The organism is Dietzia sp. KRD202, from assembly GCF_017168155.1.
GTDB classification, from domain to species: domain Bacteria; phylum Actinomycetota; class Actinomycetes; order Mycobacteriales; family Mycobacteriaceae; genus Dietzia; species Dietzia kunjamensis.
The window spans coordinates 327,503-381,716 of the sequence record NZ_JABFAN010000006.1; the positions used below are offsets into that span (position 1 = coordinate 327,503).

62 protein-coding genes, 1 tRNA gene and 3 pseudogenes (1 of these 66 only partly in view) are annotated in these 54,214 nt (G+C 67.9%); 38 read left to right on the forward strand and 28 right to left on the reverse strand.

Annotated elements, in window-relative coordinates:
* Positions 1–65: 65 nt before the first annotated feature.
* A complete protein-coding gene (locus tag J1M64_RS04515) occupies positions 66–932 on the forward strand; it encodes an enoyl-CoA hydratase-related protein (RefSeq protein ID WP_206473098.1) in 867 nt (288 codons plus the stop codon).
* Positions 933–972: 40 nt separating this feature from the next.
* The gene (locus J1M64_RS04520; RefSeq protein WP_206473100.1) at positions 973–1,728 is read left to right on the forward strand and encodes an SDR family NAD(P)-dependent oxidoreductase; all 756 of its coding nucleotides are present in this window, start codon (positions 973–975) and stop codon (positions 1,726–1,728) included.
* Positions 1,729–1,762: 34 nt separating this feature from the next.
* Here the strand turns inward: J1M64_RS04520 and J1M64_RS04525 are convergent, their stop codons facing one another.
* On the reverse strand, positions 1,763–2,296 hold the full coding sequence (locus tag J1M64_RS04525) for a cupin domain-containing protein (RefSeq protein ID WP_206473102.1): 534 nt from the start codon (positions 2,294–2,296) through the stop codon (positions 1,763–1,765).
* A gap of 288 nt (positions 2,297–2,584) precedes the next feature.
* Here J1M64_RS04525 and J1M64_RS04530 point away from each other — a divergent pair, with 288 nt between their 5' ends.
* Entirely contained in the window at positions 2,585–3,055 is a 471-nt protein-coding gene (locus tag J1M64_RS04530; protein WP_206473104.1) for a hypothetical protein, read from the forward strand.
* Positions 3,056–3,104: 49 nt separating this feature from the next.
* On the opposite strand, the gene J1M64_RS04535 is transcribed toward J1M64_RS04530, so the two are convergent.
* The 4 genes from J1M64_RS04535 to J1M64_RS04550 form a co-directional block, all read right to left on the reverse strand.
* Positions 3,105–3,530: an organic hydroperoxide resistance protein gene (locus J1M64_RS04535; RefSeq protein ID WP_069390463.1), complete on the reverse strand. Its 426-nt coding sequence runs from the start codon at positions 3,528–3,530 to the stop codon at positions 3,105–3,107.
* Positions 3,531–3,693: 163 nt separating this feature from the next.
* On the reverse strand, positions 3,694–4,299 hold the full coding sequence (locus J1M64_RS04540) for a hypothetical protein (protein WP_206473106.1): 606 nt from the start codon (positions 4,297–4,299) through the stop codon (positions 3,694–3,696).
* Between the two features lie 142 nt (positions 4,300–4,441).
* The gene (locus tag J1M64_RS04545; RefSeq protein ID WP_206473108.1) at positions 4,442–5,593 is read right to left on the reverse strand and encodes an RNA polymerase sigma factor; all 1,152 of its coding nucleotides are present in this window, start codon (positions 5,591–5,593) and stop codon (positions 4,442–4,444) included.
* A gap of 13 nt (positions 5,594–5,606) precedes the next feature.
* The gene (locus J1M64_RS04550; protein WP_069388673.1) at positions 5,607–5,897 is read right to left on the reverse strand and encodes a DUF3072 domain-containing protein; all 291 of its coding nucleotides are present in this window, start codon (positions 5,895–5,897) and stop codon (positions 5,607–5,609) included.
* A gap of 155 nt (positions 5,898–6,052) precedes the next feature.
* Between J1M64_RS04550 and J1M64_RS04555 the strand changes: the two genes are divergently transcribed.
* Positions 6,053–6,445, forward strand: a complete 393-nt coding sequence (locus J1M64_RS04555) for a hypothetical protein (protein WP_069388672.1) — start codon at positions 6,053–6,055, stop codon at positions 6,443–6,445.
* Positions 6,442–7,182, forward strand: coding sequence for an RES domain-containing protein (locus tag J1M64_RS04560; RefSeq protein WP_119192785.1), 741 nt, complete (start codon positions 6,442–6,444; stop codon positions 7,180–7,182). The genes J1M64_RS04555 and J1M64_RS04560 overlap by 4 nt, the downstream gene beginning before the upstream one ends.
* A 16-nt stretch (positions 7,183–7,198) precedes the next feature.
* Here the strand turns inward: J1M64_RS04560 and J1M64_RS04565 are convergent, their stop codons facing one another.
* The 3 genes from J1M64_RS04565 to J1M64_RS04575 form a co-directional block, all read right to left on the reverse strand.
* The gene (locus J1M64_RS04565; protein WP_206473111.1) at positions 7,199–7,609 is read right to left on the reverse strand and encodes a YciI family protein; all 411 of its coding nucleotides are present in this window, start codon (positions 7,607–7,609) and stop codon (positions 7,199–7,201) included.
* A gap of 119 nt (positions 7,610–7,728) precedes the next feature.
* Positions 7,729–8,694: a hypothetical protein gene (locus J1M64_RS04570; RefSeq protein ID WP_206473113.1), complete on the reverse strand. Its 966-nt coding sequence runs from the start codon at positions 8,692–8,694 to the stop codon at positions 7,729–7,731.
* A gap of 89 nt (positions 8,695–8,783) precedes the next feature.
* A complete protein-coding gene (locus J1M64_RS04575; RefSeq protein ID WP_119192811.1) occupies positions 8,784–9,299 on the reverse strand; it encodes an ArsI/CadI family heavy metal resistance metalloenzyme in 516 nt (171 codons plus the stop codon).
* 97 nt (positions 9,300–9,396) lie between these two features.
* Here J1M64_RS04575 and J1M64_RS04580 point away from each other — a divergent pair, with 97 nt between their 5' ends.
* The 10 genes and pseudogenes from J1M64_RS04580 to J1M64_RS04620 all read left to right on the forward strand — a co-directional run bounded on the left by J1M64_RS04580 (position 9,397) and on the right by J1M64_RS04620 (position 15,702).
* A complete protein-coding gene (locus J1M64_RS04580; RefSeq protein ID WP_206473115.1) occupies positions 9,397–9,756 on the forward strand; it encodes an Rv2640c family ArsR-like transcriptional regulator in 360 nt (119 codons plus the stop codon).
* A gap of 76 nt (positions 9,757–9,832) precedes the next feature.
* Complete coding sequence (locus tag J1M64_RS04585; RefSeq protein ID WP_200841543.1) at positions 9,833–10,807, forward strand: sigma-70 family RNA polymerase sigma factor; 975 nt, start codon at positions 9,833–9,835, stop codon at positions 10,805–10,807.
* Between the two features lie 174 nt (positions 10,808–10,981).
* Positions 10,982–11,551, forward strand: a complete 570-nt coding sequence (locus tag J1M64_RS04590; protein ID WP_067716097.1) for a dihydrofolate reductase family protein — start codon at positions 10,982–10,984, stop codon at positions 11,549–11,551.
* Positions 11,552–11,586: 35 nt separating this feature from the next.
* Positions 11,587–11,661: pseudogene (locus J1M64_RS19720) on the forward strand (DUF4287 domain-containing protein); the annotation flags it as partial.
* A gap of 88 nt (positions 11,662–11,749) precedes the next feature.
* Positions 11,750–11,878 (forward strand): hypothetical protein, encoded by a 129-nt coding sequence (locus tag J1M64_RS20145; RefSeq protein ID WP_256388222.1) that lies wholly within the window; start codon positions 11,750–11,752, stop codon positions 11,876–11,878.
* 133 nt (positions 11,879–12,011) lie between these two features.
* Positions 12,012–12,084, forward strand: a tRNA-Gly gene (locus J1M64_RS04600).
* Positions 12,085–12,209: 125 nt separating this feature from the next.
* Entirely contained in the window at positions 12,210–13,094 is an 885-nt protein-coding gene (locus J1M64_RS04605; protein WP_206473116.1) for a DUF1295 domain-containing protein, read from the forward strand.
* A gap of 13 nt (positions 13,095–13,107) precedes the next feature.
* Complete coding sequence (locus J1M64_RS04610; protein WP_206473118.1) at positions 13,108–14,256, forward strand: FAD-dependent oxidoreductase; 1,149 nt, start codon at positions 13,108–13,110, stop codon at positions 14,254–14,256.
* 16 nt (positions 14,257–14,272) lie between these two features.
* The gene (locus tag J1M64_RS04615) at positions 14,273–15,460 is read left to right on the forward strand and encodes a GDSL-type esterase/lipase family protein (protein ID WP_206473120.1); all 1,188 of its coding nucleotides are present in this window, start codon (positions 14,273–14,275) and stop codon (positions 15,458–15,460) included.
* Entirely contained in the window at positions 15,457–15,702 is a 246-nt protein-coding gene (locus J1M64_RS04620) for a DUF6480 family protein (RefSeq protein WP_069388399.1), read from the forward strand. Before J1M64_RS04615 ends, J1M64_RS04620 begins: the two co-directional genes overlap by 4 nt.
* 70 nt (positions 15,703–15,772) lie before the next feature.
* Here J1M64_RS04620 and J1M64_RS04625 read toward each other — a convergent pair whose 3' ends face one another.
* A complete protein-coding gene (locus tag J1M64_RS04625; protein WP_206473122.1) occupies positions 15,773–16,543 on the reverse strand; it encodes a hypothetical protein in 771 nt (256 codons plus the stop codon).
* Positions 16,544–16,815: 272 nt separating this feature from the next.
* Here J1M64_RS04625 and J1M64_RS04630 point away from each other — a divergent pair, with 272 nt between their 5' ends.
* Positions 16,816–17,358, forward strand: coding sequence for a Dps family protein (locus J1M64_RS04630; RefSeq protein ID WP_132063130.1), 543 nt, complete (start codon positions 16,816–16,818; stop codon positions 17,356–17,358).
* Positions 17,359–17,514: 156 nt separating this feature from the next.
* On the forward strand, positions 17,515–18,558 hold the full coding sequence (locus J1M64_RS04635) for an alcohol dehydrogenase catalytic domain-containing protein (RefSeq protein WP_206473124.1): 1,044 nt from the start codon (positions 17,515–17,517) through the stop codon (positions 18,556–18,558).
* A 52-nt stretch (positions 18,559–18,610) separates the two neighbouring features.
* Here J1M64_RS04635 and J1M64_RS04640 read toward each other — a convergent pair whose 3' ends face one another.
* The 3 genes from J1M64_RS04640 to J1M64_RS20320 form a co-directional block, all read right to left on the reverse strand.
* Positions 18,611–18,988, reverse strand: coding sequence for an excalibur calcium-binding domain-containing protein (locus J1M64_RS04640; protein ID WP_163377039.1), 378 nt, complete (start codon positions 18,986–18,988; stop codon positions 18,611–18,613).
* Between the two features lie 100 nt (positions 18,989–19,088).
* Complete coding sequence (locus J1M64_RS04645) at positions 19,089–19,775, reverse strand: hypothetical protein (protein ID WP_307872369.1); 687 nt, start codon at positions 19,773–19,775, stop codon at positions 19,089–19,091.
* 27 nt (positions 19,776–19,802) lie between these two features.
* Positions 19,803–22,313, reverse strand: coding sequence for a LuxR family transcriptional regulator (locus tag J1M64_RS20320; RefSeq protein WP_206473128.1), 2,511 nt, complete (start codon positions 22,311–22,313; stop codon positions 19,803–19,805).
* A gap of 112 nt (positions 22,314–22,425) precedes the next feature.
* Here J1M64_RS20320 and J1M64_RS04655 point away from each other — a divergent pair, with 112 nt between their 5' ends.
* Positions 22,426–22,869: a hypothetical protein gene (locus tag J1M64_RS04655; protein WP_163377042.1), complete on the forward strand. Its 444-nt coding sequence runs from the start codon at positions 22,426–22,428 to the stop codon at positions 22,867–22,869.
* Between the two features lie 34 nt (positions 22,870–22,903).
* On the opposite strand, the gene J1M64_RS04660 is transcribed toward J1M64_RS04655, so the two are convergent.
* The gene (locus J1M64_RS04660; RefSeq protein ID WP_206473130.1) at positions 22,904–23,383 is read right to left on the reverse strand and encodes a cupin domain-containing protein; all 480 of its coding nucleotides are present in this window, start codon (positions 23,381–23,383) and stop codon (positions 22,904–22,906) included.
* 127 nt (positions 23,384–23,510) lie between these two features.
* Complete coding sequence (locus tag J1M64_RS04665) at positions 23,511–23,789, reverse strand: WhiB family transcriptional regulator (protein WP_206473132.1); 279 nt, start codon at positions 23,787–23,789, stop codon at positions 23,511–23,513.
* A gap of 127 nt (positions 23,790–23,916) precedes the next feature.
* On the opposite strand from J1M64_RS04665, the gene J1M64_RS04670 reads away from it, so the two are divergent.
* Complete coding sequence (locus J1M64_RS04670; protein ID WP_206473133.1) at positions 23,917–24,534, forward strand: response regulator transcription factor; 618 nt, start codon at positions 23,917–23,919, stop codon at positions 24,532–24,534.
* Between the two features lie 96 nt (positions 24,535–24,630).
* Here the strand turns inward: J1M64_RS04670 and J1M64_RS04675 are convergent, their stop codons facing one another.
* The 4 genes from J1M64_RS04675 to J1M64_RS04690 are packed head-to-tail and all read right to left on the reverse strand — an operon-like array spanning position 24,631 to position 26,977.
* Positions 24,631–24,921 carry a type II toxin-antitoxin system RelE/ParE family toxin gene (locus J1M64_RS04675; RefSeq protein WP_206473135.1) on the reverse strand — a complete coding sequence of 97 codons (291 nt, stop codon included), beginning with the start codon at positions 24,919–24,921 and terminating at the stop codon, positions 24,631–24,633.
* Positions 24,918–25,151: a type II toxin-antitoxin system ParD family antitoxin gene (locus J1M64_RS04680; RefSeq protein WP_206473137.1), complete on the reverse strand. Its 234-nt coding sequence runs from the start codon at positions 25,149–25,151 to the stop codon at positions 24,918–24,920. The genes J1M64_RS04675 and J1M64_RS04680 overlap by 4 nt, the downstream gene beginning before the upstream one ends.
* A 42-nt stretch (positions 25,152–25,193) precedes the next feature.
* Positions 25,194–26,042, reverse strand: coding sequence for an ABC transporter ATP-binding protein (locus J1M64_RS04685; RefSeq protein WP_241261076.1), 849 nt, complete (start codon positions 26,040–26,042; stop codon positions 25,194–25,196).
* A complete protein-coding gene (locus J1M64_RS04690; protein WP_206473139.1) occupies positions 26,042–26,977 on the reverse strand; it encodes an ABC transporter substrate-binding protein in 936 nt (311 codons plus the stop codon). Before J1M64_RS04690 ends, J1M64_RS04685 begins: the two co-directional genes overlap by 1 nt.
* A 63-nt stretch (positions 26,978–27,040) precedes the next feature.
* Here J1M64_RS04690 and J1M64_RS04695 point away from each other — a divergent pair, with 63 nt between their 5' ends.
* The 5 genes from J1M64_RS04695 (at position 27,041) to J1M64_RS04715 (ending at position 31,934) form a co-directional block, all read left to right on the forward strand.
* Complete coding sequence (locus J1M64_RS04695; RefSeq protein WP_307872370.1) at positions 27,041–28,132, forward strand: iron ABC transporter permease; 1,092 nt, start codon at positions 27,041–27,043, stop codon at positions 28,130–28,132.
* On the forward strand, positions 28,129–29,187 hold the full coding sequence (locus J1M64_RS04700; protein WP_206473141.1) for an iron chelate uptake ABC transporter family permease subunit: 1,059 nt from the start codon (positions 28,129–28,131) through the stop codon (positions 29,185–29,187). The genes J1M64_RS04695 and J1M64_RS04700 overlap by 4 nt, the downstream gene beginning before the upstream one ends.
* Positions 29,180–30,055, forward strand: a complete 876-nt coding sequence (locus tag J1M64_RS04705; protein WP_206473143.1) for a siderophore-interacting protein — start codon at positions 29,180–29,182, stop codon at positions 30,053–30,055. Before J1M64_RS04700 ends, J1M64_RS04705 begins: the two co-directional genes overlap by 8 nt.
* A gap of 183 nt (positions 30,056–30,238) precedes the next feature.
* Positions 30,239–30,688, forward strand: coding sequence for a helix-turn-helix transcriptional regulator (locus J1M64_RS04710; protein WP_163377049.1), 450 nt, complete (start codon positions 30,239–30,241; stop codon positions 30,686–30,688).
* Entirely contained in the window at positions 30,681–31,934 is a 1,254-nt protein-coding gene (locus tag J1M64_RS04715; RefSeq protein WP_206473145.1) for a type II toxin-antitoxin system HipA family toxin, read from the forward strand. The genes J1M64_RS04710 and J1M64_RS04715 overlap by 8 nt, the downstream gene beginning before the upstream one ends.
* 31 nt (positions 31,935–31,965) lie before the next feature.
* On the opposite strand, the gene J1M64_RS04720 is transcribed toward J1M64_RS04715, so the two are convergent.
* The gene (locus J1M64_RS04720; protein WP_307872371.1) at positions 31,966–33,105 is read right to left on the reverse strand and encodes a plasmid pRiA4b ORF-3 family protein; all 1,140 of its coding nucleotides are present in this window, start codon (positions 33,103–33,105) and stop codon (positions 31,966–31,968) included.
* Between the two features lie 69 nt (positions 33,106–33,174).
* On the opposite strand from J1M64_RS04720, the gene J1M64_RS04725 reads away from it, so the two are divergent.
* Positions 33,175–33,801: a hypothetical protein gene (locus tag J1M64_RS04725; RefSeq protein ID WP_241261077.1), complete on the forward strand. Its 627-nt coding sequence runs from the start codon at positions 33,175–33,177 to the stop codon at positions 33,799–33,801.
* Positions 33,802–33,828: 27 nt separating this feature from the next.
* On the opposite strand, the gene J1M64_RS04730 is transcribed toward J1M64_RS04725, so the two are convergent.
* From J1M64_RS04730 to J1M64_RS04740, 3 genes are all read right to left on the reverse strand, one after another.
* Entirely contained in the window at positions 33,829–34,293 is a 465-nt protein-coding gene (locus J1M64_RS04730; protein ID WP_206473147.1) for a hypothetical protein, read from the reverse strand.
* Between the two features lie 290 nt (positions 34,294–34,583).
* Entirely contained in the window at positions 34,584–35,345 is a 762-nt protein-coding gene (locus J1M64_RS04735; protein WP_206473149.1) for an alpha/beta fold hydrolase, read from the reverse strand.
* A gap of 45 nt (positions 35,346–35,390) precedes the next feature.
* Entirely contained in the window at positions 35,391–35,780 is a 390-nt protein-coding gene (locus J1M64_RS04740) for a VOC family protein (RefSeq protein WP_096906876.1), read from the reverse strand.
* Positions 35,781–35,979: 199 nt separating this feature from the next.
* On the opposite strand from J1M64_RS04740, the gene J1M64_RS04745 reads away from it, so the two are divergent.
* The 6 genes from J1M64_RS04745 to J1M64_RS04770 all read left to right on the forward strand — a co-directional run bounded on the left by J1M64_RS04745 (position 35,980) and on the right by J1M64_RS04770 (position 42,212).
* Positions 35,980–37,377 carry a GMC oxidoreductase gene (locus J1M64_RS04745; RefSeq protein ID WP_241261146.1) on the forward strand — a complete coding sequence of 466 codons (1,398 nt, stop codon included), beginning with the start codon at positions 35,980–35,982 and terminating at the stop codon, positions 37,375–37,377.
* Between the two features lie 179 nt (positions 37,378–37,556).
* Complete coding sequence (locus J1M64_RS04750) at positions 37,557–38,690, forward strand: DegT/DnrJ/EryC1/StrS aminotransferase family protein (RefSeq protein WP_206473151.1); 1,134 nt, start codon at positions 37,557–37,559, stop codon at positions 38,688–38,690.
* 3 nt (positions 38,691–38,693) lie between these two features.
* Positions 38,694–39,326, forward strand: a complete 633-nt coding sequence (locus J1M64_RS04755; RefSeq protein WP_307872372.1) for a sugar transferase — start codon at positions 38,694–38,696, stop codon at positions 39,324–39,326.
* Positions 39,323–40,288, forward strand: a complete 966-nt coding sequence (locus J1M64_RS04760; RefSeq protein ID WP_206473152.1) for an ATP-grasp domain-containing protein — start codon at positions 39,323–39,325, stop codon at positions 40,286–40,288. Before J1M64_RS04755 ends, J1M64_RS04760 begins: the two co-directional genes overlap by 4 nt.
* Positions 40,289–40,311: 23 nt before the next feature.
* On the forward strand, positions 40,312–40,983 hold the full coding sequence (locus tag J1M64_RS04765; protein ID WP_206473154.1) for an HAD family hydrolase: 672 nt from the start codon (positions 40,312–40,314) through the stop codon (positions 40,981–40,983).
* Positions 40,980–42,212 carry a glycosyltransferase family 4 protein gene (locus J1M64_RS04770; protein ID WP_206473156.1) on the forward strand — a complete coding sequence of 411 codons (1,233 nt, stop codon included), beginning with the start codon at positions 40,980–40,982 and terminating at the stop codon, positions 42,210–42,212. The genes J1M64_RS04765 and J1M64_RS04770 overlap by 4 nt, the downstream gene beginning before the upstream one ends.
* On the opposite strand, the gene rfbD is transcribed toward J1M64_RS04770, so the two are convergent.
* The 5 genes from rfbD to J1M64_RS04795 all read right to left on the reverse strand — a co-directional run bounded on the left by rfbD (position 42,137) and on the right by J1M64_RS04795 (position 46,970).
* Positions 42,137–43,033 (reverse strand): dTDP-4-dehydrorhamnose reductase, encoded by an 897-nt coding sequence (rfbD, locus tag J1M64_RS04775; protein WP_206473158.1) that lies wholly within the window; start codon positions 43,031–43,033, stop codon positions 42,137–42,139. The two genes, J1M64_RS04770 and rfbD, sit on opposite strands and share 76 nt — an antisense overlap.
* Complete coding sequence (gene rfbA, locus J1M64_RS04780; protein ID WP_206473160.1) at positions 43,030–43,911, reverse strand: glucose-1-phosphate thymidylyltransferase RfbA; 882 nt, start codon at positions 43,909–43,911, stop codon at positions 43,030–43,032. The genes rfbD and rfbA overlap by 4 nt, the downstream gene beginning before the upstream one ends.
* A gap of 6 nt (positions 43,912–43,917) precedes the next feature.
* Positions 43,918–44,544 (reverse strand): dTDP-4-dehydrorhamnose 3,5-epimerase, encoded by a 627-nt coding sequence (gene rfbC, locus J1M64_RS04785; RefSeq protein ID WP_206473162.1) that lies wholly within the window; start codon positions 44,542–44,544, stop codon positions 43,918–43,920.
* On the reverse strand, positions 44,541–45,545 hold the full coding sequence (rfbB, locus tag J1M64_RS04790) for a dTDP-glucose 4,6-dehydratase (RefSeq protein WP_206473164.1): 1,005 nt from the start codon (positions 45,543–45,545) through the stop codon (positions 44,541–44,543). The genes rfbC and rfbB overlap by 4 nt, the downstream gene beginning before the upstream one ends.
* A gap of 567 nt (positions 45,546–46,112) precedes the next feature.
* A complete protein-coding gene (locus tag J1M64_RS04795) occupies positions 46,113–46,970 on the reverse strand; it encodes a beta-1,6-N-acetylglucosaminyltransferase (protein WP_206473166.1) in 858 nt (285 codons plus the stop codon).
* A gap of 242 nt (positions 46,971–47,212) precedes the next feature.
* Between J1M64_RS04795 and J1M64_RS04800 the strand changes: the two genes are divergently transcribed.
* Together J1M64_RS04800 and J1M64_RS04805 are read left to right on the forward strand one after the other, a co-directional pair.
* Positions 47,213–47,302 (forward strand): helix-turn-helix domain-containing protein, encoded by a 90-nt coding sequence (locus tag J1M64_RS04800; protein ID WP_206473169.1) that lies wholly within the window; start codon positions 47,213–47,215, stop codon positions 47,300–47,302.
* A 497-nt stretch (positions 47,303–47,799) separates the two neighbouring features.
* Positions 47,800–48,032: pseudogene (locus tag J1M64_RS04805) on the forward strand (DDE-type integrase/transposase/recombinase); the annotation flags it as partial.
* A 323-nt stretch (positions 48,033–48,355) separates the two neighbouring features.
* Here the strand turns inward: J1M64_RS04805 and J1M64_RS04810 are convergent.
* Entirely contained in the window at positions 48,356–49,669 is a 1,314-nt protein-coding gene (locus J1M64_RS04810) for an ISL3 family transposase (protein ID WP_206473171.1), read from the reverse strand.
* Positions 49,670–49,779: 110 nt separating this feature from the next.
* Here J1M64_RS04810 and J1M64_RS19730 point away from each other — a divergent pair.
* From J1M64_RS19730 to wecB, 5 genes and pseudogenes are all read left to right on the forward strand, one after another.
* Positions 49,780–50,056: pseudogene (locus tag J1M64_RS19730) on the forward strand (integrase core domain-containing protein); the annotation flags it as partial.
* Between the two features lie 499 nt (positions 50,057–50,555).
* Positions 50,556–51,323 (forward strand): SGNH/GDSL hydrolase family protein, encoded by a 768-nt coding sequence (locus tag J1M64_RS20515; protein ID WP_206473173.1) that lies wholly within the window; start codon positions 50,556–50,558, stop codon positions 51,321–51,323.
* 591 nt (positions 51,324–51,914) lie between these two features.
* Entirely contained in the window at positions 51,915–52,943 is a 1,029-nt protein-coding gene (locus J1M64_RS04825) for an SDR family NAD(P)-dependent oxidoreductase (protein WP_206473245.1), read from the forward strand.
* Positions 52,940–54,058: an NAD-dependent epimerase/dehydratase family protein gene (locus J1M64_RS04830; protein ID WP_206473174.1), complete on the forward strand. Its 1,119-nt coding sequence runs from the start codon at positions 52,940–52,942 to the stop codon at positions 54,056–54,058. The genes J1M64_RS04825 and J1M64_RS04830 overlap by 4 nt, the downstream gene beginning before the upstream one ends.
* On the forward strand, positions 54,055–54,214 hold the 5' portion of the coding sequence (gene wecB / locus J1M64_RS04835; protein ID WP_206473175.1) for a non-hydrolyzing UDP-N-acetylglucosamine 2-epimerase. 977 nt of this gene lie beyond the right edge of the window; the window shows 160 of its 1,137 coding nt (coding positions 1–160); it begins with the start codon at positions 54,055–54,057; the stop codon falls past the right edge of the window. Before J1M64_RS04830 ends, wecB begins: the two co-directional genes overlap by 4 nt.

Sequence of the window (54,214 nt, forward strand, 5' to 3'; positions counted from 1 at the left end):
CACCCGCGACGAGATGTGGTCGATCCGGCCGGCGCCGCTGCTCGGCGCAGGTAACGTCCGACACCATGCAGCCCTCGCCGGATCAGGCTTCCGAGACCCCGCCCGACCAGCCCGAGGTCATCCTTGATCGCCACGGCGAGATCGCCGTTATCCGGCTCAATCGTCCGACCAAGCTCAACGCGGCGACGTACGAGAACCTGACGGACATCATCACCGCGTTGGACAACTGCGATGCGGACGACGATGTGCGTGCCGTGGTCCTCACCGGCACGGGCCGGGCGTTCTGCGCGGGGGCCGACATCTCGGGCGGGGGCGACACGTTCGCGGCTGATCCCGATGCCGACACCGGCGAGGCCCCGCCGGACACCGGCGGTCAGGTCGCGCTGCGCATCTTCCGCATGACCAAGCCGGTCATCTCGGCGATCAACGGGTCGGCCGCGGGCGTCGGGGTGACCATGACCCTGCCGACGGACGTGCGCATCGCCGCGGACACCGCCAAGTTCGGGTTCGTGTTCACGCGCCGGGGTCTGGTGCCGGAGGCGTGCTCGACGTGGTTTCTGCCCCGCATCGTGGGCATCTCCACCGCGATCGAGTGGGCTGTGGGCGGCAAGACGATCCTCGCCGCCGAGGCCCTGGAGCGAGGGCTGGTGAGCGAGGTGCTCCCGGCCGACGAGGTCCTCCCGCGCGCCATCGAGGTCGCGCGCGAGATGACGCGGGGCACGTCGCCGGTGTCGGCCGCACTGACCCGCCAGCTGATGTGGCGCATGCTCGGTGCACCCGATCCCGAGGTGGCCCACCGCGCCGAGTCGATCGGCATCTACACCCGCGGCAAGTCCGCCGATGTGCGCGCCGGCGTCACCGCGTTCCTCGCCAAGAAGGAGCCGGAGTTCCCGGACCGCGTGTCCGACGGGCTGCCCGACCTCTTCTCCTGACCCCGGCCGCTCTCGGGCCCCACAACCGATAGGACCCCCCATGCCTGCTGATGACCTCACGGGTCGCGTCGCGATCGTCACCGGATCGACCGCCGGACTCGGCGCAAGGTTCGCGCATGTACTCGCAGGCGCGGGCGCGACTGTCGTCGTCACCGGGCGGCGCACCGAACGGATCCGGGAGGTCGTCGAGTCCATCGGCCGGAGCGGCGGCAAGGCGCACGGCGTCCGGCTCGACGTCACCGATCCCGCCTCGATCGAGGACTGCCTCACCGGAGTCACCGAGCAGATCGGCCTCCCGCAGATCCTCGTCAACAACGCCGGCATTCCGGACGCGCAGCGTGCGCACAAGATGTCGTTGGAGCTGGTGGACGCCGTGCTGGACACCAATGTCCGCGGCCCGTGGCTCATGGCGACCGGCGTCGCCCGCCGCCTGATCGAGGCCGGGGTGCCGGGGCGGATCGTCAACATCACGTCGATGAGCGCCTACCAGTACGACGGCAACGGAGCAGCGCTCTACTCCACCACCAAGGCCGCGGTCAGTCGGATGACGGAGGCCCTGGCCGTGGAGTGGTCGCGCAAGTTCATCAACGTCAATGCGATCGCCCCGGGAGTCTTCGCCTCGGAGATGACCGACGGCATGCTCGCCCGCGTGGGCGACATCGCGCCCGGGCTCCCCCGTCAGCGCCTCGGCCAGCCCGAGCAGATCGATTCGACGCTGCTCTACCTGGTGTCCGACGCGTCGGAGGCGGTCACCGGGACCGTCATCAAGATCGACGACGGGCAGCTCCCCCGCTGACCCCCGCTGACCCCTCAGCCGACGAGCAGGCCGCTCACGCCTCACACTTCGTCAGGTCCGTCTCGAGGAGCTCCTTGCCGACCTGGGTCACGTAGGTCGCCATCAGAACCACGTCCTCCGTACCGTGATTCCGGCTTTCATAGATCGAGCCCGCTTCCTCGATGTTCGAGTCCCCGACGCGGTAGATGCGGGAGCCGCCGGGGTGGCGATCGGAGTAGTGCGTGAGTTCGCCCTGCTTGACGACGGCGATCAGGGATCCGTGGTGGCAGTGTTCGCCGGTGCTCGCCCCGGGCTCGATCGTGATCTCGCGGAAGGTCACCGAGACGCCGTCCTCGCCGCCGTCGACCTGTAGGTCGACGGGGCGGGCCTGTCGGCCCTGCACGATGTCGACGGCCAGGAAGGGCTGCGACCCCGCGATCGTCGAGGCGGGCGGGAGCGGCTCGGTCGGGTTCACGGTCCTCACCTCGGGCGTCTCCGCCGTCGGGTCGTCGGGACTGCACGCGGCCGTGGCGAGGACGCAGACACCGGTGAGTATCGAGATGGACGATCTGGTCAGTCTGTGGGGCATACCTACTGATCCCTGAGTCTGCTCGGACCGAAGGGGGCTCCGGTCGGCTACCTGAACGTTATCAGCGAACGGCATCGAGATTCGGCGCTCCATCGTTCTTCTGCCGTGTGTGTCCGGCGCGGCGCTGACCATGCCGGCCTGTGGAGGGACGACGACAACGGGACGACGACGACGGGGACGACGACGAGGGCAACCCCTCATCGAAGCGCCGCCGCCTCGCGGAAGGCCGAACCGGTCGCGCGACCCCGCTGCTAGCGTGGGGCCTCTCTCACCCACCCAGGAGTTGCCGTGCCCCTGCCCCATTTCGCGTGTCGTCGTCTCGGCCTCGCGGTCGCCCTGGCCGGCGCGGTGAGCGCGCTCGGCACCGCCACTGCTGCCGCCGATCCGGACGCCGCGGGACTGCCCGCCGCGGCGCCTCCGGTGCCCCGCGGGATGCCGCAGGTCGTCAGCGACGTGCTCGGGCCGGAGGACCCGGCGTTCTGGAACCCGGCGATCCCGGGGACGAGGGTCCTGACCCCGCTCGAGCCGCGCGCCGAGGTGATCTGTGCGACGGGTTTCGTGCCGGCCATCTCGTGTTCGACCATCAACAGGTGGGACTTCGACTCGAGGCAGCGTTCGCTGGAGTTCGTGGACGTGCCCGCGATCGGTGGGCCGCCCCTACGGGTGTGGTTCGACGTGCCCCGCCTGGGCGACGGGTCCACGCGCGAGCCGGTGAACCGCGCCGTGACCTGGTGGCTGACGGATCGCACGCTCTCGTAGCCCGTTCACCTAGCCCACGCCCCGAGCGGCCCACTGACGGGGCCGGGCCTCAGTCCTCGCCGACCGAGACGGTCACCTCGATGTTGCCCCGCGTGGCCCGGGAGTACGGGCACAGCTCGTGGGCCAGCTTCGCGAGTTCGTCGGCCTGCTCGGCCTCGACGTCGGGGATGATGACCTCAAGGTCCACGGCGATGTCGATGCTCTCCTCGCCCGAGCGCACCAGTGACACCCGCGCGCCCACGGACGAGCCGTTGATCGTGACCTTCTTCGCCCGCGCCGCGCTCTGCAGGGCGGAGTGGAAGCAGGCGGCGAACCCGGCGGCGAACAGCTGCTCGGGATTGTTGCCCTCGCCCGAGCCGCCGAGTTCCTTCGGCGGGGCCATCTCCAGGTCCACGGCCTTGTCGGCGGTGGCGACGTGCCCGTCCCGGCCTCCGCCGGTGGAGAGGGCTTCGACGGTGTAGAGCGCATCGGACATTCAGGATCTCCTCGGGCGGGGGGCGTGCAGGTGTGGCCCAACGTACGCCGCGGCAGCGGGCGATGTCGGGGTCGTGGCGCCCGGTCGGGGCGGCCGGTCGGGGCGGCCGGAAGGGATTCGGAGTCACCCCCGCCGCGGACTACTCCACGCTCGGTCGAACCGGTCAGAGGTCGGCCGCGGCCGCGTACGCCCCGGCGAGCTGGCGGAGTGTGTCGTGGTCGCTTCCGAGCAACCCCATGGGCGAGCGACGATCGGGCAGGGAGTCGGCCGGCGCGGTCCACCATGCGGTGGCGGCCTCGGGGTAGTGGCCGGCGTCGAGCATCCGGTTGATCATGGCGACGATGTTGTCCGGGTCGCGCGGGTCGAAGTGGTCGAGCTGGAACCGCGGGTAGACCCAGCGTCGGTCGCCGCGGAGCACGATGAGCCGGCCGTCCCTCGCGAAGGTCCGCAGCGCATCTGCGGGTGTGGAGCCGGGGACCACGCCCCGCTCGATGAGGATCTCGCATGCCTCGGTGGAGCAGGCGTGGGGTACCTGCAGCACGGCGCTGTGCACTGCGGAGGCGATCATCGCCCGACGGGCGGCAGCGGCGGGGTCGGCGGGCGGCCAGAACGGATCCCCTATCGGGAAGCGCGCTGCCCGGAGGGCTCCGTCGACCTGGTCGGCCACCCTGGCGAACGTCCTGCGCCGCCTCAATTCCCGCAGCATGACCTCGGTGAGGTGTCGGTCGTCGAGATCCCGCAGGGCACGCTCCGCGGTGTCCTCGGACACGGATCTCCGTGACGCCGTCCGGTTCTGAAGAGTCATCGCGGGCACCTCGCCTTCTCCAGCGAATTCTAGGCCGCGCGGTCGCCCGCAGCGAGGGGCTGGGCCGACTCGAAACATGCTGGAAACGTGGCCGCCGGTACGGGTCTCAGGACTCCGCCCGCCGCAGCTCGGCTGCCTTGCGGGCCAGGTACCGGCGCTCGGCCACCGACGTCGCCTCGGTGGCGGCGCGGCCGTACAGCCCGGCGGCCCCGCCGGTGTCCCCCGCCAGTTCGTGGAGGTACGCCTGCGCGGCGGTGCGCCGGGGCAGCGACTCCGGCAGGTCGACCAGCGCCGCCAGGCCGGCGTGCGGGCCGACGGCGTGGCCCACCGCGACGGCCCGCCCGAGCCGCGCCGCGGGGTTGTCGCGCAGAGCGGCGATCGCGGCCTGCGCCTGGCACTCCCCCAGCTGGTCGCGTGCGAGCGCTGCCTGCAGGATCGCGACACCTTCCGCGATCGCTCGCGCGTCCCATCGGGTGCGGTCCTGCTCGGCGAGGGGGATGAGCTCGTCGTCGTCGCCGTCGCCGTCGTCGCCGTCGTCGTCGTCGTCGTTGCTGTCACGGCCGGCCCCGCCGCCCCTGAACCGCGCGGCGCGGCGCGCGTGGTGCAGCAGCATCAACGCGAGCAGGCCCCGCACCTCGGGGTGGTCGATGGCCGCCGACAGCTGCCGGGTCAGGCGCAGGGCCTCCTCGGCGAGGTCGACCTCGCCGGTGTAGCCCTCGTTGAACACCAGGTACAGCACCCGCAGCACGGTGGCCACGTCGCCGGGCCGGTCGAGGCGCTCGCCGGCGATGGTGCGTTTGGCGCGGCTGATTCGCTGCGCCATGGTCGCCTCGGGCACGAGGAACGCCCGCGCGATCTGGCGGGTGGTCAGCCCACCCACCGCGCGCAGGGTCAGCGCGATCGCCGACGGCATCGGCAGCGACGGGTGGGCGCACAGGAAGTAGAGCCAGAGGGTGTCGTCACCGGGGTCCGGAGGCACGAGCAACGACGACGACAACGAGCACAGCCCTTGTTCCTCCGCAGCCCGCTGCTCACGACGCCGACGGGCGCCCTCGGAGCGGACGATGTCGAGGAATCTGCGCCAGGCCACGGCGGTCAGCCAGGCGCGGCGGTCGCGCGGTGGGTCGTCCGGCCAGACGCGCAGCGCCTCCATGAGCGCCTCCTGGACGGCGTCCTCGGCGGTGGCGAAGTCGGCTCCGCGGCGGATGAGGATGCCGATGACCTGCGGCGTCAGCGTCCGGAGGTCGGGGGCGGTCATGGCACCGGTGCGTCTAGGCGTGGCCGGTGCGCGGGCTGTTCTTCTGCAGGCGGTCGATGTGCTCGGAGGCCTCGGCCTTGGTCAGCGTCGTCGGGAGTTCCTCACCGGCCTCGCGGGCGAGGGTGTCGAGGTAGCTCTTCTGCGCCTCCGTCATGGGCTCGTCGCCGGTGACCCAGTCGTCGGGGTCACGCTGCACCGAGCTGCCGTCGGCGGTCCGGCCCTCGGGGACGGGCGAACCGAGGGTCTCCTCTGCGCGGTTCTGGTTCTCGTCGGGCATCGGGGTGGTCGCGTCCGGGTTGGTCATGCCCGCACGGTACGCCCGCGCTCCCGGTCGAACCACCGGCCAGTGCGGGGTGCCCGACGCCACAATGGGGATGGTCACTGGGACCTGCTGGGGATACGATGTGGGAAACAAGGTGGGATTCAGCAGTGACAGCCCACACGTCAGGGAGCATCACGATGGCGATACTTCATCGGCGGCCGGATCTCGCCGCGTACGAAGAGGCGAACCGGATGACGAACGCCGAACTCGTCGGTGCACTCCGGCCACTCCTGGGTGATCGGTTGGTCGCCTACTTGGGGCAGGTCAAAGAAACCCGTGCGGTACGGGGATGGGCCGACGGCACCCGACAGATCGCCGGGCCGGAAACCGTGGAACGGCTTCGAATCGCCTACCGGATCGCTCGAATGATCTGCGAGCGCGATTCCCCGGCGGTCGCCCAGGCGTGGATGCAAGGACTCAATCCGCTTCTCGATGACAGGGCCCCGGCTCTGCTGCTCCGCGATGGTGACGTCGGAGAAACCGGCCCGATGGTGCTCGCCGCCGCGCGTCAATTCGTATCGGTCGGATGAGCCGCGAGACGGTAGTCCGTACCGACGCCGGCGACATAGTCGTCCGGAGACACACAGCCATAACAGTTCACCGCGTGGGATTCGCTCCCACACCGTGGCAGTGGACCGATTGGGCTTACGCCGAGGACGGCCGATTCGATGGACGGTGGGACGACCCCGGAGGCTCCTGGCGGACCCTCTACGTGGGCGAGACCCGGCTCGCCTGCCTTCTGGAGCTCCTCGCGAGATTCAGGCCCAGCTCGCGGGTGTCCGACGACCTCGCGGAGATAGAAGTCGACGGGGAAGACGAATTTCCGACCATCGAGGCGGGCACGATTCCACCCGACTGGTGCGAGGTGCGATGCAGTGGAACAGCGATGATGTCAGGCAGCTTTGCCGTTCCTGGTGATCACCGCTCGCTGGCCGCTCTGCGAGCAAGGTTTAGAATGACCGCCCTCGGACTCGGGCTCGACGACCTCGATGCTGCCGCGATCAGGGACGCGAGACCCCGCACCCTCACACGGGGAATCGCCTCCTGGCTCCACGGGGTCACAGACGTAGACGACGTCCCACTCGACGGAATCGAATTCGCCTCCCGACACGGGGACGACCTCACCTTGTGGGCGATCTTCGAACGCTCCCGAGATGGGGACGTGTCGGCCATCCTGGCGCCGCGCTTCGACAACGCGGGTCTCGGAACGGGTGACGCAGACCTCAACCGCGCGATGGAGTTGCTCGGCCTGCGCTGGGCCGACTGAGGCGGACCGGCCGCGGTCAGTCCTCGATCTCCGTGGGAGCGGTGAGCAGGGGCCGCAGTTCGAGCCACTCGCGGATCGGTTCGCCGCCCGGGCCCGGCGCCGCGGACAGCTCGGACGCGAGCGCCAGGGCCCGGTCGTAGTCGGCCACATCGATGATCATCCAGCCGGCGATCAGGTCCTTGGTCTCAGCGAACGGGCCGTCGGTCAGCGGCGGGCGGCCCTCGCCGTCGTACCGCACCCACGTCCCCGACTCCGACAGTGCGTGGGAGTCCACGTATTCCCCGGAGTCCCGCAGTCGGTTCGCGAAGTCCTCCATGTACTGGAAGTGGGCGGCGGCGTCGTCGGAGTCCCATTCGCCCAGCGGCGGATAGGTGGGCTCCTCCGGGGCGGAGCCGCGATAGTGCTTGAGCAACAGGTACTTGGCCATGACAGAACCTCCTCGTGCTGTGCGACCCAGTGTGGTCGCTTCACCGGGGAGACGGAACAGGTCGCGGGTTCTCGACATCGAGGCCGGAGGCGATCGGCGCGGGCTCGCTGCGCCGGGACTTACCAGGCCCCGTTTTCCACGGTGTCTCCCGAGTGGTGCTTGAGTTTCACGATGCTCTCGGGCGGAACCGGGGGATGCGCGTCGTCGTCGCCGCCCAGCACCTGTCCGACAGACTTGACGCGCTTGAGCGCCTTGGCAGGGGCGAGATCGTCGCGATCAGCATCGAAGTAGTCGAACCAGGGCAGACCTGCCTCGGTGTAGGCGTCTCGGTCGACGGGCGTCGCAGGCGGCACCTCCCCCGTGATCGCCGTCCACTGCGCCGCCGAGCAGAGGTGGACAAAGACTCGTCCGGACCGGGACTCGTCGTAGTCGCCCAGATCGCGGTCGTCTTCGTAGACCTCCTGGCGCATCCGCCCACCGGCCCCGAGCCCCATAGTGGGTGCACTCTCTGTTAGCGGCATGGCGCTGTAGCAGATCAAGTCGTCGACGTACGACTGTCCCCAGTCCTCGAGCGCGGCGGCCGTCAGGCCGACTGCGCGCAATTGCACGCCACCGTGCTCCTCGCGGCCAGTCACCTGTCCCTCCACCGTCGCCCCCAGGCCCAAGGGGACTGCGACGAACTGGCGGATGAACCCGTCGCCTGCATTGATCCCGTCCAGCCAGGGCTGATCCGGCAACGACGTATAGTTCTGCGGGTCTTGCGACAGGGACTCGTCCCACTCCTCGCCGCTGATGGCGCACACCTTGCCGATGCCCACCTGCAGCGCAGCCGGCTCGCTGCTGTCCAGCGAGATCCACATGGCCTCACGCTGGTAGACGGGGAGCATGACGCCGCCGCGGGCCAGCCACTCCGCCGGGGCGGTGTCAGGGTAATCTTGAACCCTCCGGATCGGGAACAACCCGAGACCCGGCGGCAGGGGATGAAGCCCGTCCTCGGGGATACGCAAGGTGCGCTGGAACCCGATCCGTACGGGACCGATGTGCAGCTCTTTTCCGACCACTCGGACGTCGAACGCCTCAGACATGATGGCCTCCTTCGATGGACCACCCCAGTTGTATCGCGCGGGTCCGACAAGAACGTTGAAGAAGGTGATCGGCGCTGCCCGGTCTGCGGTCAGCAGCAGGAGCTGTTGACGGCCTCCGCTGGCGCCTGGGCGCCCGGCTCGGTGGAAGCGGCTGCCGTGCCGCAGCACACGCCGCCGTCGGGGTCGACCGGATCGGCACCGGCCGGGCCGTCGAGGTGCTGGGGACTCGTGCCGAAGGTCTCGGAGTCGGCGAGGACGGTGTAGACCTCCCACTTCTCCCCCGCCGGCCCGGTGACCCACACCTTGTCCTGGGTGGCGAAGCAGCAGGTGGTGCCGATCTCCTCGTCCGTGAACAGCCCCTCGTCGGTCAGGCGCGCGATCTCGGCGTGGACCTTCTCCGAGGACTCGACCTCCACCCCGAGGTGGTTGATCGAGCCACCCTTGCCGGGGTTCTCGAGCAGGACGAGCTTGAGCGGCGGTTCGGTGACCGCGAAGTTGGCGTAGCCGGGCTTGAGCTTGGCCGGCTGGACCCCGAAGAGCTTGGAGTAGAACGTGACGGCCTCGTCCAGGCGGTCGACGTTGAGGGCGAGTTGAACACGGGACATGGCGGCCTCCACCTGTGTGACATATATCGAATCGGTTTGCTCCACCAGAATGCTCCTGCTCTTCGATATATGTCAAGAGGGTCGCTACACTCTGTTCATGCCCAAAGCGCTCCCCGTGATCGACGTCAGCGGGCCGATCTGCTGCGACTCGGTGTCGGCCGCCCCCATGAACGATGCCGCCGCCCTCGAATTGGCTCTGCGCCTCAAGGCCCTCGCCGACCCGGTCCGCCTCAAGCTGGTGTCGATCCTGCTCACCGACAGCGGCGACGGCGTCTGCACCTGCGACCTCGCCACGGGTGTCGACCTGGCCGAATCCACCGTCAGCTACCACCTCGGGCAGTTGCGCAAGACCGGCATGGTCGTCTCCGAACGTCGCGGCATGAACGTCTACTACCGGGCGCGCGCCGAGTCCCTCGACGCCCTGCGAGGGGTGCTCGACCCGAACTGCTGCCGCTGACCGCCCGGCAGGCTGACCAGTCAGTCGAGGCGTAAACCACCCCACGACCGCCGCGCCACGGCGGAGACTGAGTTCCGTGCACACGATCGAGGCAGAGGACTACCGGCGCGAGATCCTCGGCTACTGCTACCGCTACTTCGGCTGCTTCGCCGAGGCCGAGGACGCGACCCAGGAGACCATGCTCCGCGCGTGGAAAGCCCGGGACGGCGCCGGGTTCCAGGGCCGATCGTCCCTGCGTACGTGGCTGTACTCGATCGCCACCAACGTCTGCCTCGACATGACGCGGGCTCCACAGCGCAGGGCCCTGCCCACGGACCTCACCGAACCCGGCGCAGTGCCCGACGACCCCACGATGTTGGCGACCCTGCCCGAGGTCACCTGGATCGGCCCGGCGAGCGACGCACACCTCGGGATTGATCCTTCTGCCACCGCAGTCGTGCGCGAGTCCGTCCGGCTCGCCTTTGTCGCCGCCCTCCAGCACCTGCCGCCCCGGCAGCGGGTCGTGCTGCTTCTGCGCGACGTCCTCGACCACTCGGCCGCGGAATGCGCCGACCTGCTCGGCATGACCCTCCCGTCCGTCAACTCCGCACTCGCCCGTGCCCGGAAGACCCTGTCCCGGCACGAGATCGCGCTCCCCCACCCGACGGAGAACACCTCGTCGTCGTCGCCCCGCCCCGACCCGCACGTCGACGCGGGCCTGCTCGAGCAGTACGTCGCGGCGTTCGAGGCCTACGACGTCGACCGGCTGGTCACACTCCTGACCGACGACGCCGAGTTCTCCATGCCGCCGTTCGAACTCTGGCTGCGCGGCTCGGCCGAGATCGAACGGTGGTGGCGCGGTCCTGGCGAGGTCTGCCGCAACGCGCGCACCATCACCACCTCCGCCAACGGCCGACCAGCCGTCGCGGTCTATCACGCGGCCGGCGACCAGCGTTGGGAGCCGTTCGCGATCCACGTCCTCGACTCCGACGCCGGCCGCATCTCGGCCATCACCCACTTCATCGGCGCGCACCACTTCTCCGAGTTCGGCCTCCCCGCACGGTTGCCGTAGGCGTGGAAACCGGTGCCCCGACCCCGCCGGCCTGCAGACGACCGGCGCGGCAAGGAAATCCCCCCGGCACCGATCAGTTTCGCCGACCCGTCCCGTCTACCCCTGTGAAGGCAACTCCCCCGGGCCACGGGCACCCGCTCGACCGGCCACCGAAACCCCGCAGGAGGGATCATCATGAGCCGCAAGATCACCGCGCACATGTTCTCCACGCTCAACGGCGTGTCCGAGCACGCGGAGCGCTGGCAGTTCGACGCGTTCGGCCCCGACGAGATGCAGTCCATGCAGCAGATGACCGCCTCCACCACGGACCTGGTGCTGGGCCGCACGCTCTGGCAGGAATGGTCCGGGTTCTGGCCCACCTACGCCGACGACCCGTTCGCCCAGTGGGTCAACCCGGTCCGCAAGCACGTGCTCACCTCGACGCTGACCGGGGACCTGCCGTGGAACAGCACGATCGTCTCCGGCGACCCGGCGGAGTACCTCGAGCAGTTGCGCACACAGCCCGGCGGCGATATCGCCGTGGGCGGCGGGATCGAGACGACCCGACGACTGGTCCTGGCCGGGCTGGTCGACGAGCTCACCCTGACCATCCACCCGGTGATCACCGGTGACGGTCGCAGGCTCTTCGACGACTCCGTACCCACCACGCGGCTGCAGCTTCGAAGCTCCACCCAGACCCCGGCGGGCAACATCGTCGCCACCTACTCCGTCCGCCCGGAAACCCCGGACACCCCGGCCGCCTGACCGACCGGCCGCCACCCACCAGCAAGGAGAACCCGATGTCATTCCAGGCCTACCTCGACACGATCGAGACCAGGACCGGACTCACTCCCCGGCAACTGGTCGATGCCGCCACCGCGAAGGGCTTCGGCCCCGGGACCAAGGCCGGTCCGATCCTCGCGTGGCTCCAAGGAGGACTACGACCTGGGTCGGGGACACGGGATGGCCCTGGTCCATGTCATCACCACGGGTCCGAAGATCGATCCGAAGCACGTGGGGGAGGGCGGTGCGCACTCCGACGCCTCCGACACGCTGTGGCTCGACGGGGCGGCCACCAACCCCGACAGGTGACGGGCGACTGGCTTGTGCCAGGGCCGGCGGGCGACGCGAGCGCCCGAGGGGTACCTCCCCGACGAGCTCCCGGAGGGATGGTCTAGAGTTCTTTCTCGCAACGCGGTGAGCGAGAGCGAGCCTGCGAAGCGATGCGGATGTGGCGCAGCTGGTAGCGCATCACCTTGCCAAGGTGAGGGTCGCGAGTTCGAATCTCGTCATCCGCTCTCTCGGAAGTGACGACGACGAGGTCGTTCATTTCCCTCTGGACGCACACGCGCCGGGATAGACCGAACCGGCCACATTCGCAGTTACCTCAACCAACAGCCGGACGCCGCTCTACCCTCCTGACATGAGTAGAGGCGCGTCCCTCCTGCGAATCACCATCGCGTACGTCATCGCCATCGCCGCCGGGTTGACGTGGCTGGCGTGGGGTCCGGATACCGGGCAACTGTGGCTGGACGGGCTGATCGCCGACCTCGTCGCGACGCTGGTGATCTTCGGGTTCAGCCGCATCTTCGGGAACTCGAGCACCTACGACGCCTACTGGTCGGTCATCCCGCCCCTGCTGGCGTTCTACTGGTGGGTCGCCGCCGACGCCGGCGTGAACGACGTCCGCTGGTGGCTCATGATGGCCGTGCTGGTGGCGTGGGCGATCCGCCTCACCGCCAACTGGGTCCGCACCTTCCCCGGGATGCATCACGAGGACTGGCGCTACCCGCTGGTCCGCGAGCGGGCCGGGAAGTTCGGCCTCGTCGCCGACCTCATGGGAATCCACGTCTTCCCCACCCTGGTGGTGTTCGCCGGCCTCGTCCCCGTCTACGTGGTGGCCACGCGCGCGGGGCAGCCGCTCGGCTGGTTGGACGTCGTCGCGTTCGCCGTCGGCATCGCCGCACTGGCCCTGGAGACGATCGCCGACCTGCAGATGCACCGCTTCCTCGCCACCCGCACGCCGGGCCAGGTCATGCAGACCGGAGTGTGGTCGTGGTCGCGGCACCCGAACTACGTCGGCGAGTGCGGCATCTGGCTGTCGATGGCCCTGTTCGGGCTGGCCGCCTGGCCCGGCGCGTGGTGGGTGTTCGTCGGTGCCGCCGCGATGCTCGCCATGTTCCTGGGAGTGAGCATCCCGATGATGGAGCGCCGCAGCCTCGAACGCCGCCCCGAGTACGACGATGTCGTGCAGCGCGTGTCCCGGTTCCTCCCGCGACCGCCCAGGAAGGCCACCGCCCGCGTATGACGCGGCGCCGCATGTGACCCGCCCCCGCGTCGTGATCGTCGGCCTCGGCGACACGGGCGTCCTCACCGCCATCTCGCTGCGCCGGTACGCCGACGTCGTGGGCATCACCGCCACGCCGGAGTTCGTCAGCGGCCAGGAGCTCGGCCTGCGCCTGGCCCGGCCGCAGGCGTGGGAGCGGGACTACCGCATCGCCTACCACCGGTTCCGCGGGCTCGACCGCACGCGCATCGTGCACGGCACCGCGACCGGCCTGGACCCCGAGCAGCGGCTCGTGCGCGTCACCCGTGCGGACGGCACAGCGGGCGACAGCACAGTGGCCGAGGAACCGTACGACGTCGTCGTCGTCTCCACCGGGGTGACCAACGGCTTCTGGCGCCACCCCACCCTCCGGGACACAGTGGACGTCGACGCCGAGCTCGCCTCGCCGCACCAGCGCCTCGCGGCGGCCGGGTCGGTGGCGGTGATCGGCGGCGGCGCGGCGGCGGTGAGCGCGGCCGCCCAGGTGGCCGAGCGGTGGCCGGCCACGGCGGTGGACCTCTACTTCCCCGGCGAGCGCGCGCTGCCCCATCACCACCACCGCGTCTGGCTGCGCGTGCGGTCCCGCCTCGAGCGCCTCGGCGTGGGCATGCACCCCGGGCACCGCGCGGACCTGCCGCCCGACCACGACACCCGCCACCTCACCGGCGGGCCCGTCTCCTGGACCACGGGGCAGCCGCCGGCCGACGCCGACGTGGTGCTCTGGGCGATCGGCCGCGTCACCCCCAACACCGCGTGGCTGCCCGGCGGGATGCTCGACGAGAGCGGATTCGTCGCCGTGGAGCCGTCGCTGCAGGTCACCAGCTATCCAGGGGTGTTCGCGGTCGGGGACGTCGCGGCCACCGACCCGCTGCGCACCTCCGCCCGCAACCGCGGACACGTCCTGCTCGCGCGCAACATCCGGGCGCATCTCGCCGGCGACCCACTACGCGCCTACCGCCCGCCGCCGCGCCGATGGGGCTCGGTGCTCGGTCCGCTCCGTGACGGCCTGATCGTGTTCGCGCCCACCGGCCGAGGCGTGCGCGTGCCGGCGCGGGTCAACGACGTCGTGCTCCAGCTCCTCATCACCCGCCAGGGGATCTACGGCGGGGTGCGGCGCCTGCGGCGGCCGCGCAAGGCCAGGTAGTGGAGACTGGAGCCTCATGACGATCCGCACTCCCCTGACGCCCGAGCTCCTGCGCGGTCACGAGTACCTCGAGACGACCTCTCGCGGGCTGCGGCCGCACCGGCTTCCGGCCTGGGTCGGCGCCCGGTTCCCCGATCCGCAGTTGCTGTCGGTCGAGGCGCAGCCCTCCGGGGTCCGGGTCGCGGCGGTCACCGACGCGGAGAGCATCGAGCTGGTCACCCACCCCACCCGCCTCGCCTACCGCGGTATCCACCGTCCCCGCGGGAACATCGATCTGGTGGTCGACCACCGACTCGTCGCGAGTGACCGGCTCACCGGCGGCGACGCCATCGAGACGGACCTCCAGACCGGCGTGACCGAGCTCGTGCCCGGCCCACCGCACCTCACCCGGTTCACCGAGCTGGGCGCCGGCGAGAAACTCGTCGAGCTGTGGCTGCCCCACAACGAACAGGTCGAGCTCCTCGAACTCCGGACGGATGCCCCGGTGGAGCCCGCGCCGACGGACAGGCGCCGCTGGCTCCACCACGGGAGCTCGATCAGCCACGGCTCCAACGCCACGTCGCCGGCGCGGACCTGGCCCGCCCTCGCCGCCCGGCTCGGCGGCGTGGACCTGCGCAACCTCGGCGTCGGCGGCAGCGCGCTCGTCGATCCGTTCATGGCCCGCGTCATGCGCGACACCCCCGCCGACCTGATCAGCCTCAAGCTGGGCATCAACGTCACCAACTCGGACTCGATGCGGCTGCGCGCGTTCGTCCCCGCGGTGCACGGGTTCCTCGACACGATCCGTGACGGGCACCCCACCACCCCGCTGCTGCTCGTCTCGCCGATCTACTGCGGGATCCACGAGGACACCCCGGGCCCCGGCGCGTTCGATCCGGACACCTTCCACACGGGTGAGGTGCGGTTCATCGCGACGGGCGAGACCGGGGACACCGCGCAGGGGCGGCTGACTCTCCGCGTCATCCGGGACGCGCTCGCGTCGATCGTGGAGGCCCGGGACGACGAGAACCTCCACCATCTCGACGGCACCGCACTGTACGGATCCGCGGACGCCGACGAGCACCCGCTCCCCGACGCACTGCACCCCGACACCGCCACGCATGAGCTGATCGGCACGCGCTTCGCCCGGCACGCGTTCGGGGACGGGGGACCCTTCGCTCACGGCGATCGCACCCGCGGCGAATCGTGTACACACGGGCTATGACGACTACGCCCCCGGATCCGGATCCCAGCGACTCCCCCGACCTCGACGCGGGCGGCTCCCCCGTGGGTCCCATGACGCCGGACTCGGATTCCACCTCCCTCGCCTCGGACAGCGCCCGCACGGGCCAGAGCCCGACCAAGTCGAACTCGCGGGTCGGCATCGTGGTGTTGCTGGCGATCGTCGTCCTGGTGGTGCTGGTGATGGTCTTCGGGCTCGTCGGGAGGATGTTCGGACTGGGGTGAGCGGACGGGGTGACGACGACGAGGGCCGCGGCAGAGTCCGATCCTGCCGCGGCCCTCGGTGCTCCAGGGCTCAGCTCCCGGCGGCAGCGCCGATCAGCTGCCCGACGTCGATGTTGTTGATGAGGTCGGCGGAGAACACGGCGGGGTCGGCGCCGATGTCGCCCAGCGCGCTCGAGCCGGAGGTCAGCGACCCCAGACCCAGTCCCTCGAGGCTGCCGGTGACGGCTTCGGCGGGGTTGGGCTCGCGGATGGTGACGCAGGTGTTGATGGGGTTGGCCACCTTGCGGCCGCTGGCCAGGACGAGGGTGGTGGCGGCGCCGGTGTTGAGCACGTCGCCGGGGGTCGCGTCGTCGGGCACGCGGTAGGTGGTCTCGAGGGTGGCCTTGGCGTTGCCGGCGGTGGTCCATCCGGCCCCGGAGTGGCGGACGGAGTTGGTGGCGGAATCGCGGATCACGTCGTCGGTGACCGTCGACCACGTCTGGCCGCCGACCAGGTACCAGACGCTCTCCCGCGCCCGGACCAGCTCGAACCCGGCCGGGTGGAAGTCGTCGATCCGGCTGACCAGGGCCCCGGCGCCGCTGACGGTGGTCCGGAACGTCACGGTCCCGCCGGGGGCGGCGGTGCCGTCGCCCACGACCTCCTTGGTGAGGTGGTAGTCGGTCCACAGGGTGGAGGCGTCGTTGAACGTCACGGTCTGCGAGGTCGCGCACTCTGTGGCGGTGGGCTCGGCGGTGACGGGCTCGGCACCGGCGACGCCGACCCCGGTTCCCGCGGCGAGCCCGGAGGCGACGAGCAGCGCGGCCGCGCCGGTGGCGAGGGATCGGAGGGTCCGTGATGTCATGTGAATCCAGTCTTCAGGCGAGGGCCGCGGGGCCGCTCGATGCGAGTGAGGTGCCCGGCAGGTGAGCTGGTGCTCATCACGTGTCGGCGCTTCCGATGGTAGGTCGGAATCCGACATTTTGGACGGTTGTCTTGGTTCTTGACGGTGTCAACCTCGCGGCCGATCCCCGGCCGGTCGCCGGGCCGATCGCCGGGCCGCGCCGGCCGGGCCGCCGGACGCCGGCGAAGCGGCGATCGGTCGCAACCGGCAGCCGCCGCCGCTACGGTCGGGCCATGCCTCAATTCACTGTTCCCGGACTGTCCAGCGCCGATTCCGCCACGCTCGCCGAGACGCTGCAGAAGCGTCTGACGGCGTGCAACGACCTGCACCTCACGCTCAAGCACGTGCACTGGAACGTGGTGGGTCCCAACTTCATCTCGGTGCACGAGATGCTGGACCCGCAGGTCGAGCTGGTGCGCGGCTTCGCGGACGTGCTGGCCGAGCGCATCGCCACGCTGGGCGGTTCGCCGGTGGGCACGATGGGCGCGAACGCCGATCACCGCTCGTGGGATGACTACTCCCTCGGCCGGGACACCGCCCAGGCGCACCTCGGCGCGCTCGACAAGGTCTACGACGGCATGATCTCCGATCACCGCAAGGCCATCTCGGTGGCCGGCGACGTGGACCCGGTCACCGAGGACATCCTCATCGGCCAGACCGCGGAGCTGGAGAAGTTCCAGTGGTTCGTGCGCGCGCACCTGGAGAACGCCGCCGGCAGCCTGCCCACCGCTGACGACGCCTCGGAGAAGGCCGCCGCCAGGGACGCCTCCGCCTGAGCCGGGACACGCGCTGAGCCGTCGGGCCGGACCCCTCCCCGGGGTCCGGCCCGCTGGCGTCTCTGGACAGCCGGCGCCTCTGGACAGCCGGGGGATACTTGTGACGGACGTCACTCGTACGGTGCGTCCTCCGGCGATTCAGCGAGGTGCGCAGCCATGAAGGCAATCGTGTTCGAGGGTTTCAAGACCTTTCCCGTACTCAAGGACGTCGATCGGCCCTCCCCGGGCCCCGGTGAGGTTCTGCTCAAGGTGGCCGGTTCCGGTGCGTGCCATTCCGACGTGGGCCTGTTCCACGACTACCCCGGCGACCCGACGGGCTTTCTGACCCCGCCGTTCACCCTGGGCCACGAGGTCTCGGGCTGGGTGGAGGAGCTGGGCCCGGGCGTCACCGGGCTGACGGAGGGAGATGCCTACCTGGTCTACGGCCCGATTGGCTGCGGCCGGTGCAAGCCGTGTTCGCGCGGACAGGACACCTACTGCCAGGACGTGCCGTCGGTCGGCTACCTGGCCACCGGGCTGGGGCGCGACGGCGGCATGGCCGAGTACATGACCACCTACGCCCGCAACCTCGTCCCCCTCGGCGACGCCGACCCCGTGGCCGCGGCCCCGCTCGCCGACGCCGGCCTGACCCCGTACCACGCCATCAAGCGCGCGATGCCCCACCTCACCACGCCCGGGGCGACGGCGCTGTGCATCGGCCTCGGCGGTCTGGGCCTGGTCGGGGTGCAGATCATCAGGGCGCTCACCGGGGCCACCGTCTACGCCACCGACACCAAGCCCGACGCGATCGCCGCCGCGGAGGCCGACGGCGCGATCGGTGTCCCCACCGAGGGCGCCGCCGAGAAGCTCAGGGAGCTGACCGGCGGGCTCGGCGTCAACGCGGTGTTCGACTTCGTCGGCGCCGGCCCGACCCTCGAGCTCGCCGCGGCCTGCGTGGCCCAGCAGGGCTCGCTGACGGTGGTGGGCCTGGCCGGCGACGACTTCGCCTGGAACGCCTTCAAGCTGCCCTACGAGGTGAACTTCTCCTCCACCTACTGGGGCACTCTCGAGGACCTCCACGAGGTGGTGGAGTTGTACCGGGCGGGCAGGATCTCGCCGGAGGTCCACGTGTATCCGCTCGACCGGGCCCTGGAGGCCTACCAGCAACTCGTCGACGGCCAGATCAGCGGGCGGGCGGTGATCGCGCCGCACGGCACGTAGCCCCGCGAGGAGACCACGCCCACCGCCCGCCCGCCGCAGGAGCCAGCCGGCTCTAGCGGTTGTCCCGCTCGCAGGCGATGCCGTCGTCGTCGCCGTCCATCGACGGGTCGTAGTACTCGCTGCCGCGGTGGATGGGGGCCACTCCGAGGTCCCACGCCTCGCGACAGCCCGAGAGCCGACGGGCCGGCGTGGTCGCGGGCGCGCTCTCGACCGGCGCGGGCATGAACTGCGGGGCCCAGACCAGCGGGAACGGCAGGAGCGGCAGGGTGGCGGCGTCGAATCCCATCGGGACCGGTACGACGATCGGTGCGATGTCCGGTACGGCGATGACCCCTGATCCGACGGGGATCTCGGCGGCGACGGCGGAGGGGGCGGCGCCGAGGGCGACGAGAGTCGCCAGGCCGAGAGCGGTGAGGGAACGACGGATCATGGTGTGAACCTCGAGGGGGAAGGCCATGGGAGTGGCGTTGAGTAGTGAGCTCAGATTAACCGAGGCATGTTCACGTCGCTGACCGTTTCGCGCGGACGCATCACACGAGCATGCGCCGGGAATGCGACCGCGAGAGTTCGTAGGTCTTGACGATCCAGAACATCGCGAAGGCGTAGAGCGCGGCGGTCTCGACCAGGAACAGCCACAGGGTGGAGTCCATCAGCCAGGCGATGAGCAGCGCGAGGGACGGGAAGAGCAGGACCAGCACCACGAGAATCCGATAGCCCAGGCGATAGCTGCGCTGCAGCTCCGCGTTCGGAATGGAGGCGATCGTCTCCTGCCCGTAGAAGAAGATCGACAGTGCCGCCAGGACGAAGAAGGACGTGGCCGCCACCGCGTGGGTGATGCTCACCGCGTTCAGCCCGGGCAGGGCCGGGTCCTCCGTCGGGAAGAGGGCGACGACGATCGCGAGCGTCCCGGCGGCGTTGAGCAGCCAGTTCTCACCGCGCGTGTAGCCGCGGTACGCCACCAGAGCGACCCCGATCGCCACCAGCGTTCCGACGAAAAGCCCGCGGGCCGGGGTGTAGTAGAAGGAGCTGAGCGAGTCCATCATCGGAAAATCGGGGTCGAGGGTCACCCACACCAGAAGTGCCACGGGAAGGCCGATGGCGGCGCCGGCGATCACCATCCGGAGTACGAAGTACGTCTCCACGATGTAGGCCGCCGGGGCCTCACAGAAGGTCGCCCGATCGCCCGGGGCCTGCCGATCACTCTCTGACTGCTGCACGCGCACACCTCGAATCCGTCGCCGGTCTCAGCCTCGCAGTCGGGTGCCCGTCTTGGTGTAGATCCGGTTGAGGTGCCCCTCGACCGTGCGCTTGGACAGGTGCAACTCGGCGGCGATCTCGGCGTTGGTCAGCCCCTGTCCGACCAGGTCGGCGATCTGGGATTCGCGGCGGGTCAACGAGACCCCGGCCGGGACCGAGACGGTCGGGGCACCGACGCGGGTGAGGCCGGCCAGTGGCCCGCCCAGCTCGGTGGTCGCGAGCATCCGCTCGGCCTGGGAGTGGAACTTCGATCCCGGCGACGCTGCGTCGCGGGCACGGTCCGCGGCGACCGCCGCCACCATGTGCAACCCGGACGTCCGGGCCCGGCGGGCCGCGTCCAGCAACAGCCGGGGGTTGCGGGACGACATCGCCACCGCCAGGTCGCGGACCAGCACCGGCACGTCGCCGGTGACATCCACCTCGGCCAGCGCCCGACAGATCTCCGGGTCCGCGGTGAGGACCCCGGCCATGGCGGCGCGGGTGGCTGCGCCGTTCAGCCCCTCGTCGATCAGCGACCGGACGACCTCGCCCGCCTCGCCGGGGCGCCCCAGGCAGATCAGCACGCCCGCCTCCACGCCGCGGATCTCCGGACCCACCGGCGAGTTGGTGTACCCCGGGATGGCGCGCATCCGCTGCAGGTACTCCTCCGCGGTGGCGGCCTGTCCGGACATCGCGGCGGCCAGCGCGTACAGGGACAGCGAACGGGAGTGGAAGTCCTCGGGACCGTCCACCTCGATGATCGCGACCGCGTCGGATGCCGCCCCCACCGCGGCCGGGAGGTCCCCGGCGGCCAGGGCGATCTCGGCGTCGACCAGCCGCCGCACGCCGTGATCGACGCGCACGTGGTCATCCTGCTCGACCGCAATGACGGGCGCGAGCTCGGCGAGCAGCGCGTTGATTCCGAAGCCGTGCAGCATCACCGACACCAGCGCAGCGAGAAACTCCTCGGACGCCCACGCCTGGCCGCCGATCGACCGGGATCGGCGGGCCTCGCGCCGAATCACGGCCAGTGCGGCCTCGGACTGCCCCATCGAATCGAGCGCGAGGGCGTGGATCGGCTCCAGTCGCCGCTCCCACTCGGGCGGCAGCTCAGCGGTGAGCTCGGTGTAGGCCCGGTCCGCCTCGCGGTAGCGGCCCGAGTAGCTCAGGTGCACCACGGTCAACGCCTCCAACACCGCGCGCCCGGGGTGCCCGTCGGGAAGCCACTGGTGCGCTGACTCGATCAGCGGCAGCGACTGCTCGGGACCCCGGTCCCGGTAGTGCGCGAGGTCCGCCCGGGCCGTGACGTTCTCGATCAGCACCCGGGCGTGGTCGGCCCCGCCGGGATCGTCCCGCAGGCAGGCCAGCGAGCGGTCGAACATCGCGGCGGCGTCGGGCAGCCGGTCGAGCAGGCGTAGGCACGAGCCCGCGATCAGCGACAGCTCGGCCTGCTGCAGCGACGCGGTGGCGAGCGCGGAGCGCTGGGCGGCGTCGTGGAGCTCCACCCCGGTGCGGTAGTCGTGGCCGTCGAGGGCGGCGCGGGCGGCGGCCACCACACATCCCGCCTCGACGGGGCGAGCGTTGACCAGCGCCCACAGGACGATCCGCGGGTCCGGCTGGAAGGGAGCCGCCATGCCGGTGATCTCGCCTGAAGCCCGCCCGCCGGCCCGATCGTCGGCCCGGCCTGCGTCACGGCATGCGGCGCGATCGAGCACGGCCGCGTAGACCTCGCGTCGCCGCCGGTGGTCGGCCCCGGCCCGCAACGCCCTGGCCAGAACGGGCGGCTGCACCGACAGCACCTCGACGCCGCCCTCGTGCCGCTCGAACAGCAACCCACGGGCGAGGAGATCGCTCACCATGTCGTCATCGTGCAGCCGAACCAGGTCGTCGAGCGGGATGCGTCGGGCGAGGGCCGCAGTGGTGAGGGGGCCGAGGTCCGCGGCGGCGGTGCGGGGGTCGATCCACAGGTGCGGGTCGACGGCGACGCCGGCGATCGCGGTGGCGGGATCCTCGACCAACTCCAGCCGGTCGCGGGTGCGGCGGGTCAGCCGGCGGGCGGCCAGGTCGTCGTAGGTGGCGCGCAGCGCCGTGAGGTTGCCGTGCGAGGACGCCCACAGTGCCTCGACCAGCCGCGCCGACACGGGCATACCGACGGCCTCGGAGACCACCATCTCCGATTCGCCGCGTGTCAGCAGGCGTAGTGGAAGCCGGGTGGTGCGCGTGCTCACCTCGTCGTCGTATCCGGGAGGCAGTGCCGCACCCACCCTGGCCGATGCCACCAGGACCGCACCATCGGGGACCTTGCGGGGCGGCGCACTCAGGCGATCCAGGTCGTCCCACACCACCACGGGGACCCCGGCGGCGCGGAGACCTGCGGCGATGTCGGCCGCGCACCGGCTGGCGCCTGCACCCGGAGGCCCCACCACGAGCACGCCTCGCCGCGTGTCGACGCATCGCGCGGTCGCGCGTGCCACGGTGTCGGACCGCACCGCCGCACGGGTCGTGTTCCACGCGGGCACGGGACCCTCCTCGCTGCGCCGAAAAAATCAGGTGTGACGCACTCTATCGACACCTGTCTGCGGCGGTACACGCTATAGGCAATCTGTTCCGTTCTCGTGGAGAGGTAACCGCATGACCCGACCGTCGACCGTCACCGCCGCGTCGTGGATCTGGCTGTTCTGTGGCCTGTTCAGCACGCTCACCATCACCGGCGTGCTGGCGGCGACCGACCTGCTCGGGTTCGTCGTGCCGCTCGGCGGCACCGAGGACGCGTCGACCCCCGCCCCGGGGGTCGCATGGATCGGCGCGATCATCGCGATGGGCGTGGTGTCGGCGATAGTCCTGCAGGTGGTGGCCGCGGTGAAACTGCGCGACGGCGAGCGGTGGGCGCGGGCGCTGCTGACGATCGCGGCAGGCCTCACGCTGGTCACCGCGCTCTGGGACATCACCCTGTGGTCGGCGTGGGTGCTGCTCGGGGCCCACCTGGTGGCGTTCGTCCTGGCGTACACCGACTCCGCCACCGCGTACCTCGAGGTCCGGTCCCCCGACCCGGCGTGGGCGCCGGTCTATGCGTAACCCGGCAACTAGGGCCGCTGGTCACACCGGCTGCCTACTGCTCACACTTCGCGAGATCCGTCTCCTCCGTCGGCATCCCCTCCGGAGTGAAGTGGGTGACCATCACCACCAGGTCCTCTGACCCCTCATTGACCGTCTCGTGCACGTACCGAGGGTCTTCGACCACCGAATCGCCGGCGCGGTAGACGTGGACGCCGCCGTGGTAGGCGTCGGCGTAGTGGGTGAGTTCGCCCTGCTCCACCACCACGAGCAGTTGTCCGTGGTGGCAGTGTCGGCCGGTGCCGACCCCGGGCGCGAGGGTGATCCGGCGATGCGTCACCGTCACCCCGTCGGCGCCGCCGTCCACGGCCAGTTCGATGGGTTCGTCCTGCCGGCCTTCGACGATGTCCAGGGCGCGGATGGTGTCCCGCTTCACTACAGGAGGCTCGGTCGATTGCGGGCTGCACGCGGCCATCGCCAGCACGGATACTGCGACGGCGAGTGCGACGCCGCCTCGGATCGATGGGCGCGTCATGGTCACTCCCCCGCGTCCGCTCGGACGGTCTCGACTCCACAGGCTCGGCACCACGCTAACGCACACCGAGCCCGGGGTGAAGAAACGATCACGAAAGCGGCCGGGGACCGCCGAGCGCCCCCGAGACCTACCCAGTCCGCTGCCGCCCGGCGAGCTTGTGCCGGTCGAGTTCAGTCATCCCGCCCCAGACGCCGTAGAGCTCGCCGGCCTCGATCGCGAACTTCCGGCAGGTCTCGAGCACGGCGCAACCGGCGCAGATCGCCTTGGCTGCGTCCTCCTTGCGACGACGCACACCCTTGGGCTCGTCTTCGGCGCTGTAGAAGAGGTCGGGGTCCCCGACGCACGCTCCGTCGTCCCTCCAAGCCCAGTACTCCGATGTGGGTGTCAGATTCCTGAACCGTGGCACTCGTACTCCTGTCGCGGAAGGCGGAAGATCAACGACGAAGTGTCTCCCGGGACCACCTGGGCGCGCCTCACCCTTAGGGGTGTAATCGCTGGCGCGGCCGGTTGTCGTCCGTTGCTAGGCTCTGCACATGCCGATCAGGGTCACAGTGGTCAATGACTACCTCGTCGTCGTCGCCGGGGTGAACGCCTTCCTGGCCCCCTACTCCGACCGGATCGAGATGGTGGAGAAGGAGATGGTCACCAGCGGCTCGGCCACGGTGGACGTGGCCCTGTACGACTCCTTCGCCTCATCCCTGGGCAAGGACGACCGCCTCGAGAACCTCCTGCAGGATCCGACCATCGGGGCGGTCGCCGTCTACTCGTTCACCTCGGACCCGGCCGCGGTCCGAGACAGCCTCGACGGGGGCGCCCACGGGTTCCTGTCCAAGTCCCTGACCGCTCCCGAGCTGGTGAGCGGGATCGAGCAGATCGCCGCCGGGAACCGCGTCACCCTCACGGGAACGGGCCTGCCGATCATGGGTCCCGACAAGTGGCCCGCCAAGGAGGCCGGCCTCTCACACCGTGAGGCCGAGGTGGTCAGCCTGATTGTGCAGGGGCTGTCCAATGATCAGATCGCCGAGCAGTGCTACCTCTCGCTCAACACGGTCAAGACCTACGTGCGTTCGGCCTACCGCAAGATGGACGTCACCACCCGGGCGCAGGCTGTCGCGTGGGGCATCGAGAACGGCCTCAAGCCGGACCGGTAAGACTGGGGGCGAGGACGACGACAAGAACGACGACGACAAGGTCACCTGCCCGCCCCACCGACGCAGATGCCGGGTCGGGCGCCGGAGCCGTCTATCTCACACGTGACGGGACGGATCCATTCGCTGGTGGAGGAGCCGGATGACATCCACAGTGCCTTCCGTCTCCACATAGAACACGACGTGGCTGCCGATCGCGTAGCGACGGTACCCGGGGCGGATCTCGTCGCAGTCGCGTCCACGCGCCGGCTCCTCGGCGACGCGTTCGATTGCCGCTCGTATCTCCGATATGTACGTCTCGGCTTGCTGGATATCCCAGCGTTCCCGGGTGAAATCCCAGATCTCGGACAAGTCGCTCTGGGCTGCGGGGGTGAGCCGATAGCTCTTCATGCCCGCTTGGTCGCGATGAACGCGTCGAAGTCGAATTCCTCCGGCGCACCGCTCTCCTCGCCGGCAATGAGCGCGCGGCGCAGCGCGGCGAGTTGGGTTTCGTGGTCCTCGAGGAGCCGGAGCCCTGCTCGGACGACCTCGCTGGCTGAACGGTAGCGCCCGGAATCGACCTCGCGAGCGAGGAAGTCGATGAAGTGTTGGTCCAAACTGATGGAGGTGTTCTGAGCCATGCGGCAACGATACCAATAATTGGTAACACCGCGGCTCCGGATTCAGCTCCGGCCACGCCGATCGACCGGGACCACGGTGGGCGTGCCCGTCACCGGGTCGGCCGCGATCAGGCACGGGAGCCCGAAAACCTGCTCCACCAGCTCGGCGGTGAGGACCTCGGCCGGGGCGCCGGTGGCCACCACGCGGCCGTCCTTCATCACGACCAGGTGCGTCGCGTAGCGGGCGGCCTGGTTGAGATCGTGGAGCACGGCGATCACCGCGCGCCCGGTCTCGTGCTGGTCGCGGAGCAGGTCCAGCACGTCGTACTGGTGCGCGATGTCGAGGTAGGTGGTGGGCTCGTCCAGCAGGAGGATGGGCGTCTCCTGGGCGAGCAGCATGGCGATCCACACGCGTTGACGCTGGCCACCGGAGAGTTCGTCGACGAACCGGGTCGCCAGATCGGACACGCCGGTGGAGGCCATCGCGGCGGTCACGGCGGTGTCGTCGGCGCGGCTCCACTGGCGTAGTGGGCTGTGGTGAGGGTGTCGGCCCCGGGCCACCAGGTCGTTGACCCGGATCCCCTCCGGGGTGACGGCGCCCTGCGGCAGGAGCCCGATCCGGCGGGCGACCTCCTTGGTCCGCAGCTTGTGCAGGTCGTGTCCGTCGAGCAGGATCCGTCCCTCGCCGGGAGCGATCACGCGCGCCAGGGCCTTGAGCACCGTGGACTTGCCGCAGGCGTTGGGGCCGACGATCACCGTGAACGCGTCCTCGGGCAGTTCCAGGTCGAGGTCGGTGGCCACGACGCGCCGTTCGTACGCGAGCCGCGCCCCCTCCACCGTGAGCCCGCGCCCGCGCCCGCGCTCGAGCTGGGCGCCGGCGCGGGCATCACGGTCGAGGGAAGTTGGGCGCATCAGCCCAGGATCTCCTGGACGTCGTCCAGGATCTCGCCGGCGCCCAGGACGCCGATGCCGACCATCCAGGTCTCGTCCTCGACCTCGTAGGTCTGACCGGACTTCACAGCGGGCAGGTCGCCCCACAGCCCGGTCACGGTCGCCATGGTCGTGGCCGACGGGTCGCCGCCGGGGTTGGTGAAGAACACGATCTCGCCCGTGATCTGCTCGTACAGCTCCGGGGAGAGCTCGGCCATGGAGTACTCGTTCCACTCGCGCTCGCCCAGCTCGAAGCCCATCTGGGACAGGATCGAGCCGGAGAACGTCTCGGGACCGTAGAGGCGGAAGTTGTCCGGGCGGAACCGGACGATCGACAGCGGGGTGCGCTCGGCGCCCACCTGCTCGCCGACCTCGGCGATGCGGGTGTCGAGGTCGTCGATGAGCTGCTCCATCTCGTCGTCCTCGCCGACGGCGGCGGCGGTGATCCGCGCCTGCTCCTGCCAGTCGGTGCCGGAGTTCTCGGAGTACACGGTGGGGGCGATGCCGGAGAGCTCGTCGTAGATGGCCTCGTGGCGGACCTTGGCGCCGATGATGAGGTCGGGGGCCAGGGCGGCGATCGCGTCGATGTCGGGCTCGGAGGTCAGGCCCACGATCTCGGCGTCCACGTCACCGAGGTACGGCGGGGCGCCGGTTCCGGCGCCGGACTCGGTGATCCCGACGGGTGTGTGGCCGAGCGCGACGAGCGCGTCGAGGTGCGGGGAGTCGAGGACGACGACCCTCTCGGGCGTCCCGTCGATCACGGTCTCGCCCATCGCGTGGGTGACGGTGTAGGCGTCGTCCGAGGAGGCCTCGGCGGTGTCGCTGCTGCCGGAGCACGCGGACAGGGCCACCGCGGAGGCGAGGGCCATGGCGATCAGGGCGGGCACCGAGCGGCGCCGTCGGGAGATTCTGGTCATGGCTACAGATCAAACCACACAGGCAAGGCTCACCTAACAATGAGTCTGGTCTAGGGTTCCACCGTGGCCCCACGACCTCTCCCCGACTCCGACGCCGCCGCACGGCCCGCGGTGCCGACCGCCGACCGGGCAGCCGGCGCTGCCCAGCCGCCCCGCCGCGGGGCCGGGTTGGTTCCCGGACTGATCGTGGCCGTCCTGGCCCTGGCGGCCGCCGTCGTGGCCAGCCTCGCGATCGGCGCCCGCCAGATCCCGCCCGCCGAGGTGGTGGGCGCCCTGCTCGGGCAGGGCACGCAGAGCGTGGTGGGGATCGTCGGCGAACTGCGGGCCAACCGGACCGTGCTCGGGCTGGTGTGCGGGGCCGCGCTCGGCGCGTCCGGGGCGCTCATGCAGGTCGTGACCCGCAATCCGATCGCCGACCCGGGAATCCTCGGCGTCAATGCCGGCGCCGCGCTCGGGGTGGTCGCCGGAGCGACGCTCACCGGCGGCCTCGGCCTGGCCTCCACGGTGTGGTTCGCACTGGCCGGCGCGGGGGTGGCGTCCGCGATCATCCTGCTCCTCAGCACCTCGGCGCTCGCGGCGTCCTCCCCTGTTCGGCTCACCCTGGCCGGCGTCGCGCTGGCGGCGGTGCTGTCCGGTCTCAGTCAGACGTTCGTCGTGCTGGACGAGACCGTCCTGCAGGCGTACAGCTTCTGGCAGGTCGGCTCGCTCACCGCGCGCTCGATCGACGAGGTCGCCGGCGTGATCCCGCTCGTCCTCGCGGGCGGGGTGATCGCCCTGCTGCTCCTGCGCAGCCTGGACGCGCTCGCCCTGGGCGACGATTCGGCGGTGGCCCTGGGTGTGCGACCCGGGTGGGTGCGGGTGTGGTCGCTCGTCGCCGTCGCGCTGCTCGCCGGGACCGCCACCGCGCTGGCCGGACCCATCAGCTTCGTCGGACTGGTGGTGCCCCACCTCGTCCGCGGTCTCGTCGGCCCGAGCCTGATCCGGGTGGTGCCGCTGTCCATGGTCGTGGCACCGGCGTTGCTGCTGGTGGCCGACGTGGTCGGCCGCGTGATCGCGGGCGGCTCGGAGACCCCGGCGGGCGTGGTCATGGCGTTCATCGGCGCGCCGCTGCTGGTGGCGTACCTGGCCGCCGGCCGACGAGTGGGTGTCGCATGACGATAACCGCACCGCGCCCCGCAACAGCCCTGCCCAGCGACGAACGCCTCCTCGCCGCCGGCCGATTCTCGGTGCGGCTGCACCTGCGCACTGCGTGGGTCACTGCGATCCTCGCCGTCGTCGTCGTCATACTCGTGGCCGCCTCGCTGGTGATCGGCGAGTTCATCATCTCGGTCCCCGACGCGGTGGCGACCCTGCTCGGCGACGCACCCGACCGCACCACCAACTTCTTCATCCACGAACGCCGCCTGCCCCGGGCGCTGGTCGCGCTGGCGGTGGGCGCGGCTCTGGCGACGTCGGGCGCGCTGTTCTGCGCGCTCACCCGCAATCCGCTGGCCAGCCCGGACATCATCGGCATCACCCAGGGCGCGTCGGCGGGCGGGGCGACGGTGATCCTCGTGCTGGGCGGCGGGATCGCGCAGGTCGCCACGGGCGCACTCGCGGGCGCGGCGCTCACCACCGGGTTCATCCTGGCCCTGACGTGGTGGCGCGGGCTCAGCGGCGCCCGCCTGGTCCTGCTCGGCGTGGCCCTGGGCGCCCTGGCGATGGCGTACGTGGCGCACCTGCTCTCCCGCGGCTTCGTGGCGAGCGCGGTCACCGCCCAGATCTGGCTCACCGGCTCGCTGCAGGGTCGCGGCTGGTCCGAGCTCTGGCCGCTGGCGTGGGTGCTGCTTGTGGCGTCGGTGGTCATCGCGAGTCGGTCCCGGGCCATGCGTGCGCTCGCGCTGGGCGACGACGTCGCGGTGGCCCTGGGCGTGCGATTGCGGAGCACGCGGCTGGTTCTGTTGGCGGCGGCCACGGTCCTGGCCGGGGCGGCGGTGGCGACGGCCGGGCCGATCTCGTTCGTGGCGCTGGTGGCTCCGCACCTGTCTCGGCTGCTCACCCGCAGTGATCGGGTCCTGCCGGCGGCGCTGCTCGGCGGGGTGCTGCTCCTGGCCTCTGATCTGGTGGCCCAGCACGCGTTCGCCCTGCCACTCCCGGTGGGCGTCGTGACGGTGGTGCTCGGCGGGCTGTTCTTCCTGGGCCTGTTGTGGCGGGAGGGGCGTCGTGCCTGAGCAGGCGGTCCGGCGCCCGCGCAACCCCCACCGGGCGGAGAGCTGGCAGCCGACCGCGCTGCGCGGGGTCCGGGTGCGCGCCGTCGAACCCCTCTCGCCCGAGCTGGTGCGCGTCACGCTCGAGGGCGACGAGCTCGGGGAGTTCACCACCGCCAACTCCGCCGGCGCCACCGCCTCCGCCGCGGCCGGCGACACCGGCCTCGTGCCCGCCGTGCGCAGCCCGTCCTTCGACGACGTCGTTGTGTTCTGCCTGCCCGATCCCGACACAGGCGAGGTCACGCTCCCCGTTCCCGCGCCGGGCGGCGGGCTGGGCCACCCGCCGGGCGGCGCCGCGCTGGTGCGGGAGTACACCGTGCGCTCGCTGCGCGACGGCGCGCTGTGCGTCGACCTGGTCCGCCACGCCTCGGGCGCGAGCGTGCGCTGGCTCGAGTCGGTCCGGCCGGGTAACGAGCTGACGATCGTTGGCCCGCGCGTCAGCCGGGCACTCCCCGCGGCCGACCGCATGCTCGCCGTCGGGGACGCCACCGCCCTGCCCGCGCTGGCCCGGCTGATCGAGGAACGACCCCCCAAGTTGGCACTCGACGTGCTGGCCGCGGTGCCCGACCCGTCCGCGCTCCCCCGCACCGTCCTGCCCGCGGTCTCCCCCGCCGACGCCGACCGCGTCCGGGTTCGGGTGGTGGCGGCCGCGCCGGGCTCGGCGTACGAGCTCATCGACGCGCTGGCCGCGGCCGAGTTCCCCACCGGGTTCGCGTGGGTGGCCGGCGAGTCCGGGATGGTCACGGCCGTCCGCCGTCATCTCCTCGCCCGCGGCCAGGAGGCCGACCGCGTCCAGTTCACCGGATACTGGCGCCTCGGCGGGCCGCTGTAGCAGTCCGCCTGCCGAGAGTGCACATCGTGAGCATGCCGATCTGATTCGGCAGCCGTCTTGAGCCGCGTAGGCGATGACAACCGCCGTGCGCGCCCGCAGTGTTGGAAATAGCGAACGTGACCGCTTGTGTTAGCTATTTCGAACGTTTACGATTTGTTTGATTCGCCGAACATCGGGAGCATCATGGCAACGTTCGCCGCTCAGGCCCGGACCGTTACCGACATCGCTACGTCGGTGAGGGACGCCCGTCTCGCCGCGGGGATGAGTCAGGCCGACCTCGCGGCGGCAGCCCACCTCAATCGCTCGTGGGTGAGCCTCTTCGAGAGCGGACACACTTCCAACGCGTCACTGAGCAAAGTGCTCGCGATGATGGACGTTCTGGCCATCACAATCCGCTTGTCGTACACCGTTCCTGACTCAATGCCCCTCGTACTCGAATCAGCCCGACGCGCACGGCGCTCGCCAAGAGAATCCGACACGGTCGATGCACCGGCGGGCGATGGCGAAGCCCTCACCGCCGCACATCCGGCTCCCCTCGATGAAGCTGCCCTTGCAGCTGCTCGCGCCATTCGGGAATCCCACCGTGCCCGCGCCATTGCAGATGACCTCGACCGGCGATCCTCCGATGACTGACAAGGAGCTCGCCGTCCTACTGTCAGGCCAGCGACTGGGGACGTTGAGGGAGGACCGTCATGGCAAACATTGGTTCTCCTACGATCTCGACGGCCCGGAACGGAATCTCTCGTTGTCCATGCCCAGACGGCGTCAACCCTGGGGCCCGGATCGCGTTGAACCCTTCCTCGACGGACTATTGCCGGGCGATCAGGCCGCGCGGGTCGAGATCGCCCGCACCTACGGTGCCGTCGCGGGCAACACGTTCTCCCTGCTCTCCGTTGTGGGTCGCGATTGCGCGGGCGCTGTGCAGTTCCTCCGCACGGAGGCGATGAACGAGATCGACGACGGGAGCCTCATACCGATGTCGGACTCCGACATCGGCGAGAGACTCAAGGAGCTCATCACGAGCAGGCAGCCATCCTGGCAGCTCCACGGCGAGCATTGGTCTCTTGCCGGAGCTCAAGAGAAGATCGCTCTCCATCACCGGGGAGGCCAGTGGTACCAGGCGACCGGTGCGATCCCCACTACGCACATCATCAAGCCCGGTGTTACCGATCTACACTGCCAGGCGTACAACGAAGTCCTGTGTCTGGAAGCGGTCCGGATAATCGGACTGCCGACGGCGAACACTGACTACGTCGACTTCGCTGGCACTTCCGCTGTAGTCAGCCGTCGTTGGGACCGCCACGTCGCCTCGGATGGAACCGTGACCCGTGTCCATCAAGAGGACCTATGCCAAGCTCTCGCTGTTCACCCGTCACGTAAGTACCAGGCCGACGGAGGTCCGTCCCCCGGCAATGTCATCGCCTTCCTACGGTCGCTCCGCCTCGAGGACGACATCTGGCTATTCGTTCGAGCCCTTTCGATCAACTTCCTCCTCGGCGCAACCGACGCCCACGCCAAGAACTACGCGATCCTCCACACCGACGATGCACCACCCCGGCTCGCACCGCTCTACGACATCGCGTCGATCTACCCCTACTCCCCGACTCGGAGTCAGCGCAGACTCGCCATGAAGATCGGTAGCCGGTACGGCTACGACGAGATCACCCTCCGCCACTGGATTACCTTCGCCGAAGCCAATGGTCTCGACCCGAATGTCGTCACCGCCCAGCTATACCTTGACGCTGGTGAATTGCCCGGGGCACTCCGAGCTGCCCTCGATGTGCACGCCCCGCGCACGGACGACGAACACCGATTGGCGGAGACACTTCTGGATGGGGTCGATGCTCAGTGTCGGCAGGTTCTCGCCTGGTTCGGGTGAGCTCTCCGGGTTGCGGCAACGACGACGCCTGTCACCACCAGTCGAGCGGTGTGCCGTAGAGCCGGTCGTGCGGGATGCTGCGGGCGATGAGGTCGGCGAGAGCTTCGCGGTCGTTCATCAGCGCCGCGCCCCGGCGGGTCGGCCGCAGCTCGCCCTTGTACTTGCGCACCAGCCCCAGCGCCCGGGCCCAGTCGCGCAGCTGCCAGATCGGGTACGTCTGGTCTTCGCGATTGTTCTTCCCGATCCACTTGCGGTCCCAGCCGGTGTCGATCATCAGTTGCTCGACCATCGTCGGCGGCAGGTACCCGGCCGCGGTGAGCTTGACGCCGTCCCCGATCCGCTCCAGCAGTATCTGCAGCTTGGACGCCTCATCCTGCTGGACTTCCCGGAGGGTGGCGGGCATGTCAGCGATCTCTACCACGCGCTGTTGCGCATCGTCGAGGTCGAACGCTTCCGCGTCCCACCCCGCCCAGAACTCGAGGGTGTGCGGGTCCCAGCCGTCCGGGTCGGCGTCCCCGGCTATCCACTCGTTGTATGACCAGATCCCTCCGCAGTCCTCCGGTGGGCATGCCCGGCGGCCGGCCACCACGGTTGCACCCGGGGACTCGCCGTCGTCGTCGTCGGGCTCCAGGACCTTCTCCACGGTGACGCGGTGCCACCAACTGTCACCGAAGTCGTACAGGTACAGAAGCTTGTCGCCGGCACTGTGCGCCAGCTCGTCGAGTCGTACGTCGGCCTCGTCAAGCTCGCCCATCTCCCCGGCGTCGGGGTAGTCCATGGAGGCGAAGTGCTCGGCGTCGCGGTCCCGGCGCGACGACGCGTGGACGAACTCGTGCAGGTGACTGTTCGTCCAGCCCATGGCTTCCTGCAGGATCAGGTGCAGGCGGGGCAACTCCAGGTCGCTGCGCAGGTCCAGGCGTCGCCAGATGGGCGGGGACGAGTCCAGCAGCTCGACCTTGACGCGGTAGATCACCGGTGTCTCGCACCTCGGGTGCCGCCGGTTGACGGCCGGGCGCTCCCACGGAGACTGGTAGGCAGCCCCGGCCGCCAGGGAGGCCATCAACTCGGTCTGCGGGACTCCCGCGCTCGCCAATGCGTCGAGTACCGCGTGTTTCAACTCGTCGGCCGTGAGGTCGCCTGGTCCGTAGGGGCGATCTGTCGAGGGCGTCACCTCACCGACGATACGAGATGCGAGCGGCGTATCGGGACGCCCCCGTTCGGAGAAGTAGTCTCACCTGCCATGGACACCGTGGAGCCCGGCCTGTTCGACCTACCTGAGCTCAAGCCCGAACCTGAGCCCACCTCGCAACCCTCGCCTGCGCGGCCCCGTCCCGGCAGGAACCGCGAGACATGGTCCTGCACTGTGTCCGCGGAGGTCGCCATCGTCGATGCGGCGGCGGTGACGGCGGCACTGGCCCAGTACCGTGAGGACACGGTGGTGGTCGATGCGTTCTCCAGTGCGGTGATCGAGGACCCGGCGAGTGAGGAGGCGGGGCCCGATCCCACCCTGCCGCCGCTGCCTCAACTGAACTGGCTGATCTGGCCTACGGGCGGTGTGGAGGAACTCCTCGAAGAGGGCGCGTTCCGGGTTCTCGATGTTGAGAGCGCTGTGACCACCGAGATCTACGACCGGGGCACGATCACGTGGACGGTCACGGTCAAGCTCACCGACGTCCAGCTCCTGCGTCGCGTCGCCACGCGAGCCCACCCCGCCGACGCCGACCTCATCGCGAACAGTCTGTCCGTCGCGTGGCAGCGCGCTGCCGACTCGTTCGCTCCCCTGCGTTCGATCCCCGGGATCTCGTGGCGGCCGGTGTCCGTCGAGGTCGAGCACGTGTCGGCGCGATCCGCCGCCCGGACCCGTTGACGCATAGGCGCAAAGTAGTCCGGCGAGCTACCGGGTCACGAAGTCCAGGTAATCGGTGAACCGCCAGATCGGGCCCGGGTTCGGTCCACGCACCTCCATGTCGCAGTAGATCTCCTGCCCGTTGGACGGGTTGATCGCCTTCGCCCCGACGGTCTCGCACCGCCTGCCACCGAGTGAGTTCTCCACCCGAGTCATCCGGCTCGCATCGGTGGCTGCCGGGTGCCGGAACGGCTCTTGGCTGGGTGCCCAGTGGAAGGCGTCCGTCTGCAGACGCTGAGCGCACCACGCCCGGGTTCCGTTCTCGGTGTACGCCCACTCCCCCGGGGCCGGGCACGCGGTGTACATGATGATCCAGTTGGACGCGACATACTGCGGGTCCGGCGGCAGCGGAGGTGCGGGATACGCCCACTCGAGCGGGTACGGAAGGGCCGGAAGTGGGGCGGCTTCCGACCCCGCCGGGACGGGCACCGCCACAGGCGCGACGTCCGGCACCTGAACAGCGAATGGCCCGATGAGCACTTCTGCCGCCGATGCCGCGGGGGTCGCGCCTGCTGTCAGCGCAACGGCTGCGCCGGCTCCAGCCAATGCTCTCTTCGTTAGCGATCCCATGATTCCGGCTCCTTCGCTTGCCCACCCGAAGTGGGTCTTGCGACCAGTATGGCCGTTAACTTGCGGTCGTGAACCCCATTCTGCTGCCGCGTCGGTCGGTAGTTCGCGACGACGACAACAACTGCCGCCCCCCTACTGACCCGCCGCCTCCGGGCGCAGCCGAACCGGTGAGGTCAGCCGGAGAGTCGACGGAGCCAGTCGACGATCGCGCCGGCCAACTCGTCCGGGGCCTCCACCGGCAGCATGTGTCCGGTCTCCGGGATCTCGACGTAGGCCACGGGACCACCCGCGTCATCGTTTGCACCAGCACCAGCACCAGCTCCGGCACCGTTAGCCCCAGCACCGTTCGCCTCAGCCCACCGCCGCTGCTCCTCGGTAGGAACCACCAGGTCGTCCGACGCCCCCACGATCAGCACCGGGACACCAGCCTGCGCGGGGAACTCGCTGCGATCGGGCCGGGCGCCGATCGCCACCGAATGGGCGGCGAACCGCTCCGGCCCGTACACCTGTGCCGCGCGCAGCCGCTCGGCCCGGACTTCGGGATCGTGGCCGCGGTCGCTGTAGTACACCGCCTCCATGCCGTCGAGCGCGATCTCCTCGTACGCCTCCGGACTCAGGCCTGCAGCGCGGTCGGCCCGCGCCTTCGCCGACTCCGGGTCCTCAGCCCCCACCGGGGCTGTGACCAAGACGAGCCCGGCCAGCAGCGACGGGTGGCGCTCGGCTAGATGCATCGCCACCACGCCGCCGAGGGAATGCCCCACGACGACGCTGCCGGGAGCGACCCGGCCCGCCACCTCGTCGGCGAGCGCATCGAGGTCGGCCACGGCTGGAAGGTCCAGCGCCGTGGCGTGGACGCCGTCCGGCAGTGCGCGCATCACCGGCGCCCACGTCTGCGCGTCACCGTGGAGGCCGGGGAGGAGGACGAGGTCGGTCATGGCCGCGAGGCTACCCACCCTGATCGCGCTCCGCGCCCCGCTCCGTCACTCCTCGCACAGGCAGAACGGATGCCCCACCGGGTCGAGGTACACCACGAACCGCCCGTCGGGGCTGGGCTGGTGCTCGTGTCGGCGGGCGCCCGCGGCGAGGACGGCTGGCTCGGAGTCGGCGATCGAGTCCACGTAGAAGTCGAGGTGCACCTGCGTGGGGACCGGGCCATCGGGCCAGGTCGGGGCGCGGAAGTCGGGGACGGTCTGGCACGCGAGCGCGACCGCGCCCGGCTCGCCCTCCGGCGGCACGACGTCGACCCAGTCCGAGTACTCGGCGTCGTCGCGAATCCGCCAGCCGAGCATCGCTGCGTAGAACTCGGCGAGCTCTCGAGCGTCGGGGCAGTCGAGTGCGACGACCACACGCCGCGCGGTGATCCCAGCCATGGCACCGCGCTACGACCTGCACTCCAGGCGCCTCAAGCACTCACGGACCGAGGCTCCTCCCGGCGGCCGGAGCTGGGGCGCTCCCCCGGTGTGCTCTGAGAATCGGCGACGACGACGAGGGCCCGCCGCCACTTGAACCGCCCCGCCGCTACCTGCGCGGCGCCTGACCCAGGCGGGCATCACGACCCACATCGTGGAGATGGGCAAAAGCTGGGACACGCCGGGGCCGGACGGCAAGATCTTCTCGGGGATGCTCGATCCGGACAAGCGCTCCACCTGGCTCGCGGACACCACCAGCCAGCCGGTCAGCAATTTCATGGGCTTCGGGATCAACAAGAAGGTGGAGCGCTACGTCGGGGTCCTCGACGCCGAGAAGTTCTCGGGGGTCAAGGTGTACCAGGGCCGCGGTGTGGGCGGCGGCTCGCTGGTCAACGGCGGCATGGCCGTCACGCCCAAGCGCAGCCACTTCGAGCACATCCTCCCGAACGTCGATGCGGCCCAGATGTACGGCACCTACTTCCCCCGCGCGAACGCCGCCCTCGGCGTGAACGACATCGACCAGGCGTGGTTCGAGTCGAGCCCCTGGTACCAGTTCGCCCGCGTGGGCCGGAAGACCGCGCACCGCTCCGGGTTCGCCACGACCTTCGTGCCCAACGTCTACGACTTCGACTACATGAAGCGCGAGGCGGCGGGCACCGCGCAGGCCTCCGCGCTGGGCGGCGAGGTGATCTACGGCAACAACGCAGGCAAGAAGTCGCTGGACAAGACGTATCTGGCCCACGCCGCCGCCACCGGCCGGCTCACCATCTCGCCGCTGCACCGGGTCGCGGCAGTCACCCCGGCCACCGGGGGCGGGTACCGGGTGACGATCGAGCAGATCGACGAGCAGGGCGGGGTGATCGCCACCAAGAACGTCACCGCGGACCAGGTGTTCTTCGCCGCCGGCAGCATCGGGACCAGCAAGCTGCTCGTGTCGATGAAGGCGCAGGGCCTCCTGCCCAACCTGTCCAACCAGGTGGGCGAGGGCTGGGGCAACAACGGCAACGTCATGGTCGGGCGCGCGAATCACATGTGGGACGCCACCGGCTCCAAGCAGTCGACCATCCCCACCCTCGGGATCGACAACTGGGCCGACCCCACCGCGTCGATCTTCGCCGAGATCGCTCCCCTGCCGGCCGGGCTCGAGACCTACGTGAGCCTGTACCTGGCGATCGCCAACAACCCCGAGCGGGCCCGCTTCCAGTTCAACTCCGCCACCGGCAAGGTCGACCTGACCTGGAGCGTGTCCCAGAACCAGCCGGGCATCGCCATGGCCAAGAGGGTGTTCGACAAGATCAACAAGAAGGAGGGCACCATCTACCGCACCGATCTGTTCGGCGTGTACAAAACCTGGGGAGACGACTTCACCTACCACCCCCTGGGCGGCTGCCTGCTCGGCAAGGCCACCGACAACCACGGGAGTCTCCACGACTACCCCGGCCTCTACGTGGTGGACGGGTCCCTCGTTCCTGGCAACGTGGGCGTCAACCCCTTCGTTACCATCACCGCGCTCGCGGAACGGAACATGGACGCGATCGTCGCTAACGACTTGCAGTAGGCGCCTACGGCGGGTTCGAGCGCCAGCACGCCGAACTGCTGCGCTGTTAGACGATTCCGACATCGCAGACAATTAGGTGGCGAGTGACGCCGGAGCGGACCTCGTCGAGCAACGTGCGGCGCCCGCGGTGAGGCTGCACGACAACGATCTGCCAGACTCTAGCAACTAGGATTCCGGGTATGTCCCGAATCTTCATGTCCAAGGCCGACATCTCAGACGCGGAGGAGGAGGCCGTAAGCCGCGCTATCCGCTCCGGCTGGGTCGCACCTCTTGGGCCAGAGGTCGACGCCTTCGAGGTCGAGATTGCCGAGCGAGTGGGCGTCGCAAAGGCGCTAGCGCTTTCTTCAGGGACTGCCGCCCTACACCTCGCGCTGCTTCATCTGGGCGCCCGTCCGGGCGTCGCGGTTGTCGTTTCGTCGATGACGTTCGCCGCGTCTGCAAATGCCATCGCGTACACGGGCGCCGACCCGGTCTTCGTTGACTCGCGCGACTCGGATGGCAACGTCTCCCCCGATCTCCTATTCGAGTCGATCGACACGCTGCGCGCCGGGGGCACCGAGGTCATCGGCGCCATGACGGTCGACCTCATCGGCCGGCCCTGCGACTACTCGGTCATCGAGGCCGGACTGGAGGAGCGCGGGGTTCCGTTGCTCGAGGATGCCGCCGAGGGCCTCGGCGCCTACCACCGTGGGAAGGCCGTCGGAAGCTTCGGCCGTGCCGCAGCGCTTTCCTTCAACGGAAATAAAATTATGACTACGTCCGGGGGCGGCATGTTGCTGTCCAACGACGAGGAGCTAGTTGACCGCGCCCGGTACCTTTCCACCCAGGCCCGTCAGCCGGTCTCCTGGTACGAGCACACGGAGATCGGCTACAACTACCGGCTCTCCAACATCCTTGCCGCGATCGGCCGCGCCCAGCTCTCCCGACTCGACGGCATGATCGCGCGCCGCCGCGAGTTGCGCCGTCGGTACATGGAGGTGCTAGGCGACCTCGATGTCCACTTCCTCGGAACCGCCGACACCGACGGCGACGACGTGGAGAACTGCTGGCTCACGGGCATCGTCCTCGGCGACTCCATCGACCTCACCCCAGACGACGTGCAGGTAGAAATGAACGCCCGCGACATCGAGGTCCGCCACCTGTGGAAGCCGATGCACCTGCAGCCAGTGTTCGCCAACGCGCGCCGCTTTGTCGACGGCACCTCAGAGCGGCTCTTCCGTCGCGGCCTAACGCTACCCAGCGGCTCGGAGATCTCGGACGCCGACGTCGAGCGTGTCGTCGGCGCGATCCACGATGTCCTCACGGGGGCCTAAGCCGTGGGCTACGACAACGCAAAGAGGGTGATGGACCTCGCCGCCGGGGTACCCCTTTTCCTCGTGACGCTCCCGGTCCAGGCGGTGGCCGCCCTGGCGATCCTCGTGACGATGGGCCGTCCGATACTCTTCACCCAAACCCGCCCGGGGCTCCACGGCAAGCCTTTCGCCATGCGCAAGTTCCGGACGATGCACCCGGAGGACCCCGCGAAGGGCTGGACCGACGACGCCTCCCGGCTCACCCCGGTCGGGCGTTTCCTCCGTTCGACGAGCATCGACGAGCTCCCGACCATCTGGAACATCGTCGACGGCAACCTCAGCCTCGTCGGACCGCGCCCCCTGCTCATGCGCTACCTCGACCGCTACTCCCCGGATCAGGCCCGCAGGATGGAGGTCAAGCCCGGTCTCACCGGACTCGCGCAGGTCTCCGGCCGTAACGCCCAGAAGTGGGAGGAGCGCCTCGCGTACGATGTTGAGTACGTCGACAACCGCTCGCTGGCGCTTGACCTCAAGATCTTGTGGCGGACGGTGCAGGTGGTGCTCCGCCGGGACGGCGTGAGCGCCGACGACCACGCGACGATGCCGGAATTCCTCGGCACCCCTTCCCCCACCGAGACGCAGGAATTCGACCGATGACCAATCTCCTGCTTTCCTGCTCGGGGCGCCGCACGACCCTGCTTGCGCACCTTCTGGACGCCGCCCATGCGCGTGGCGGCGAGGTTTGGGCCGGCGACATGAACCACCTGGCCCCTACTCTGCAGCTTGCCGACCACGCAGTCCGGCTCCCGTCCGCCACGAGCGACGAGTACGTGCCGACACTTCTCGACCTGGTGCGTGCACACGACATTTCGCTTATCGTCCCCACAATCGACCCGGAGCTGCCCGTGCTAGCGGCGGCAGCAGACGAGTTCGCGACGGCGGGCTGCACCGCGCTCGTGTCGACGGCGGAGTTCGTCGAGGCGACTGGCGACAAGTGGGTTTTTTACGAACGCTTCTCCGAGCTGGGCATCCGCACGCCCCGCTCATGGATCCCTGAGACGGTCGACCCTGCGTCGATGCCGGAAGAGCTCTTTCTCAAGCCCCGGTGCGGCAGCGCGAGTAAGGGCATCCGCGGGCTCACACGTGACGACCTCGCCGAGGGCTTCGAGGGCGACGACAACCCGATCATCCAAGAACGAATCGACGCCGAGGAGGTGACGATCGACGCCCTACTCGGCCTCGACGGCGAGCCGGTCCACTACGTCCCGCGCCGCAGGATTCGGACGATGTCCGGCGAGTCGATCCAGGGAGTCACCCTCCCGCGCGAGGGCTTCGAACCGTGGATCGATGAGGTACTTGCCGCGTGCCGCGAGCTAGGCGCCCGCGGTCCGATAACGCTGCAGGCTTTCGCCACGGCGGACGGACCCCTGCTCTTCGAGATTAACCCCCGCTTTGGCGGAGGCTTTCCCCTCGCGCACGCCGCGGGCGGCCGGTACCCGGAGTGGATCCTCGACTTCCTGGACGGCCACGCTCTGGCACCCCGCATTGGCGAGTACGAGGTGGGCCTCTACATGACGCGCTACAACACGGAGATCTTCACGTCGGAGCTGCCGTGGTAATCCACTGTCCGTGGCGGGTGATTGTGTGGGATCTCGATGACACGCTGATCCTCGAACGGGACTTCGTCCGCAGCGGATTCCGCGCGGTCGCGGCCCACGTGGCCGGGCGGTGCGCGGTGGACGCCGGAGCGGTCTCGGATTTCCTGTGGTCCGGCTTCGAGTCGGGGGTGCGCGGCAACGCATTCGACCGGGTCCACGAACACTTCCCCGAGACGCGGTCGATCCCGGTGGCAGCGATAGTCGAGGCCTATCGCACCCACTGCCCCGACATCCAAATCACGGACGAAGCCCTCTCAATCCTGCGCCGCCTCCGGCAAGCCGGCGCGGCCCAGGCTGCGATCACCGACGGCCCGCTGGCGGGTCAGCGGTCGAAGGCCGACGCCGTCGGCCTGAACGACCTCATCGATCTCGTCGTCTTCACCGACGAGTGGGGGCGTGAGTTCTGGAAGCCGCATGATCGGGCGTTCCTCACCGTCCAGGAGCGATTTGGGGCCGCGCCCGGCGACTGCGTCTACATCGGCGACAACCCCTCGAAGGACTTCGTGTCGCCGCGCGCGCTGGGCTGGGGGTCGATCCGGCTACGCCGTGATGGCCAGTTGCACGCGGCGCTCGAGGACGGCACACCCGCCGAGCTAACCGCCCGCGGCTGGAACGAGTTGGCCGAACTGCTCGGCGTCGGGGAGGAGACCATATGAGGATTGGCGTCATCACCCAGTGGTACCCGCCGGAGAACGTGTGGGTGCCCAAGGCCCTCGTCGACGGGCTGCGTGCGCAGGGTCACGAGGTCACCGTCGTCACCGGCGCACCCCACTACCCCACCGGCACGGTCGCCGAGGGGTACCGAGCCGACCGCTTCCGCACTGAGACTATCGACGGAGTGACCGTTCACCGGGTGCCCGAGTTTCCGTACCGCGGCACCGGCATGGTCGGCCGGTTGGCCGGGTACGCGAGTTTCGCGCTAGCCGCCTCGGTCCGCGCGGTGACCGCGCTCGGCTCGATGGACGCGGTCGTCGTCTACGACTCCCCCGCCACAGCGGCCCTGCCGGCGATGGTGCTGCGGACGCTGCGTCGCGTGCCGTTCGTCCTGCAGGTGCAGGACATCTGGCCGGACTCTGTGATCGACGCCGGCTTCGTCCACGGCTCGGCCAAGCTCCGCGCCATCCGCACCGCCCTGGGCGCCTTCGTGTCCGCGTCGTATCGGATGTCCTCGCACGTCACGGTCATCACCCCGAGCGCGGTCAACCTGCTCGCATCGCGTGGGGTCCCCAGGGACAAGCTCTCGCTGGTCTACAACTGGATCGACGACCCGGCCAGGGAGCTTGAGCCCGAGGGCGTCACCCCGCTGCGGGTCCGCATCGGCGCCAGGGACGACGACCGCGTATTCCTCTACGCGGGAGCCATGGGACCACCGCAGAACCTCGGGCATCTCGTCGATGGTTTTGTCGCCGCCGGACTCGGGACGTCTGCGCACCTCGTGCTCTTGGGGCCGGGGGTCGAGCACAACACACTTGCCGGACGAGCCGCCGACCTGCCGACAGTGCACGTCCTCGATCCGGTGCCCATCACCGAGGCCAACGTCTTACTGAGGGAGGCGACGGCCGGCATCGTGTCGCTCGCCGACACCCTGCTGCACCGTGCGACCTTCCCCAGTAAGGTCCAGGGGATGTGCGCGCTCGGGGTGCCGGTTCTCGCGGTGGCGCCGGGAGATGTCGGGCGCTTCGTGATCGAGCACGGGGCGGGGATGGCGGTGTCTCCGGGTTCCATCGCCGAGGTCGCGGAGGCGTTCCGCTCCCTGGCCGCCGCCGGGCGCCTGGAGGTCGAAGGCTTCGCCGCTCGATCCCGCGCCGCCTACGAGGCCGAGTTCACCGAGTCCGTGGGCGGGGCGAGGATTATCGCCGCACTGACGGCCTCCCGCCAGTCCTGAAGCGGCGCTAGCCCGCAGGCCGCCCATTCCGTGGAGGAGAGAACGGAGAACGCGGGCCGCGGCGCCGCGCGCGGGAAGTCCGCTGTCGAGCACGGCTTCACTCGCTCAGGGTCGGCCCCGATCTCCTCGAAGACGGCCCGAGCCAGGTCACACCAAGTGGCCCGGCCGGCGCCCGCCGCGTGCACGGTCCTGCCTCGTGCCGTATCGGTCCGGTCGGCCTCGAGTATTCCGACGGCGAGGTCGCGGGCGAACGTCGGGGAACCCATCTGGTCGTCGACGACGGTGAGCGTCTCGTGGGACTTTTCCAGCCGCGTCATAGTCGTGACGAAGTCGTCACCGGACAACCCCAGCCACTCTCGAGATGGCCCCGTGTAGACCCAGGCTGTCCTCACGATCGTGGCCTCAGGGCACGCCTCGCGCACCGCGTGCTCGCCGGCGAGCTTGGTGATCCCATACACCGACTGCGGCACGGTCGGGTGATCCACTGCGAGCGGCTCCTCGAGGATCGTCGGCTCGCCGAAGACGTAATCGGTACTGATGTGAAGCAACCGCGCGCCGGACGTAGCTGCCGCCTCGGCCACGTGCGCCGCACCGTCGCGGTTGATCGCCATCGCGCCGTCGGGCTCGTCCTCGGCACGATCGACGGCCGTATGCGCCGCGGCGTTTATCACCGTCGTCGGCTTCAATTCGGTGACGAGGTCGAGAACCGCTCCGCGATCCGTTATATCGAGGTCCTCGCGCGAGACCGTCCATACGTCGTCTGGGGCGAGGTGAGCAAGCCAGCGGGCGACCTGCCCGTTGCCGCCGGTGAGGAGGATCATCGGGCTGTCTCCCCCTCGCGGTCGAGGAGGTCGAGCAGGTACCGCCCGTAACCGGACTTGACGAGCTTTTCCGCACGCGTACGAAGCTCGCCGGCGTCGATGAAGCCGCCGCGCCAGGCGACTTCCTCGGGGCAGCCGATCTTCAGCCCCTGCCGCTGCTCGATCGTGCGTACGTAATTGCCGGCGTCGAGGAGCGACCCGTGCGTGCCGGTGTCCAGCCACGCGGTCCCCCGAGGGAGCACCTCGACGTGGAGTTTGCCTGCCTCCAGGTAAGCCTTGTTGACGTCGGTGATCTCGTACTCACCGCGCGCGGAGGACCTGAGGTTTCGGGCGATCTCAACGACGTCATTATCGTAGAAGTACAACCCGGGCACCGCGAAGTTCGACTTCGGCTCCACAGGCTTCTCCTCCAGCGAGACCGCCTTGTAGTCGGCGTCGAACTCCACGACCCCATAGTCCTCCGGGTTGGACACCCAGTAGGCAAACACGGCGCCGCCGTCCACGTTTGCGTAGCGCCTGAGCTGCGAGCCCATGCCCGGTCCGTAGAAAATGTTGTCCCCGAGGACGAGTGCCGCATGGTCGGTGCCGATGTGGTCAGCGCCGAGGACGAATGCCTGGGCGAGGCCGTCCGGGGAGGGCTGCCGCACGTAGCTCAAGTTAATACCGAACTGCGAACCGTCGCCGAGGAGCCGCTGGAAGGCCTCGGCGTCGTGTGGGGTGGTGATGACGAGGATGTCGTCGATTCCCGCGAGCATGAGCGTGGAGAGTGGGTAATAGATCATCGGCTTGTCGTAAACCGGCACCATCTGCTTGCTCGCGCCCAGCGTGATGGGATGAAGTCGGCTGCCGGTGCCACCGGCGAGGACAATGCCCTTCACCTCAAGTCACGCCATCCTGGTCGCGCGGAGCTCGTCTACGTACGCAGTCACGGTGTCCAGGGTCGGCAGCAGGCCCAGATCCTTCGCCTTGGCGAGGGTCGGCGCCTTCTGGTCCTTGTCGGACAGCTGGTAGGTGAGCGGCGTCCCGTCGCGTCCGGTGGTCGGCCAGTCGATGCCGATGTCAGGGTCTAGCGGATGGACGCCGTGCTCATGCTGGGGGGCGTAGCCCTCACTACACACGTAGACTGCTACGGACTCCGCCTCGAGGGAGAGGAACGCGTGCCCTAGTCCCTCCGAGAGGTAAACGGCCCTCCGGTCGACATCGTCAAGGAGGACGGAGTCCCACTGCCCAAAGGTGGGGGAACCGACTCGGATGTCGACGACGACGTCGAAGATGGCGCCGTGCGGGCAGGTCACGTACTTGGCCTGGCCCGGTGGGACGTCAGCGAAGTGGATCCCCCGTAGCACTCCGGCGGCGGAAACGGACATATTTGCCTGCGCGAGGCGCAGGGAGTGCCCAGTCTCATCCCCGAACGCAGGTGCATTAAACCACTCCAAGAAAGTGCCACGGGAGTCACCGAACTGCTTGGGCGTGAACACCCAAGCACCCGGGATGGATAGTGCTTCGATCACTTAATCACCTTCTCGCGGGTCGCGTAGGCGGCTTCGACCGCTGCCTTCCGCGGCTCCCACCAGCACCGATTATCCTTGTACCAACGGATGGTATCGGCGAGACCCAAACGGAAGTCGGTGAAACGGGGAGCCCACCCCAGTTCCTCTCGAAGGGTCGTCGCGTCGATAGCGTAGCGCAGGTCGTGGCCAGGACGGTCAGTGACGTGGTCGAAGTCATCTGCATCGCGACCCATGAGCTCGAGAATGGCGCGGACGACGGTGACGTTGTTCACTTCACTGTTCGCGCCTATGAGATAGGTACGGCCGATTTCACCCTTGTCGATAATCGTCCACACTGCGGAGTTGTGGTCGTCGACGTGAATCCAGTCACGTACGTTCAGACCGGCGCCATAGAGTTTGCACCGCTCGCCGACGAGCAGGTTAGTGATCTGCCGAGGGATAAACTTCTCGACATGCTGATAGGGACCGTAGTTGTTAGAGCAACTGGAGATAGTGGCCCGCAGCCCGAATGATCGAACCCAGGCCCGGACTAGTAGGTCCGAGCTCGCCTTAGTCGATGAGTAGGGGCTCGAGGGGCTGTACGGAGTCAACTCGGTAAACTTCGCCGGGTCGTCGAGCTCAAGGTCGCCGTACACCTCATCGGTGGATATGTGATGTAGGCGCACGTCATGCTTCCGGCACGCCTCAAGGACGTTGTAAGTGCCGATTATGTTGCTTTTTACAAAGGGCCAGGGGCTGTGCAGCGAGTTGTCATTGTGCGACTCCGCAGCGAAGTGCACGACGAGGTCGCTGGCCGAAACTGCCCGATCGGCGATCTCGGCGTCAGCGAGGTCCCCCCGAAGCACTTCCACGCCAGGGAAACGGGCGGTGAACCCCTCGATATCCGCAGCGTAGTTGCCGACGTCGAGAACTGTGACGGTGGCGTCGGGACGATCCCGCAACGTCAAATTCACGAAGTTCGAGCCGATGAAACCGGCACCGCCGGTGACAAGGATGCGCATTCCCCACACCTTACCGAGATACGCCACTCAAGCATGCCAGCTACCGCGATTAGCCCCGCTGATTCACGGGCCGGTGTGACTGCTGCTGCAGGTGATGGCGGGCTTGTCTTGACGCAAAGGGCCCTTCCGGATCCGGAATGCGTGGCGGGGGCTCTCTGAGTGCGCGCTGATGCGGAGTCGAGGGGGTCCTCAGGCGTGTGAATTGCATGTTCCTACGCCTTGCATCGAACCGACTTCCATTCTTACCCGGCAATCGGCAGATGTCCGTGGGTTAACGGGGCTAGTGACGCGCTCGGCGCACTGCTGGCACTGTGACCAGCGATGATCATCCTGGAGCGACACGAGACGGCGCAACTTGCGGAAGTCAGCCCAGGTCAGATCAGAGTCCGACTGTCCGGCCCATTTCGGGGCAGCTATCCGTCGCATTTCTCCACGAACTCCTGCTTTGCGCACATGCGGCCAAAAGTCTGCGAACGGGACCGTGGTCACGTCATGTGGCGCCGCGCCGACCATTACGCCAACCCGTTAGATTTTGCCCGCGCGGAATGGCTCTGGGAGTGGCTGCGCTCAGCGGCTGATGAAGTCAATAATAGCGGGCCCGATCCGAGGGTCTATATCATCTTCGAATTTCCGTGCAAACAGTATGTCGTCCGGCGATTTCTTTAGTTCCTCCAAGTCGCTCATTGTCCAAGTGTATGGGGAGTTTCGGCTTCTCCTCTCCCAGTCTATGTAGCGGAGATTCCCAGCAATGCCGTCTTCAAATTTGTACAGCCTACCTTGAAGTCCTCTGTCCATCAGAAAAGTTTGCAGAAACACTTCATCGCATACAAGAGTCTTTCTGTATCGGTGTACGATTTGCGCTCGTTCCGAACTCAGCAGTTCGGCAACGTCACGAGGAAGCGACCACCAAGTTGAGCCGTGGTAAGCGCGTACCGCGCGGTCCCTTCGGACTCCAAGCGCAAGTTGCAGTCGGGCGATTAGTTGATTTATGGCGCGGAGTTTTCGATCCGAATGGAATCGCGGGTTATTTACAAACGGATGGAATACTTGTGATTTATACTCGCCCCACCAGTAGTTTTCGGGTGCGTACTGCACGAAGATCTTCTTTGAGTTCTGGCGCAGGAAGCTGGTGATATGCTCGTGGCTTTTTATCGGCAAATCTGTTCCAGACAATAGATGAACTATGTCCCATTCGTGGTCCAAGGCGACGTGCAGGGTGTTGAGGATCGCCTCAATAAACGTATTGCTTCCCCAGTTGCTTTCGTAACGGGGGGCAAGACGTAGCTCGGCATGTGCTGGCAAATAGAGCTGTCTGATCAGCGCGTCTCCAGCCTTTTTGTCCACATGTAGAAAGACGCTGTTTCCCTCGTGGTCAAGCGCGCGAAGGAGGCGGTTCAGTTCGGTTGGCCGATTATAGGCGGTCACTATATGGCATTGCTTCATCAAACTGCGCCTCAATTCACTTAGAACTTTATTGGATTGCAAGTTCGCTTACACTCCGCCGGGTGTGGGGCGCTGACCGGCGCACGTTTGTGGCGGATGTTTCAAGCCTACATCCGCGGCTCACGACTGGGTTCGGGCCCGATGGCAACTCCGTGGGCGAACCGCCCCAGGTTTTCCGCCGAGGGGCTGGTGCACGAGTAGGCGACATCGTCCGCGACGACTCAGTGCGCGTCGCCCTGGCCCGTGAAGAGGGTGTGACGCTCGAGCAGATCGCCGCCGACCTCGGGATCCACCCCATGACGTTGCAGAAGTAGATTCGCAAGGCCGACGCCGAGGCCGGAGTCAAGGGCGGCACCACGTCGGCGGAATCCCAGGAGCTGCGCGAGGCCAAACGCAGCGTTCAACTGTTGGAGGAGGGAGAACGAGATCCTGCGCCGAGCTGCCGCGTACCTGTCCCAGGCGAACTTGCCGGGAAAAGGTGGTACCCGCTCGTGAACGAGCTCGCCGCTGACGCAATCCCCGTCGCGGTGGCGTGCCGGGTACTCAAGATCCTCGCTAGCCTTACCGCCGGTGGCTCAAGAACCCGGTCACCGACGCCGAGCTCGCCGAGGCGCACCGGGCCAACGCCCTGTTCGACGCCCACCGCGAAGACCGGGGATTCGGCTACCGCTACCTCGCCGTCGAGGCCGAAGCCGCGGGCGAGAAGATGTGCCGGCGGACGGCCTGGCGGATCTGTTCCGCCGGCGACTGGACCAGCGCCATCGGCAAGAAAGGCCGGGGCCAACACCGCAAGGCCGGCCCGCCAGCGCACGACGATCTGGTCGAGCGGGACTTCACCGCGACCGGTCCGAACGAGCTCTGGCTGACCGACATCACTGAGCACTGGACAGCCGAGGGCAAGCTTTACCTGTGCGCGATCAAGGACGTCCACTCGGGCCGGATAATCGGGTATTCGATCGACTCGAGATTGAAATTCCGCCTGGCGGTCAACGCGTTTGCCAGCGCCGTCGCCAGACCCGAGTTTCACATGTTTAGTGCTTGAACGGCGGGCGATGTCGGGGAACTCCACCAGATGGATCGTCTATCGCACTGCAGCAATCGGTAGGCGCCTCCCTGGACAAGCACTATCCGCCAGTCCTCCTCGGGCCTCGATTGAACTCGAAAAGCAGTATAGGTCACGGACTTAGTGCTCGGTTTCCGACACACCCAAGCCCCTCTACCTGCAGCGATAGCCCCGGCATCCGACAAATAGCTATCACCATGTGCAACTCAGGCCAGACGAGGCGGGGTGACCGGCTGCGTTCTGCCCAGCGATAAAGGATCGCAATTCCGCTCGAAAAGGACGCAGATTGCGGGCCCTTCCGGTTTTAGAGTGCGTTGATCCGTGCCTGGACTTGGCCGGAGTGGATGAGTGATCGCAGGATGTAATGGCCGAGGTTGCGGAAGCCGAGGGCGATCCCGCGCAGGTGCTCGAGCCGTCCGTTGATGGCTTCGACGGGGCCGTTGGAGGCGCCCACATCGAAGTAGGCGAGGATCTCGCGGTGTCTCTCCCACAAGGATCGGCCGAGTTGCGCGAGCTCCGGCAGTTCGGTGGGTACACCGGCCCGGATCGACTTGAGGAGCTTGTACATCGCGATCTTGCCGTCCCGCCGCCGCAGTTGATCGTAGGCGTCGATCAGGCCTTGGTAGACGCCGTAAGTGACCTCTACAGCCGCGTGGGCGTCGTTGGCGATGAACGCCTTCCAGAGCCGGATCTTCTGCTTGTCGGTCAACAGCTCTTGCCTGGTCAGGAGGGGCCGGCGAATCCCGTACAGCGGATCGCCGGCCCGGCCCCGGTGTCCGGTGGTGGCCTGTTGGATGCGCTGGCGGCACACGGTGAGCTTGTCTGCGGCCAGGTGCACGACGTGGAAGGGGTCCATCACCGTACGAGCCGCAGGCACGGCCTTGGCGGCGGCGGAGTGGTAGCCGGCGAACCCGTCCATGGTGACGACCTTGATGCGGTCGCGGAACGCCCGGTCACGAGCGTCGAGCCAGTCGGTCATGGCTTTCGCCGAGCGGCCCTGGACCATGTCCAGCAGGCGGGCCGGGCCGGTGCCATCGACCACCGGGGTGAGGTCGACCAGCACGGTCACGAACGAGCTGCTGCCATCGCCGCGGACATGCTTCCACCTGTGCTCGTCCACCCCGAGCACGCGTACGCCCTCGAGGTGGCCGGGCTGGTCGTAGACCAAGGTTCGGATCTTCGAAATCGCCAGGTCATTGACCAGGTCCCAGCCCAGGCCGAGGGCCTTGGCCACCGCGGACACGCTGGTGCGGTCGATCGCCAGGCGTTGCAGGATCCAGCGGGTGCACCGGCGGGTGGTCTTAGCCCGCGGCTCGGCCAGAAACGGCATGCGTTGCTGGAAGATCCTCGTGCCGCAGTCGGTATTGCCGCAGATGAATCGCGGTACGCGCACATGCAGTCTGGTGGGATGCCCGACGATGGGGAGATCAGTGACCTTGCGCTCGACGTGGTCCCGCAGGCGCCCCGCGACCCCGCACTCGCCGCACTTCAGGTCAAGCGTGACCGGGGAGCAGAACAGGTACGTGAACTCCCCGGCGACCGCGGCGTCGGTGATGGTCACCCCGAGTTCGACGGTGCGGCAGATGGTGTCGGCAAGCAGGCTGGCGGTAGCGTTCAAAGTGGGTCCTGGGGTGTTCGATGCGCGGGGTGAGAACCTGCATCTTCACACGCCCCAGGACCCCCTCATTCGTGCTTCACCGCGTCAGCCGCGAGCCCCGCTACGCACTCCGGGTCCGGAAGAGCCAGATTGCGATCACTCGTCACGGGCTGACCGGCTCGATGGACAGGGGCGACGCGTGCAGGGACAACGCGGCCATGGAGAGCTTCTTCTCGCTGGTCAAGAACAACGTCCTCGACCGCCGATCATGGGCCACCAGAGAGGAGCTCTGGGCCGCCATCGCGCACTGGATTGAACGCCGCCGCAGACGGCAAGACTACCTCGGCAGATTGACTCCCGATCGAATTCGAGACCATCATGACCGACGAGGCTCTTCAGACCGCGTGACTAACCCTGTCACCTAACCGTGCACCAGCCCCGTGCACACGACCATCGAGACCAGACCAAAGCGGCTAATAAGTCGACTGTTGCGCGACAACCTCGTCAGCTAAAGCCAACGCGCATCATTCTGCTGGCGGTTTGTCGATCTCCCAATCGTTTCTTTGATGTCTACCTATTTTTCAAAAAGAAGCGTGATCAACAACGGGCCTCGACGCGACCAACACGATGTGAGACGTCAGCTAACCCCGATAAACGCGCTTTGTCTGCGCTCTCCACCTCCATGCGACGGTACGATCGGTTCCGCGCCTCGAGTTCTCATGCAAGCGTCAAACCAAGTTCAGGGTTGACGGCGCCGCTTTGGCCCCCACCCCCGCGCAGGGGGCGAGGACGGCAATGTGCTCTGTCCGAACTTCCGAGGCGATGCGTATCCTCGCTTTCGGGGCGCGCCCAAGTAGTCGTATTTACGGGGCCAAGCAGACGAGCGGACTAGATAGGGCAGTTAGACGTGGCAAAATTTCAGAGTCGCGCATCTCGGGTCATTCGTACTCGCGCAATCACCAGCGTAGTCATACTCACAGCAATCATCCTCACGGCTATTCTAAGGTGGGATGATAACCGGGTCAGTGTCGGAACGAGCCCGCCGCTTGAATTGACCTCTGGAAAACTCGCCGACCCGTCACAATCAGTTCGGCTGCTGGTTATCGGTGATTCTACCAGCAACGATGCCGACGAATGGGTATCACTAACGGCACAGCATCTAGCCGATAGCAAAGGGCGCATGGTGGCCATGACCACTTGGGAACCAGATACCGAGAGATTCGGCCGAGAAATAATCCTCGCAGGCTCAGGAAGACCAATCACCATCATCAACTTCAGCTCGCCGGGCGCGACCCCACCCTACAACCTCCTTCGGCTAAGTAAGGTTGCAGCCGACCGTCCGGACCTGGTCATCGTCAACCAAGGTCACAATTCGCCCGACGTCGAAGCAGAAGTGGGCGCGCTAGTAACGGAGCTACGCCAGCTCTGGCCACAGCCACCCGAGATCGCAGTAATTGACCAGAATCCTCGCACTGACGACCCCAACCAGTCACAAGCGGCGGCCGTAGGCATGGATGCTCTGGCCGACTCGCATCCCTACATTGAACTCGTAGACGTGCGGTCCGCATTCCGATCAAACGGTGGTGCTGAGTTGCTGACGGACGGTTTGCACCCGAATTCGGAGGGGTCCCACCTGTGGGCTCGTACGGTATGGGCCGCTCTGGGGATAAGTTGAATAATGCCCACGCGGCAGTCGAACTGTGGGGCCTATGCCTGCGAGTAACCCACACCTCGTGTGGATTTCCGCAAGCGGCTCGACCCGAGATGCTAGCAGGTAGATTTTTGGCTGGTGCCGACGCGGGAAGTTTTCCCTGCGCGCCGCGTAGCAGTTCAACTATTCATACTAGGAGTACGCTCGGACGGTAGGCGGCAATGCACCGCTACGCTGCAGCCGGCAGCAAATACACGCAGAGTTCCCGTCGCCCTGCTGCTCTTTGAGTTTTATATCTGCAACACTGGACCAGCCGCTGGAGTGAGCACAACGAGCAGGACATCTAGCGACGTCTTCGGCTGTCCGGCCGCCGGGCGGGCCGCCAGAAGGGGTACGCCGCACACCCTTCTGGGCACGCCCGCCCCGGCCGTGGTCGGTTTGCAGTTATGGTTGAGGTGGTCAGCCTAATGGGCTCCGCTGCTCGACGGCCACGCACGGGCTAGGACTCGCAACGATCAGAGTTGCGTATCCACTGTCTGGGTGCTCCGTGAGAATCTGGAACGCTTGTCTCGCTCGCGGGCCACCAAATCGATCCTCGATAATTGGAAGGACATTATGACTGCTCTCTCCGGAGCTACTGTCGCAATCACAGGAGGGACGGGGTCCTTCGGATCAACTATGGCTCAGCATCTTCTCCGTAAGGACGTTTCGGCGGTCCACATCCTGAGCCGTGACGAAGCTAAGCAGGACGAGATGCGGTCGCGCCTCGACGAACCTCGGCTAAAATTCTTCCTCGGCGATGTACGCGACATTCAGAGTGTAGAAAACGCTTTCGCGGGCGTAGATTATGCATTCCACGCGGCAGCCTTGAAACAGGTCCCATCGTGTGAGTTCTTTCCTGATCAGGCAGTGAAAACTAACGTCGACGGCAGCGCAAACGTTATCCGCGCAGCGCACAAGCTTGGCGTGGCGTCAGTCGTTTGCTTATCGACAGACAAGGCCGTCTACCCAGTAAACGCCATGGGAATGTCAAAGGCGCTAATGGAGAAAACAGCACAGGCGTTCGCGCGAAACCACCCCGAGTCCCACACAACCGTGTCAGTCACTAGGTACGGCAACGTGATGTACTCTCGGGGTTCCGTGATTCCGCTCTTCGTCCGTCAGCTTCGGGAAGGACGACCGATGACTGTAACAGACGGTACAATGACCAGGTTTTTAATGAGCTTGCAGGAGTCCGTCGATCTTGTTGAGCACGCCTTTTTCAATGCTGAGCCGGGCGATTTGTTCGTCAAGAAAGCACCTGCGTGCACGGTCGAGACCTTAGCCCGGGCTACCGCTAAAGTCCTGGGCTTCGAAGATCCAGCGATTGTGAATATCGGCGTCCGGCACGGCGAAAAGCTGTATGAAACTCTACTGTCTAGAGAAGAGATGGCAAAAGCAACCGATCAGGGTGACTATTTTCGTGTGCCCCTTGACGCGCGATCGCTTCAATACTCCGTTTACGTTGACCAAGGCGATTCAGAAGCGCGCGAAGCGAAAGACTTCGATTCGAACAACACCGACCAGCTTTCCATTGACCAAGCTGCGGAGCTAATTGCCGACCTTCCGGAAATGCAGAACGTGGTAACGGAGCTCAACCAGTGAAGGTACTCATCACCGGGGCGTCGGGTTTTCTCGGCTGGCATACTCGCCTCCGCATCGCCGCGCTCACTGACCACCAAGTCCTAACCGCAAGTCGCGAGAACTGGGATATCCTTGATGAGCTCGTAGCGAACGCTGACGCCGTGATACACCTTGCCGGCGTCAATCGAGCGGCCACTGAAGATGCGGTGGAGCGCGGCAATCTTAGATTGGGCGCGGATCTGGCCCGAGCCATCACTCTCGCAAACAAGCCGCTGCGAGTCGTCATGTCTGGAACCATCCAAGTTACCCGCGACAATGCGTACGGTCGAGGTAAGTTCGGCGGGCTTCGACAGATTGAAAACGCGACCGTGGCAGCGGGCGGCCACTTCGTCGACGTTTGTCTCCCTAATCTATTTGGCGAACACGGCAAGCCGAATTACAACTCGTTCGTCGCTACATTTGTCGAAGCAATTGCATTGGGGAATCGTCCAAAGATCGACGATAATACTGTCGAGCTGCTTCACGCTCAAGACGCGGCGCAGTCCTTAATAGATGCGTTGAGCGTCCACGAAGTGCGCACTCGACCCATCGGGCAGGAAGTAGCCGTCTCTCGAGTGTGGGACTTGCTCGAGGAGTTTCACAGTTCGTATGCGTTGACCGGTGAAATCCCGAGCCTCACAACGAAGTTTCGGATTGACCTATTCAATTCATACCGGGCGGCGCTATTCCCCCAAAATTATCCAATCGCCTTGGTTCCTCACTCAGACGCGAGAGGGTCGTTCGTCGAAACAGTACGATGCCGCGGCGGCGAGGGCCAGGCATCATTCAGCACTACCGAACCGGGCGTCACCCGTGGCGAGCACTACCATCTCACGAAGGTTGAACGTTTCGTGGTAATTCAGGGTGAAGCCCGAATTAGTCTTCGAAAGATGTTTACCGACCAGGTCATCGATTTCGATGTCAATGGTAGCCGTCCTGTAGCTATCGACATGCCCGTCGGCTGGGTTCACAATATATCTAATACGGGAAAAGGTCAGTTGTTCACCCAATTTTGGAGTCACGAACTCTTCCGCCCACAGGCGCCCGACACCTTCCCCGAGGCTGTACGTATCGAAAGCGGGGACCTCTCCCGATGAAGGTTATGACCGTAGTGGGCACGCGCCCCGAGATCATACGGCTCTCACGTGTCATCCACCGTCTCGACACCACCGAAGGCATCGAGCACGTCCTGGTTCACACCGGCCAAAACTACGACTACACCCTCAATCAAATATTTTTCAAGGACCTCGGGC

Coding starts and splice junctions, on each gene's coding strand:
- J1M64_RS04555 (WP_069388672.1), top strand. CDS start 6,053: ATGGCGATACTTCATCGGCGGCCGGATCTCGCCGCGTACGAAGAGGCG.
- J1M64_RS04630 (WP_132063130.1), top strand. CDS start 16,816: ATGCCTCAATTCACTGTTCCCGGACTGTCCAGCGCCGATTCCGCCACG.
- J1M64_RS04625 (WP_206473122.1), bottom strand. CDS start 16,543: ATGACATCACGGACCCTCCGATCCCTCGCCACCGGCGCGGCCGCGCTG.
- J1M64_RS04640 (WP_163377039.1), bottom strand. CDS start 18,988: ATGATCCGTCGTTCCCTCACCGCTCTCGGCCTGGCGACTCTCGTCGCC.
- J1M64_RS04655 (WP_163377042.1), top strand. CDS start 22,426: ATGACCCGACCGTCGACCGTCACCGCCGCGTCGTGGATCTGGCTGTTC.
- J1M64_RS04685 (WP_241261076.1), bottom strand. CDS start 26,042: ATGCGCCCAACTTCCCTCGACCGTGATGCCCGCGCCGGCGCCCAGCTC.
- J1M64_RS04750 (WP_206473151.1), top strand. CDS start 37,557: ATGTCCCGAATCTTCATGTCCAAGGCCGACATCTCAGACGCGGAGGAG.
- J1M64_RS04740 (WP_096906876.1), bottom strand. CDS start 35,780: ATGGCTGGGATCACCGCGCGGCGTGTGGTCGTCGCACTCGACTGCCCC.
- J1M64_RS04690 (WP_206473139.1), bottom strand. CDS start 26,977: ATGACCAGAATCTCCCGACGGCGCCGCTCGGTGCCCGCCCTGATCGCC.
- J1M64_RS04715 (WP_206473145.1), top strand. CDS start 30,681: ATGACTGACAAGGAGCTCGCCGTCCTACTGTCAGGCCAGCGACTGGGG.
- rfbB (WP_206473164.1), bottom strand. CDS start 45,545: ATGCGCATCCTTGTCACCGGCGGTGCCGGTTTCATCGGCTCGAACTTC.
- J1M64_RS04725 (WP_241261077.1), top strand. CDS start 33,175: ATGGACACCGTGGAGCCCGGCCTGTTCGACCTACCTGAGCTCAAGCCC.
- J1M64_RS04525 (WP_206473102.1), bottom strand. CDS start 2,296: ATGCCCCACAGACTGACCAGATCGTCCATCTCGATACTCACCGGTGTC.
- J1M64_RS04675 (WP_206473135.1), bottom strand. CDS start 24,921: ATGAAGAGCTATCGGCTCACCCCCGCAGCCCAGAGCGACTTGTCCGAG.
- J1M64_RS04670 (WP_206473133.1), top strand. CDS start 23,917: ATGCCGATCAGGGTCACAGTGGTCAATGACTACCTCGTCGTCGTCGCC.
- J1M64_RS04760 (WP_206473152.1), top strand. CDS start 39,323: ATGACCAATCTCCTGCTTTCCTGCTCGGGGCGCCGCACGACCCTGCTT.
- J1M64_RS04770 (WP_206473156.1), top strand. CDS start 40,980: ATGAGGATTGGCGTCATCACCCAGTGGTACCCGCCGGAGAACGTGTGG.
- J1M64_RS04615 (WP_206473120.1), top strand. CDS start 14,273: ATGACGATCCGCACTCCCCTGACGCCCGAGCTCCTGCGCGGTCACGAG.
- J1M64_RS20145 (WP_256388222.1), top strand. CDS start 11,750: ATGGCCCTGGTCCATGTCATCACCACGGGTCCGAAGATCGATCCGAAG.
- J1M64_RS04680 (WP_206473137.1), bottom strand. CDS start 25,151: ATGGCTCAGAACACCTCCATCAGTTTGGACCAACACTTCATCGACTTC.
- J1M64_RS04570 (WP_206473113.1), bottom strand. CDS start 8,694: ATGTCTGAGGCGTTCGACGTCCGAGTGGTCGGAAAAGAGCTGCACATC.
- J1M64_RS04515 (WP_206473098.1), top strand. CDS start 66: ATGCAGCCCTCGCCGGATCAGGCTTCCGAGACCCCGCCCGACCAGCCC.
- J1M64_RS04550 (WP_069388673.1), bottom strand. CDS start 5,897: ATGACCAACCCGGACGCGACCACCCCGATGCCCGACGAGAACCAGAAC.
- J1M64_RS04575 (WP_119192811.1), bottom strand. CDS start 9,299: ATGTCCCGTGTTCAACTCGCCCTCAACGTCGACCGCCTGGACGAGGCC.
- J1M64_RS04660 (WP_206473130.1), bottom strand. CDS start 23,383: ATGACGCGCCCATCGATCCGAGGCGGCGTCGCACTCGCCGTCGCAGTA.
- J1M64_RS04590 (WP_067716097.1), top strand. CDS start 10,982: ATGAGCCGCAAGATCACCGCGCACATGTTCTCCACGCTCAACGGCGTG.
- J1M64_RS04565 (WP_206473111.1), bottom strand. CDS start 7,609: ATGGCCAAGTACCTGTTGCTCAAGCACTATCGCGGCTCCGCCCCGGAG.
- J1M64_RS04635 (WP_206473124.1), top strand. CDS start 17,515: ATGAAGGCAATCGTGTTCGAGGGTTTCAAGACCTTTCCCGTACTCAAG.
- J1M64_RS04620 (WP_069388399.1), top strand. CDS start 15,457: ATGACGACTACGCCCCCGGATCCGGATCCCAGCGACTCCCCCGACCTC.
- J1M64_RS04735 (WP_206473149.1), bottom strand. CDS start 35,345: ATGACCGACCTCGTCCTCCTCCCCGGCCTCCACGGTGACGCGCAGACG.
- rfbD (WP_206473158.1), bottom strand. CDS start 43,033: ATGATCCTCCTCACCGGCGGCAACGGGCAGGTCGCCCGCTGGCTTGCT.
- J1M64_RS04605 (WP_206473116.1), top strand. CDS start 12,210: ATGAGTAGAGGCGCGTCCCTCCTGCGAATCACCATCGCGTACGTCATC.
- J1M64_RS04700 (WP_206473141.1), top strand. CDS start 28,129: ATGACGATAACCGCACCGCGCCCCGCAACAGCCCTGCCCAGCGACGAA.
- J1M64_RS04745 (WP_241261146.1), top strand. CDS start 35,980: ATGGGCAAAAGCTGGGACACGCCGGGGCCGGACGGCAAGATCTTCTCG.
- J1M64_RS04710 (WP_163377049.1), top strand. CDS start 30,239: ATGGCAACGTTCGCCGCTCAGGCCCGGACCGTTACCGACATCGCTACG.
- J1M64_RS04545 (WP_206473108.1), bottom strand. CDS start 5,593: ATGACCGCCCCCGACCTCCGGACGCTGACGCCGCAGGTCATCGGCATC.
- J1M64_RS04520 (WP_206473100.1), top strand. CDS start 973: ATGCCTGCTGATGACCTCACGGGTCGCGTCGCGATCGTCACCGGATCG.
- J1M64_RS04560 (WP_119192785.1), top strand. CDS start 6,442: ATGAGCCGCGAGACGGTAGTCCGTACCGACGCCGGCGACATAGTCGTC.
- J1M64_RS04825 (WP_206473245.1), top strand. CDS start 51,915: ATGACTGCTCTCTCCGGAGCTACTGTCGCAATCACAGGAGGGACGGGG.
- J1M64_RS04535 (WP_069390463.1), bottom strand. CDS start 3,530: ATGTCCGATGCGCTCTACACCGTCGAAGCCCTCTCCACCGGCGGAGGC.
- J1M64_RS04580 (WP_206473115.1), top strand. CDS start 9,397: ATGCCCAAAGCGCTCCCCGTGATCGACGTCAGCGGGCCGATCTGCTGC.